Origin of the sequence: Halobacteriovorax sp. RT-2-6 (assembly GCF_047085025.1) — a bacterium.
GTDB lineage: Bacteria > Bdellovibrionota > Bacteriovoracia > Bacteriovoracales > Bacteriovoracaceae > Halobacteriovorax_A.
The window spans coordinates 516,090-573,760 of the sequence record NZ_JBKIYH010000002.1 but is presented as its reverse complement, the minus strand read 5'-3'; the positions used below and the strand labels follow the sequence as shown (position 1 = coordinate 573,760).

Annotated in this window: 56 protein-coding genes; 42 read left to right on the top strand and 14 right to left on the bottom strand. The window is 35.0% G+C overall.

The features are described from left to right. The first annotated feature begins 79 nt into the window (after positions 1 to 79). Positions 80 to 271 (top strand): YwbE family protein, encoded by a 192-nt coding sequence (locus ACMAYS_RS11220; protein ID WP_392992980.1) that lies wholly within the window; start codon positions 80 to 82, stop codon positions 269 to 271. 9 nt (positions 272 to 280) lie between these two features. Here ACMAYS_RS11220 and ACMAYS_RS11215 read toward each other — a convergent pair whose 3' ends face one another. After that, entirely contained in the window at positions 281 to 913 is a 633-nt protein-coding gene (locus tag ACMAYS_RS11215) for a metallophosphoesterase family protein (RefSeq protein WP_412463310.1), read from the bottom strand. Between the two features lie 129 nt (positions 914 to 1,042). Between ACMAYS_RS11215 and ACMAYS_RS11210 the strand changes: the two genes are divergently transcribed. The 4 genes from ACMAYS_RS11210 to ACMAYS_RS11195 all read left to right on the top strand — a co-directional run bounded on the left by ACMAYS_RS11210 (position 1,043) and on the right by ACMAYS_RS11195 (position 4,168). Next, positions 1,043 to 1,363, top strand: a complete 321-nt coding sequence (locus tag ACMAYS_RS11210; protein ID WP_393091539.1) for a hypothetical protein — start codon at positions 1,043 to 1,045, stop codon at positions 1,361 to 1,363. Positions 1,364 to 1,366: 3 nt separating this feature from the next. After that, positions 1,367 to 1,903, top strand: coding sequence for a metalloregulator ArsR/SmtB family transcription factor (locus tag ACMAYS_RS11205; RefSeq protein ID WP_103218350.1), 537 nt, complete (start codon positions 1,367 to 1,369; stop codon positions 1,901 to 1,903). A 164-nt stretch (positions 1,904 to 2,067) separates the two neighbouring features. Further along, on the top strand, positions 2,068 to 3,687 hold the full coding sequence (locus ACMAYS_RS11200; protein ID WP_412463309.1) for a C1 family peptidase: 1,620 nt from the start codon (positions 2,068 to 2,070) through the stop codon (positions 3,685 to 3,687). 154 nt (positions 3,688 to 3,841) lie between these two features. Beyond that, positions 3,842 to 4,168 (top strand): hypothetical protein, encoded by a 327-nt coding sequence (locus tag ACMAYS_RS11195; protein WP_412463308.1) that lies wholly within the window; start codon positions 3,842 to 3,844, stop codon positions 4,166 to 4,168. Here ACMAYS_RS11195 and ACMAYS_RS11190 read toward each other — a convergent pair whose 3' ends face one another. Beyond that, complete coding sequence (locus ACMAYS_RS11190) at positions 4,169 to 4,972, bottom strand: TIGR02147 family protein (RefSeq protein ID WP_412463307.1); 804 nt, start codon at positions 4,970 to 4,972, stop codon at positions 4,169 to 4,171. A 163-nt stretch (positions 4,973 to 5,135) separates the two neighbouring features. Here ACMAYS_RS11190 and ACMAYS_RS11185 point away from each other — a divergent pair, with 163 nt between their 5' ends. Next, entirely contained in the window at positions 5,136 to 6,443 is a 1,308-nt protein-coding gene (locus tag ACMAYS_RS11185) for a hypothetical protein (RefSeq protein ID WP_412463306.1), read from the top strand. Between the two features lie 93 nt (positions 6,444 to 6,536). Then, on the top strand, positions 6,537 to 6,932 hold the full coding sequence (locus ACMAYS_RS11180; protein WP_158246897.1) for a DUF3347 domain-containing protein: 396 nt from the start codon (positions 6,537 to 6,539) through the stop codon (positions 6,930 to 6,932). A gap of 20 nt (positions 6,933 to 6,952) precedes the next feature. On the opposite strand, the gene ACMAYS_RS11175 is transcribed toward ACMAYS_RS11180, so the two are convergent. Together ACMAYS_RS11175 and ACMAYS_RS11170 are read right to left on the bottom strand one after the other, a co-directional pair. Next, on the bottom strand, positions 6,953 to 7,387 hold the full coding sequence (locus ACMAYS_RS11175; RefSeq protein WP_412463305.1) for a hypothetical protein: 435 nt from the start codon (positions 7,385 to 7,387) through the stop codon (positions 6,953 to 6,955). Between the two features lie 132 nt (positions 7,388 to 7,519). Next, on the bottom strand, positions 7,520 to 9,355 hold the full coding sequence (locus ACMAYS_RS11170; protein WP_412463304.1) for a hypothetical protein: 1,836 nt from the start codon (positions 9,353 to 9,355) through the stop codon (positions 7,520 to 7,522). Positions 9,356 to 9,431: 76 nt separating this feature from the next. Between ACMAYS_RS11170 and ACMAYS_RS11165 the strand changes: the two genes are divergently transcribed. From ACMAYS_RS11165 to ACMAYS_RS11140, 6 genes are all read left to right on the top strand, one after another. Then, the gene (locus ACMAYS_RS11165; protein ID WP_412463303.1) at positions 9,432 to 9,923 is read left to right on the top strand and encodes a hypothetical protein; all 492 of its coding nucleotides are present in this window, start codon (positions 9,432 to 9,434) and stop codon (positions 9,921 to 9,923) included. Positions 9,924 to 9,954: 31 nt separating this feature from the next. Continuing rightward, a complete protein-coding gene (locus ACMAYS_RS11160) occupies positions 9,955 to 10,800 on the top strand; it encodes an NIF family HAD-type phosphatase (protein WP_412463302.1) in 846 nt (281 codons plus the stop codon). Positions 10,801 to 10,975: 175 nt separating this feature from the next. Continuing rightward, a complete protein-coding gene (locus ACMAYS_RS11155) occupies positions 10,976 to 11,857 on the top strand; it encodes a M14 family metallocarboxypeptidase (protein ID WP_392992963.1) in 882 nt (293 codons plus the stop codon). A gap of 138 nt (positions 11,858 to 11,995) precedes the next feature. After that, the gene (locus ACMAYS_RS11150) at positions 11,996 to 12,388 is read left to right on the top strand and encodes a MarR family winged helix-turn-helix transcriptional regulator (RefSeq protein ID WP_103218339.1); all 393 of its coding nucleotides are present in this window, start codon (positions 11,996 to 11,998) and stop codon (positions 12,386 to 12,388) included. After that, on the top strand, positions 12,385 to 13,614 hold the full coding sequence (locus ACMAYS_RS11145) for a TolC family protein (protein WP_103218338.1): 1,230 nt from the start codon (positions 12,385 to 12,387) through the stop codon (positions 13,612 to 13,614). Before ACMAYS_RS11150 ends, ACMAYS_RS11145 begins: the two co-directional genes overlap by 4 nt. An 11-nt stretch (positions 13,615 to 13,625) precedes the next feature. After that, entirely contained in the window at positions 13,626 to 16,688 is a 3,063-nt protein-coding gene (locus tag ACMAYS_RS11140; protein ID WP_392992959.1) for an efflux RND transporter permease subunit, read from the top strand. A gap of 47 nt (positions 16,689 to 16,735) precedes the next feature. Here ACMAYS_RS11140 and ACMAYS_RS11135 read toward each other — a convergent pair whose 3' ends face one another. Beyond that, complete coding sequence (locus ACMAYS_RS11135; RefSeq protein ID WP_412463301.1) at positions 16,736 to 18,112, bottom strand: HD domain-containing protein; 1,377 nt, start codon at positions 18,110 to 18,112, stop codon at positions 16,736 to 16,738. Positions 18,113 to 18,168: 56 nt separating this feature from the next. Between ACMAYS_RS11135 and ACMAYS_RS11130 the strand changes: the two genes are divergently transcribed. The 3 genes from ACMAYS_RS11130 to ACMAYS_RS11120 all read left to right on the top strand — a co-directional run bounded on the left by ACMAYS_RS11130 (position 18,169) and on the right by ACMAYS_RS11120 (position 24,002). After that, positions 18,169 to 19,527, top strand: coding sequence for a hypothetical protein (locus ACMAYS_RS11130; protein ID WP_392992954.1), 1,359 nt, complete (start codon positions 18,169 to 18,171; stop codon positions 19,525 to 19,527). Positions 19,528 to 19,802: 275 nt separating this feature from the next. Continuing rightward, a complete protein-coding gene (locus ACMAYS_RS11125) occupies positions 19,803 to 21,410 on the top strand; it encodes a hypothetical protein (RefSeq protein WP_412463300.1) in 1,608 nt (535 codons plus the stop codon). Positions 21,411 to 21,497: 87 nt separating this feature from the next. Next, positions 21,498 to 24,002, top strand: coding sequence for a cation-translocating P-type ATPase (locus tag ACMAYS_RS11120; protein WP_412463299.1), 2,505 nt, complete (start codon positions 21,498 to 21,500; stop codon positions 24,000 to 24,002). On the opposite strand, the gene ACMAYS_RS11115 is transcribed toward ACMAYS_RS11120, so the two are convergent. Beyond that, positions 23,973 to 24,476 (bottom strand): YgjP-like metallopeptidase domain-containing protein, encoded by a 504-nt coding sequence (locus tag ACMAYS_RS11115; RefSeq protein WP_392992947.1) that lies wholly within the window; start codon positions 24,474 to 24,476, stop codon positions 23,973 to 23,975. The genes ACMAYS_RS11120 and ACMAYS_RS11115 overlap by 30 nt on opposite strands. Positions 24,477 to 24,491: 15 nt before the next feature. After that, a complete protein-coding gene (gene thpR / locus ACMAYS_RS11110) occupies positions 24,492 to 25,016 on the bottom strand; it encodes an RNA 2',3'-cyclic phosphodiesterase (protein WP_412463298.1) in 525 nt (174 codons plus the stop codon). A 274-nt stretch (positions 25,017 to 25,290) separates the two neighbouring features. Here thpR and ACMAYS_RS11105 point away from each other — a divergent pair, with 274 nt between their 5' ends. The 10 genes from ACMAYS_RS11105 (at position 25,291) to mnhG (ending at position 34,394) form a co-directional block, all read left to right on the top strand. Continuing rightward, on the top strand, positions 25,291 to 28,098 hold the full coding sequence (locus ACMAYS_RS11105; RefSeq protein ID WP_412463297.1) for a G8 domain-containing protein: 2,808 nt from the start codon (positions 25,291 to 25,293) through the stop codon (positions 28,096 to 28,098). Beyond that, positions 28,098 to 28,679 (top strand): hypothetical protein, encoded by a 582-nt coding sequence (locus ACMAYS_RS11100; RefSeq protein ID WP_412463296.1) that lies wholly within the window; start codon positions 28,098 to 28,100, stop codon positions 28,677 to 28,679. The genes ACMAYS_RS11105 and ACMAYS_RS11100 overlap by 1 nt, the downstream gene beginning before the upstream one ends. 148 nt (positions 28,680 to 28,827) lie before the next feature. After that, entirely contained in the window at positions 28,828 to 29,046 is a 219-nt protein-coding gene (locus tag ACMAYS_RS11095; protein WP_392992936.1) for a hypothetical protein, read from the top strand. Between the two features lie 106 nt (positions 29,047 to 29,152). Then, positions 29,153 to 31,282: a hydrogen gas-evolving membrane-bound hydrogenase subunit E gene (gene mbhE / locus ACMAYS_RS11090; RefSeq protein WP_412463295.1), complete on the top strand. Its 2,130-nt coding sequence runs from the start codon at positions 29,153 to 29,155 to the stop codon at positions 31,280 to 31,282. Further along, positions 31,275 to 31,700: an MnhB domain-containing protein gene (locus tag ACMAYS_RS11085; protein WP_412463294.1), complete on the top strand. Its 426-nt coding sequence runs from the start codon at positions 31,275 to 31,277 to the stop codon at positions 31,698 to 31,700. Before mbhE ends, ACMAYS_RS11085 begins: the two co-directional genes overlap by 8 nt. Beyond that, a complete protein-coding gene (locus tag ACMAYS_RS11080) occupies positions 31,701 to 32,012 on the top strand; it encodes an NADH-quinone oxidoreductase subunit K (protein WP_392992927.1) in 312 nt (103 codons plus the stop codon). Positions 32,013 to 32,251: 239 nt separating this feature from the next. Beyond that, on the top strand, positions 32,252 to 33,487 hold the full coding sequence (locus tag ACMAYS_RS11075) for a complex I subunit 5 family protein (RefSeq protein ID WP_412463471.1): 1,236 nt from the start codon (positions 32,252 to 32,254) through the stop codon (positions 33,485 to 33,487). 12 nt (positions 33,488 to 33,499) lie between these two features. Beyond that, entirely contained in the window at positions 33,500 to 33,847 is a 348-nt protein-coding gene (locus tag ACMAYS_RS11070; RefSeq protein WP_412463293.1) for a Na+/H+ antiporter subunit E, read from the top strand. Further along, on the top strand, positions 33,844 to 34,110 hold the full coding sequence (locus ACMAYS_RS11065; protein WP_103218325.1) for a monovalent cation/H+ antiporter complex subunit F: 267 nt from the start codon (positions 33,844 to 33,846) through the stop codon (positions 34,108 to 34,110). Before ACMAYS_RS11070 ends, ACMAYS_RS11065 begins: the two co-directional genes overlap by 4 nt. Further along, positions 34,110 to 34,394: a monovalent cation/H(+) antiporter subunit G gene (gene mnhG, locus ACMAYS_RS11060; protein WP_103218324.1), complete on the top strand. Its 285-nt coding sequence runs from the start codon at positions 34,110 to 34,112 to the stop codon at positions 34,392 to 34,394. Before ACMAYS_RS11065 ends, mnhG begins: the two co-directional genes overlap by 1 nt. Before the next feature lie 4 nt (positions 34,395 to 34,398). Here the strand turns inward: mnhG and ACMAYS_RS11055 are convergent, their stop codons facing one another. Further along, positions 34,399 to 35,412: a S8 family serine peptidase gene (locus ACMAYS_RS11055; protein ID WP_412463292.1), complete on the bottom strand. Its 1,014-nt coding sequence runs from the start codon at positions 35,410 to 35,412 to the stop codon at positions 34,399 to 34,401. A gap of 194 nt (positions 35,413 to 35,606) precedes the next feature. Between ACMAYS_RS11055 and ACMAYS_RS11050 the strand changes: the two genes are divergently transcribed. Further along, on the top strand, positions 35,607 to 36,284 hold the full coding sequence (locus ACMAYS_RS11050; protein WP_412463291.1) for a hypothetical protein: 678 nt from the start codon (positions 35,607 to 35,609) through the stop codon (positions 36,282 to 36,284). A gap of 80 nt (positions 36,285 to 36,364) precedes the next feature. On the opposite strand, the gene ACMAYS_RS11045 is transcribed toward ACMAYS_RS11050, so the two are convergent. Next, the gene (locus ACMAYS_RS11045) at positions 36,365 to 36,820 is read right to left on the bottom strand and encodes a hypothetical protein (RefSeq protein WP_103218321.1); all 456 of its coding nucleotides are present in this window, start codon (positions 36,818 to 36,820) and stop codon (positions 36,365 to 36,367) included. 416 nt (positions 36,821 to 37,236) lie between these two features. Between ACMAYS_RS11045 and ACMAYS_RS11040 the strand changes: the two genes are divergently transcribed. The 5 genes from ACMAYS_RS11040 (at position 37,237) to ACMAYS_RS11020 (ending at position 39,560) form a co-directional block, all read left to right on the top strand. Continuing rightward, positions 37,237 to 37,509 carry an RNA recognition motif domain-containing protein gene (locus tag ACMAYS_RS11040; protein WP_103218320.1) on the top strand — a complete coding sequence of 91 codons (273 nt, stop codon included), beginning with the start codon at positions 37,237 to 37,239 and terminating at the stop codon, positions 37,507 to 37,509. A 59-nt stretch (positions 37,510 to 37,568) separates the two neighbouring features. After that, positions 37,569 to 37,781: a hypothetical protein gene (locus ACMAYS_RS11035; RefSeq protein WP_103218319.1), complete on the top strand. Its 213-nt coding sequence runs from the start codon at positions 37,569 to 37,571 to the stop codon at positions 37,779 to 37,781. 410 nt (positions 37,782 to 38,191) lie between these two features. After that, positions 38,192 to 38,461, top strand: coding sequence for a PepSY domain-containing protein (locus tag ACMAYS_RS11030; protein WP_412463290.1), 270 nt, complete (start codon positions 38,192 to 38,194; stop codon positions 38,459 to 38,461). Continuing rightward, entirely contained in the window at positions 38,461 to 38,883 is a 423-nt protein-coding gene (locus ACMAYS_RS11025) for a cytochrome b/b6 domain-containing protein (RefSeq protein ID WP_103218317.1), read from the top strand. The genes ACMAYS_RS11030 and ACMAYS_RS11025 overlap by 1 nt, the downstream gene beginning before the upstream one ends. 176 nt (positions 38,884 to 39,059) lie before the next feature. Next, positions 39,060 to 39,560 (top strand): hypothetical protein, encoded by a 501-nt coding sequence (locus tag ACMAYS_RS11020; RefSeq protein WP_412463289.1) that lies wholly within the window; start codon positions 39,060 to 39,062, stop codon positions 39,558 to 39,560. Positions 39,561 to 39,670: 110 nt separating this feature from the next. Here ACMAYS_RS11020 and ACMAYS_RS11015 read toward each other — a convergent pair whose 3' ends face one another. After that, complete coding sequence (locus tag ACMAYS_RS11015) at positions 39,671 to 40,138, bottom strand: DUF2938 domain-containing protein (RefSeq protein WP_392992903.1); 468 nt, start codon at positions 40,136 to 40,138, stop codon at positions 39,671 to 39,673. 74 nt (positions 40,139 to 40,212) lie between these two features. Here ACMAYS_RS11015 and ACMAYS_RS11010 point away from each other — a divergent pair, with 74 nt between their 5' ends. Further along, a complete protein-coding gene (locus tag ACMAYS_RS11010) occupies positions 40,213 to 40,590 on the top strand; it encodes a MerR family DNA-binding protein (RefSeq protein ID WP_392992900.1) in 378 nt (125 codons plus the stop codon). 26 nt (positions 40,591 to 40,616) lie between these two features. On the opposite strand, the gene ACMAYS_RS11005 is transcribed toward ACMAYS_RS11010, so the two are convergent. After that, positions 40,617 to 42,350, bottom strand: coding sequence for a cystathionine beta-synthase (locus ACMAYS_RS11005; protein ID WP_412463288.1), 1,734 nt, complete (start codon positions 42,348 to 42,350; stop codon positions 40,617 to 40,619). A gap of 132 nt (positions 42,351 to 42,482) precedes the next feature. Between ACMAYS_RS11005 and ACMAYS_RS11000 the strand changes: the two genes are divergently transcribed. Both ACMAYS_RS11000 and ACMAYS_RS10995 read left to right on the top strand, forming a co-directional pair. Next, positions 42,483 to 43,646, top strand: a complete 1,164-nt coding sequence (locus ACMAYS_RS11000) for a lanthionine synthetase C family protein (RefSeq protein WP_412463287.1) — start codon at positions 42,483 to 42,485, stop codon at positions 43,644 to 43,646. A gap of 14 nt (positions 43,647 to 43,660) precedes the next feature. Then, entirely contained in the window at positions 43,661 to 44,281 is a 621-nt protein-coding gene (locus tag ACMAYS_RS10995; protein ID WP_412463286.1) for an HD domain-containing protein, read from the top strand. Positions 44,282 to 44,294: 13 nt separating this feature from the next. Here ACMAYS_RS10995 and ACMAYS_RS10990 read toward each other — a convergent pair whose 3' ends face one another. Then, a complete protein-coding gene (locus ACMAYS_RS10990) occupies positions 44,295 to 44,846 on the bottom strand; it encodes a TetR/AcrR family transcriptional regulator (protein ID WP_412463285.1) in 552 nt (183 codons plus the stop codon). Between the two features lie 84 nt (positions 44,847 to 44,930). Between ACMAYS_RS10990 and ACMAYS_RS10985 the strand changes: the two genes are divergently transcribed. The 6 genes from ACMAYS_RS10985 (at position 44,931) to ACMAYS_RS10960 (ending at position 54,013) form a co-directional block, all read left to right on the top strand. Then, positions 44,931 to 45,497: an NAD(P)H-dependent oxidoreductase gene (locus ACMAYS_RS10985; protein WP_412463284.1), complete on the top strand. Its 567-nt coding sequence runs from the start codon at positions 44,931 to 44,933 to the stop codon at positions 45,495 to 45,497. A gap of 92 nt (positions 45,498 to 45,589) precedes the next feature. Then, complete coding sequence (locus ACMAYS_RS10980) at positions 45,590 to 46,588, top strand: hypothetical protein (RefSeq protein WP_412463283.1); 999 nt, start codon at positions 45,590 to 45,592, stop codon at positions 46,586 to 46,588. A gap of 18 nt (positions 46,589 to 46,606) precedes the next feature. Further along, entirely contained in the window at positions 46,607 to 47,263 is a 657-nt protein-coding gene (locus tag ACMAYS_RS10975; protein WP_103218307.1) for a hypothetical protein, read from the top strand. A 74-nt stretch (positions 47,264 to 47,337) separates the two neighbouring features. After that, the gene (locus ACMAYS_RS10970; RefSeq protein ID WP_392992880.1) at positions 47,338 to 48,180 is read left to right on the top strand and encodes a hypothetical protein; all 843 of its coding nucleotides are present in this window, start codon (positions 47,338 to 47,340) and stop codon (positions 48,178 to 48,180) included. Then, positions 48,177 to 49,889, top strand: a complete 1,713-nt coding sequence (locus tag ACMAYS_RS10965) for an ankyrin repeat domain-containing protein (protein WP_412463282.1) — start codon at positions 48,177 to 48,179, stop codon at positions 49,887 to 49,889. The genes ACMAYS_RS10970 and ACMAYS_RS10965 overlap by 4 nt, the downstream gene beginning before the upstream one ends. Then, entirely contained in the window at positions 49,886 to 54,013 is a 4,128-nt protein-coding gene (locus tag ACMAYS_RS10960) for a hypothetical protein (protein WP_412463281.1), read from the top strand. The genes ACMAYS_RS10965 and ACMAYS_RS10960 overlap by 4 nt, the downstream gene beginning before the upstream one ends. A gap of 320 nt (positions 54,014 to 54,333) precedes the next feature. Here ACMAYS_RS10960 and ACMAYS_RS10955 read toward each other — a convergent pair whose 3' ends face one another. Continuing rightward, complete coding sequence (locus tag ACMAYS_RS10955) at positions 54,334 to 55,233, bottom strand: helix-turn-helix domain-containing protein (protein ID WP_412463280.1); 900 nt, start codon at positions 55,231 to 55,233, stop codon at positions 54,334 to 54,336. Positions 55,234 to 55,300: 67 nt separating this feature from the next. Here ACMAYS_RS10955 and ACMAYS_RS10950 point away from each other — a divergent pair, with 67 nt between their 5' ends. Continuing rightward, positions 55,301 to 56,002, top strand: coding sequence for a hypothetical protein (locus ACMAYS_RS10950; RefSeq protein ID WP_412463279.1), 702 nt, complete (start codon positions 55,301 to 55,303; stop codon positions 56,000 to 56,002). A gap of 166 nt (positions 56,003 to 56,168) precedes the next feature. Here ACMAYS_RS10950 and ACMAYS_RS10945 read toward each other — a convergent pair whose 3' ends face one another. After that, entirely contained in the window at positions 56,169 to 57,401 is a 1,233-nt protein-coding gene (locus ACMAYS_RS10945; protein WP_412463278.1) for a hypothetical protein, read from the bottom strand. Positions 57,402 to 57,671: the final 270 nt, after the last annotated feature.

Genomic DNA, 57,671 nt, shown 5'->3' with positions numbered 1-57,671 from the left:
AATAAATTAAGGTTTTTATGTGTACAACCTGTTAAAATCACTTTTAAGGAAGCTAAGGTAAGACTATAAAAGGAATAAAGTGGAAGGCAACGTAAGAGACCATATTGAAATCGGAGAGAAAGTACGCATCGTACTTAAAAAAGATCAACGAACAGGAAACCTTACTGAAGGTATCGTAAAAGATATTCTAACGAAGTCAGATTATCATCCGCATGGAATAAAGGTTCGTCTTGAAAGCGGAGAGGTTGGACGCGTAAAAGAAATTCTTTAGCATCTCTTGTTAGCTTAACTCCAACGTAATCGGTGCATTCTTATACTTGTAATTCTCATCCAAGCTACAAGAGTTAACGAATATGATTCCACCAAAAATATCAGTGCCGTAGCCTTCGTGGATATGGCCAAAGGCATGCACGCGAGGCTGTACTCGTTGAATAGTTTTTAGCAGGTCGGTGCATCCGACACGTTCGCCATTTGCACATAAGTCCATCACGGCGCGAGGTGGCCTGTGGGTGAGGAGGATGTCAGTATCATTTGGGATTAAGTCCCAATGTTTTTGAATCTCAGGGCCTCGGTGTCTGTTAAATGCCCAGTCATGAAACCACGGTTGAATCGGTGAGCCCCAGATTTTAAACCCTTCAATTTCAATTCCTGAATCATTTAAGTAGATGATACCGTTGTCTTTTAAGATTGCTTCGGCCTCTTCCTTTCTTTCATCATCAAAGCAGAAGTCGTGGTTGCCAGCGATGACGATCTTGTGTTTGAAATCAAGGCCAGCTACAAATTCTGCAAATGCTCTCGTATCTTCCAACGAGCCACGGCGTGTGAAGTCTCCTGTGTGAAAGAGGATATCCCCTGATTCGAAGGGAACTTCGCCGTGGCGATTATGAGTGTCTGAGAAGAAAGTTAGTTTCATTTAGGTATAATAGCATATGTTTTAATATACTGGTTTTAAATCTAATTTGATAAATGTCAAAATAAATATTGACCTTTCTGTTTCTTGAGTCTATTTTGACAAGTATCAAAACAGATTTAGGAGGTAAAAATGAATTTTTTGGATGAATTGAAAGAACTTTCAAAGCAGGCATCGAACCTTTCAAGAGGAAAAATCGATATCAACGTTGAAAGAAAGATTAGAGAGAATGTTTTTGAAATTATGGAAGAGCTTTACGGAAATGCTACGACTGCTAATTTCATCAAGACGACAAAACTTATGTACCGTGATTGGTCACAGAGCTATAGCGAAGACATCAGATTTGGACGTGATGAAGATGCAGATAAGGCGATGGTTAAGCTTAGTACATTTGAGTGGATCGTATCTCTTCCATCTGTGCAAGAAATGCGCACATCCCTTGGCGAAGGTTAAGAGATGAGTCTTGCGAACGTATTTAAAGTTTTAGGTGATGAGGCGAGATTAAGTATTATCAGAAGCCTGGCAGAGAAAGATCTCTATGCAGAAGTTCTTGCAGAAAGACTTTCTCTGTCTCCTGGAACGATTACGCATCACTTGAAAAAGCTTGAAGCTGTAGGACTTATTAAGTCGCGTAAGGAGCAGTACTACAAAGTCTTTTCACTACAAAAGAAGATGCTTGATAAGAATATCCTAAGTTCAATTTTAGAGGTTTCAATTTCAAACGAAGATGAAAATGAAGTTCAATATGAACAGAAGATCATCAAGTCATTTTTTAAAAATGGTGTGCTTAAGTCGATCCCTGTACAACGTAAAAAACGACTCGTTATTTTAAAGCATCTCTTACAAGAATTTAAAAAGGGCCGTGATTACACAGAAGCTGAAGTTAACGAAAGGATTGAAAAGTATAACGAAGACTTTTGTACCATTAGACGTGAGTTTATTGCAGAGAAGCTAATGGAGAGAAAGGCCGGCATCTACCGCGTAAAAGCTTAATGCTGGCCAATTTTTGTACATTTACAATTTATTCAACACTTTACTTCGTTCTCAACCCATAACTAGCTGATTATCCACACCTCAAAAGCCCACTTCTTTGCAAAAACTGGCTTCTGTCTTGCTGTATCTAATTACTGATACAACTCTTTTAAAAGTTTGGAATTATGAAGTACTCATTATTTTTATTCACAATTTTGGCCTTGCAGTTATCTGTTTGCAATTTCGCAATAGCGAGTGAGTCTGTAATTCCGGCATCACTGGATTTAAGTAGCATTCAGTCTTCAGTTAAAAATCAAGGAAATCGAGGGGCGTGTACATTCTTTAGTGCTTCCTCTTTATTAGAAAGTGAAATAATTAAACAGCAAAATATTGAGATAAATATCTCTGAACAATTTTTGATTTATGCTACCAAGAACTATGCTCGTTATGGAGAATTAGAAGAGGGCTCGAGTGTCATTAGGAATCTTTATGCAGCAAAAAAGTATGGGATCACTTTTGAGCAGGATCTACCTTATCAACAAAGCTGGTTCTCCCCAGGCATGCCATGCTCAGAAGACGCCTCTGTTAGATCATCTGGTTATGAATGCTACCACCATAATAGCGTTGCCGATAAAAATAGAATTATCTCATTAGGTAATAATTTAGAAATCACTGATATAGACGATTATGAAAATCAAAGATCTGATCTAATTATTTCATACCTCGCTAAAAATAAACGGCCAGTATCTGTTAATATCGTAATTAATGATGACATCATGCTTAGTTCGAAAAATGGAGAGATCAAATATAATACAAGACTAAGAGATGAATGCAATATTTCTAATCAGTGTTTTGCTCACTCCATCGTCATTACAGGTTATAACCTAAAAGATAAAACTTTTAAGTTCAAAAATAGCTATGGAAAAAGCTGGGGAAGTAATGGGTATGGAACAATTACCTTTGAGTATATTAATAAACTCTATGGGGCCCCTGAAATTATGGCCGTCGAGCTAAAGAAAAAATTGAAGCTTATTAAGCCGAAAGTTCCAGCAACTATATCTCCTAAAGTATCAGTGAAGTCAGATATTGATTTTGATGGTAGTGACATAAATATAAAAATCAATGGAAGGGTAGAGTACTTACCAAAAACACAGTTTAAAATTCAGTTTGCAATTGTAAGAATTGATGAAGCCGGTGAGCCAAAAATCATCACACTTGATGAAAGGTTTGCTACGTTGTTTCACTATGCAACAACAGATGATTCTGGAAATCTAGATTTAGATGAAATTAAAGAAGTAAGTTTTAAAAACGTAAGACATAAACTCAAAAAGCTAAAAGAAGAGCTCTACCTATTCACTCTTGTTAATAAAGTAAGTGATAAAGAAGATGAAAATATTGACTATACCTTTAGTAAACTCACTTTTCCTGCTTATGTAGAAACATTCAAAGACTGTTCTGAAGCATCAAAAATGGGCCCTAATCCTGACAAGCAAAAATGTTTTGATAAATTTAAGGGTAGCTACACGCTTCAAGAGTGTCTATCTCATGCAACGCTTTTTGATATTATCTATATGGATAAGGTTGCTAGTTGTTTTAAAGAGCTTAAGGGTCAATCTAACTTCTCTCAATGTAGCAGTCTCATTAGATCGATTCCTAAGAGCATGGACAAGTACACTCAACTTGAAAATTGCAAAGACATTTATGAGGGCGAATACACCGTATACGAGTGTAAGAGTGCTGCAAGATTAATGTCTGATGGCTACTATAGGGATCAACAGCTAACGAAATGTGAGCTAGGGTTTTAAAAATGATCTATCATAAGTCACTGTAATTATATTGTTTTAAAAGGTTTTTCATAGCTGAGCTTAAGAAAGGCTGATTTTTTTAATTAATTTAATTTATCAGTGCGTCATCTGTTGGTCTATAACTCCTTCAACAAAACAAAAAAGGAGAAAACAAATGAAAAAGACAATGATGATTTTACTTAGTAGCTTAATTCTTTCACTAAACACTTTTGCTTCTACAGAGGTTGAAAACTCAAGACTTGTTAAAATCGTTACTCAACTTGAGACGTTTATTGGTGAAGATAGTGAGCTTATGGCCGATTCTCAGATTAAGCTAATCTTTGAAGAGAGTTTAAATAATTTAGATGATTCGAAAGTTATTCTTTCAAATATCCTCGAACTTGATGAGAGATTTGAAGTAACAATGGATGATGAATTCGCCAATAAGTTAGCGATCTTTTCAGCACTACTTCATGAAGTGATGCTAGCGGCTAGACCTTAACTAAACTTTAAAGAGATCCATCGTGTAACAGAAGACATCCTCTTGGGTTGTCTTCTTTACTACCTCACGTATCTCTTCAATGGCCTTTACCATGATGCCATTAACCTTCGGCAAATCTTCCTTAGAAAGAGTGATAACAGAGGAATAGTGAAGCTCATCTTCAGTTTCTCGGTCCATACTTTCCATCGCACGCAGACGCCAATTTGAGTGATGTCTTGCAATCATTGGAGAGTTCTTTCCAAGGTGAAAACTTTTTGATGTAAGCTTTATTTTATCACCGTCATTAGTAATAAGCCCCGCATCCAAAAGGAAGTCGATAACCTTTGCCACAGTCTCTGTGGAAATTGAAAAAGTTGCAGCGATCACTTCTCTGTCATATTGCTTTGTGATTGAGAGGTATGCGTGGATCGCAAGATAATGCCAGCTTGAGTAGTATTCGTATTGCTGCTCTTTTGTTAGCTCTTTCTTATCAGTTAGGCGTTTACTGAGATCTTTTGAGTCTTTGACAAGCTCATCTATCTTGAGCTTGTAATAGTCACTTAATCTCTTATTTCCAGCGCGCTGATAATTAACTAGCGTTAAATAGAACTCCGTCTGCTTATTCGATAGAGACAGAAAATCTGCTGTGAGCAGTGCCTGCTCAAGACTAAAGTGAGCATCTTTGTTTAGGACTTGTGAGATATATGCCGTTTGGCAGGCCAGCTTTTCAGCAAGTCTTGACCTTGTTCCGCGCACCCGTTTTCCAAGCTCTTCAAGAGCATCAATAGTGAAATCTTTGTAATTTTGATAACTGAAAATATCCATAAGTTCTCGTTATTATTGGCTTGTGTTCTCTTCTTCGTAGTATTAGTTAATACTTTAGCATATTTTTAGTTAGCTTCGGCATCGTTGTGTATTTATTAAATACAGGGCCTATAAATTAAACACTTTGCCCTTTGCTAAATTGCTTTTGGTCTATATTGAAAGCATGAAGACTCAAAAACTTATTTCACTAATTGGACTATGCTTATGCTTGAATCACCAGGCCTTTGGTGTGGAAAGTTTGGATATTAAGCATAAAGTTCAAGTGGATTTATCAAAGTATAAGACACTTCTTGATATTAAGAAGTTTAATCTTCATAAGGAAAAGCCTCAGCAACTAGATTTAAATTCTTTTTTAAAAAAGAGTGTGCAGGACAATTCAGATGAGGGTGGCTTTGAGAGTTCTGGTGGAGGAACGATTGTTAAAACAGGAGTCGGTGCACCTATCTTATTAGACATTGCTGTTTATGATCAAAACTTTGTTGATGAATTTAATTATTCTCAAGGTTCATCAGTTGTCTTAAAAAAACATGCCAGTGTTCTTGGTTATGAGAAATTCACTTTTGACCGTATTAAAGAAATGGAAATATATCCACTTTTAGAAGAGAGAATCGAGAAGTGGCAAGAGGGTAGTCCTTTGATTACTCATGGGATTAAGTCCGCCCTAAAGGGAGCTGATTGGAGATTTACTCCACATCGAGTTAGAAGCTTTTATGAGGGAGAGATTTTTCAAGGTGCAGTTTTTTATTCTGGAGATAAAGGCGCCTGGATTTCTACTCCTGTTTGGAATAGTGTCGGTGACTTTTCAAAAATAGGGCTTCTTATTCATGAAGCTTTAAGACATATGAGTATTAGCTATGGTGATAAGTTAAGTGAAGAAGTAATCCATGATATCACTTACCGAATTACCCTTACTGAACCTATCGAAGGTGAAACCCTAGACTCTAGGGCCTATTATCATGAAGACTCAATTACGGCGCTACATTATAAGAGTAAGGATAAGCTTGCTCAAAGCAAAGAAAGACTAAGAAATCTTATTTTAGATGAGAGATTAACTAACGATCCTGAGCTCCTTTCTCTTATTCAAAATAGCATCGATAATATTGATAACTCTAGTGTTCTAATCGAGAGCGTAACGGCTCTTGATAAACTTTATGAAGTAACATTTGAAGATAAGAAGGCAAATCTCTTACTTGATCTCTCTAGTGGCATTCACGAAGTCATTACTAGTCAACTTCGTGTAAAAGCTTCAAGGCCTGCCTTAGAGTTAACGGATGCTATTCGATCAATGAACTCAATTATCAGTCTAGAAACAATAAGTGAGAGCTTAATAATTGATTATATTGAAAGTGGTAAGATTCCTTATGAGTTCTATCAAGTGAAGGAGCGCCTTCAATTTTTAAATGAAATTCAGAAACTAAAACGGCGACATAAAAAGCTACTTGAGAGAGGTGCCTTAATTGAAGCTTACTAGTTCTAGAGATAATAAGTATTAATTTGATTTTATAGTTTTTACGATATACCCTAGGGGGGTATGTGTAATATCATGCTACCCATAGGAGAAATTATGAAATTATTTATAGCTTTTATATTATCTTTTAACGTTTTTTGCCATGAGCTAGAATATCAAAATTACCTAAGTCTTCAGAAGTCATTAGTTGAGGGAAATCTCGACCAGGGCCTAAAGTCTTGGAAAACGATGTGTAAGAAAGAACTTGGCCACTATGCTAAAGATTATAAATACGGTGACTGTGATAAGAATATAAAAAGTGTCAGTGCTTTAAGAGATTCATTTAAACTTCTTTCTGAAATTTATATCAAGAATGGTAAGTCACTTGAAAATAGCGACCTGAAGATCGTGAAATGCCCAATGGCAAAGGCCCGTTGGATTCAAAAAGGATCTTCTGTTAAGAATCCATATTACGGAAAGAAGATGCTTACTTGTGGTGAAGTAGAATCATAAGAAGTAAGCATCTAAATTTTTTATAAGTGTATACAACGGTAAGTATCAAAAGTTTGAGACTCGATATCATAAAGATAAAGTGCCTCAGAATATCTCTTTGTGTAGGCAACGTAGAGTCCACCTGATTGTGGATTTCCACAATAGTAGCGCTTGTCGTGTTCGAGTCGATAAACAGCAGTAGATGCTGAGCTAAATTGTTCAACATCTTTTTGTGCCTCAAGATAGGCGCTTTGAACTTCATCGTAGAATGGAAGATCTGGCGTGAACTCGACACATTTGTATTCTTTTAGATTTCTCAAATCAGTATTGTCGATATAGTAGTAAAGTTTAGAACTTTCTTTGTAATAGATCTTAATGTGAGACTCGTGTTTCCCGCAGTAAAGGGCACCGTCATTAGAGTGGTGAAAGGCCATCGCAGAAAGTTGTAGTAATACAGCTAGACTGATTAATTTCATAAAATCTCCTTAATATTTCTACTTTATACACCAAATTCAATATATTGAGTCAGAGATTGTACTTTTAACAAGGTTTGAAAAGGAAGAATCCAGGAACCTCGTTAGAAGTTCCCGGAATTATTAGATCTTATCTTAGTTCTTTTCGATTGAAGATGTCTTAGCGTAGTTAATCGCTGTTGTAAGCAGAAGCCCAACAAAGAATAAGACGCTTAGGCTTGTTTGGTAATTAAAGCCTTCAACTCCAGCGATCTCCATTCCACCAATGGCAAGAATTCCAAAAAGAAGTGCAAATAAAGCGTCTCCTGTGATAAGTCCTGCGGCAGTTAAGATTCCTCGGTGAGTGATCTTTGTCACAGACTTTGTTCCAGAAAGTCTTGCAAGCGATCCCAGAAGAATTCCTGTACCGATATATGAAGGAAGATAGATTCCAACTGCAAAAGCAAGTGAGCTTAGAATAATACCTTTACGCTTTCCGATGATTTCAATGATCACAGCTAATAGTCCAAGGCCTGCTCCGGCAAGTACTGGCATCATTGGAATATCACTTTGAATAAATAGTGATTTTAGAACTGTTGCAAAGAAAGCCGCCTGTGGTGCAGGAAGGGCCTCGCTTCCAAGTGTTCCTGTTTCATGAGCAACGTAAACCGCTAGAGGTACAGAGATTGCACCACCAAGAAGACCAACAAGTTGTCCGATGAAAGAGCTTGAAACCTTAAGGCCATTAAATTGCATTGTCTTATAATCTTGAGATGAGTCGTTAGATGCACAGATGGCAACACAAGCTGCAACAATAATTGGAACTAGAAAGTAAACACCTTGGATACCTTCAAGACCAATTGCAAGTCCAACCAAACTTAGAACTAGCATTCCCATAAAAACAGTTCCACTAACAGGTGAAGCAGATGATCCAACTTGAAGTGATAAAAGTGCACCTAGGCCACTTAGGAAAAAGATGAGTAGTAGGGCAACAATTCCAAGTGCAACAAGACCTACGAGTGTCGCTCCAGAATACAGCATCATCGCAATTAGTAAGAATGCACCAAACCCAATCGATGCTAGAAGTTGCTTTCTTACGCTTGCTGGAATTTCTAATTGTTCAGCATCAAAGTCTGCTTCTTTATTAGCTAGAGCATTGCGAGTTTTTCTACCTTCTATAATATAAGCAATTAATGAGTAAACAACTGCAACAACCATAGCTGCTCCACCAACCCAACGAAAAGTTGTTCCTGGCATATTTTGAGCGGCCGACATTCCTTTAACAACTGCATTTAAAAGTCCTCCAAAGAAGATTAGGATTGCAGTAGGAACAGTTAGAAGTGCTCCAATACCAAAGTATAGTGGGTTAATTGGAAGTGGAAGTTTTGTTTCAACGCCACTTAGTGTGAACTTTAGGTCATATATACTTGCCTTTAAAACTTTAATTTGACTTAGGAAGGCCATGACAAATCCAAATGCTAGCCCTGGAATAAGTGAAAATTTTAAAGGTGGTCGTGCCTGAGGATTTTCTGCTGCTGTCTGAATTAGACGGTCACAGGCAACGGCCTCTGGCGCTGGAAGTTTTGGATCAGTTAAGAATCTCTGTGTTGCAAGACCAACAAATCCCCAACCTAGGAAACATCCTGCAGCTGAAGCTAAAATGAGAGATAAAATATCGACTGGTGGAACAGCTACTCCAAGTTCTGCTGCTAAGATTTGAACGATTGGAGCAACAAATGCGACACCTGCTGTTACGGCAACTCCTGCTGAGCCTGTTACTTGGGCCATGGCAAGAAAGCCTTTCATATCGTCTTTAAAGAAGGTACCCATTGCGACCCAGCCAAACAAAACGACGAGGGGACTGATCCCCGGTGTAATTCCAGCCTTTAGTGCTGAAAAGACAAATGCTGATCCGAGAACAAAGGAGATGACGAAGCCGAAGACAATTCCAGCTCTTTTCGATTTTAACGATGGTTCGTTAGCATTACTCATAAACTTTCTCCAGTTATTATTTAGTTATAATTATAGAATTACTTTACTGCTTAGATTTAGCAAGTATTATGTATATATGACGAAAATTGATAAAGAAAAGCTAACAGAAGAAATGAATTCTAAGAATCGTGAATGGCTAATTGAGTCTGATGGTGTTTCAGCGCTCTTCATTCATAATCTCGAAAACTTCGCTTATCGCTACCTTGAAACATCGACTGATAAAGGAATTAAGTGTGTTGTTGATGGTGAGCTCTATCAAGTCAAATCAACTGAGCCATCAATCATTGAGGCCCTTAAGTGGGATAATCCAGAGCTTAAGAAATCCCTTATCGATTTATGTAAGAAGTATCCAGGAAAAGCCTCTAAAGAGCTTAGAGTTAATCTAAGTTTAGAGACGAAAATGCTAGGGGAGCATAAGAATGAATGCTCTGCTCATATCACCTGCTTGCTGCCAAATGGAGAGAGTTTAATTCTCTTTGAAAAGACAACGTCTATGAGTTTTGATGATCCGATTGAGCTTAGAAATAAGCATGCGGCCCTTCTAGAAGAGGTTTCAGTAATTTTTTAAGTATTTGACTAAAATGGTCGATAAGATATCAGTGAGATATCTTATTTTCATCCTAATATTCATTTCATGCTCTAAAGTTCTTAGGGGCCCAGCTCAGCTAAAGCAGAAGCATATTGTCTTTGATCTGGACCACACGCTCGTGGCAGAAATAGAAGAGGGTGAAACATTTAATCCGAAAAGAACTATTACCATCCAAGGCATTCACTATAGGATTATTCCATACGCCCGGGAACTCATCACTGAGTTATCAAAACGAGAAGATGTTTCAATTTCTTTTTTTAGTGGTGGGAGCGAGGATCGAAATCTTGAATTGTTAAAATCGCTCAAACTTTCAGACGGAAGTGATAAAAGTTTTCATGATATTTCTTATCGCATTCTTTCAAAGCGCCACCTTTACGATAATAGAAAAAATGTCCCCGAAGATTCTCGCTTTGTTCATAAGTGGAAGAAAGATATCTCCCTTGTTAGTGATGATCTTGATTCAATCATTCTCGTGGATGATCATAAAGACTTCTACTATCAAGGTCAAAAAAACAATACAGCATGGTTAGGAGAGTGGTTTAATAATTTTGAAAGCTATTCAGATGTGGAAGATTACAGGAAAAGAATTGGAGATGCTAAGGGCTTCAGACTTCCTCCATCATATAAAGACTGGTGGATGAATCGCAATAAACTGGCCCTTGTTGGAAGCGCCATTGAAGAGGCTTTGGATAACGATGAAGTCTTTGTGGAATCAATGAGAATTCATCTCAAGCATCTAGATGAGCAAAGAGCTGGAAGCCTTGAGAGTTTAAAAGATCGAGTTCATACCTTTGGAATACGTTTTGCGCCGGAGTCTTGTTCCTCGGCGCTTGGAAGTTTTCTTCAAATCCGATAGAAATGATATGTATGCAAGGAATTGGTTATATGAAAATAAGCGAAGTTGCCCAGACAACAAATCCTCGATACGTGTAATCAAAGACAATTGGTAAAATTCTAATTGAGATTCAAGATATTGAAGAAGTAAAAAAATAGTGCCAAAATCTTTTTGTGAAGTTTAGTATGAGGCACTTATGTGGAATGACGAACAAAAGAATATTTGGTTTGAAGAACAAGAGATAAAAAGATCGTATCGAGAAGAAGTCGTAACAAAGATTAAGAATCTAGAAAATCTTTTTGATATCTCTCAGTATGGAGCACTTCCGTACGATGAGAATAGGTATCCGCTGTTCTTAATAAAAAGCAAGAATTTCTTACCTGAGAATAAAACGATTCTAATTACTGGTGGTGTTCATGGTTATGAAACTAGTGGTGTTCATGGAGCTCTCGCTTTTTTAGAAACACAAGCTTTAAACTACACAAACGATTTTAATATTATTGTTGCTCCATGTATTAGTCCTTGGGGTTATGAAACAATTAATCGTTGGAATCCAATGACCGTCGATCCTAATCGTTCATTCTTCAATGATGGTCCTGCGCCCGAATGCAACCTTTTCATGAAGGCCATTTCTGAATTAAATCTTGAGATTTTTGCTCATTTCGATCTTCATGAGACAACGGATACTGATAATACTGTCTTTAGGCCGGCCCTCGAAAAAAGAGATGGAATACCTCAAGATATTTGGGATATTCCAGATGGTTTCTATCTGGTGGGAGATAGTGAGAATCCAACACCTGAATTTCAAAAAGCAATTATTGAATCTGTTCGTAAAGTTACACATATCGCACCAGCTGATATAAATGGGAATATTATTGGAGAGAAGCTAGAACAAGAGGGTGTGATTAATTATCCTTTAAAGAAGCTTCATCTTTGTGCATCTTTTTCTGATGCAAAATTTTGTACGACAACAGAGGTGTATCCAGATAGCCCAAGGGTTAGTGCTGAAAATTGTGTGGATGCACAAGTGGCCGCAATTATTGGTGGCATGGATTTTTTAGTTAACTCGATTAAATAAGCTGAAATTTTTCTAATGAATTATATTTGAAATCTTAAGATATCTTTGTAGAATACTTAACAAAGTTAAATATTAACAAGGTTACGTATTATTAAAGATTCATTATCTCGTAAATTTATCGAAGTCATCCCATCATCCATGGGCATTATTAGATCGTATATTAAAAGTGCTAGTGAGTCAGAGCTTAGCTTTCCAAAATATCGAATCCTTGCAAGAGTTGATAATGGCACATGTTCAGTAAGTGACCTAGCTGAAGTCATGTGTGTATCTTGTGCGGCCATTTCAAAATTAGTAGATACTTTGGTCAACGATAAATATATATCTCGTGAGACTTGTAAAACAGATCGAAGAATCACGAATCTAAAAATTACATCAAAAGGCAAAAAGAAATTTGAAAAAGTCAGAAGTGCTGCTAGCTGTCGCTTTTTAGAAAACCTAGATGATATTGATTCATCTGAGGTTAAAAAAGTAACAGATGCACTACTGGTAATTGAAAATTTTGTTAAAAATATACAGGAGACTAATTCTTGAAGTTTTATAAAATTGGATTATTGTTTTTTACACTTGTTCCTTGCTTAAGCAGCGCTTCAGTTGAGGATCTTTATTTAAAATCTTTAAAAAAGTCAAAACAAGTTGAAGTATTCGATCTTACAGAGAAGAAAACTATTTCAGACCTTGAAACTGTAGAGTCAACACTCTATCCGTCAGTTGATATTGTAAATACTAATACTTATAGTGAAGAGTATCGCAATGTTACAACTCGTAATAATGAAGTTGATTCAGAAGTTTTCCTTTCTTTAAATCAGAAACTATTTCAAGGTGGAGCTGAGTTTGCTCTATATGACTATAATAAAATTGTTCCAAAGCAAGCTAAAGCTCTAACAGATAGAAGTCTTGCAGAGTACTACTCTCAATTCACGTCGCTATTCTTTCAAATGTCTTCCGCTATTGAAGAAAAAGAAAGAGTCGATGCATTATTAGAGAACCTAAGAAAGAGGGTTAGTATTGTTAGAGGTAGAACAAAAATTGGACGAGATCGCAAGGCCGATCTATTTGCTCTAGAGTCCCAACTACATCGCCTCGAAGCAGGACTTGTACAAAGTAAGGCACAGGTAAAGACTTCGATGACTGATCTTATGAATTTTTCTGGACTCGATAATATTGCTGAAGTGAAAGATAGTGTTGATCCATTAAAGTTAACGCTTTCATTAAATGTCGATCTTGAGAACACACCTGAACTTAAAAGTTTGAAGTATGATTATGAAGCTTCTATTGCAGAAGCAAAGATCGAAAAGGCTGCATATTATCCCCAGGTTGATCTTAGGGCCAATTACAATATTGATAAGAACGAGATTGGAGAGCGTGATTGGGGTGTAAGTCTCAATGTCTCTTTAAACTTATTAGACTTTGGTGAAAGAAAGTCTCGAGTTGTAAGTAAGAGAATCGCTTCACAAATCAACAAGGCCCAAATTGATTTCAGTAGACGTAATACGAAAAATCGTTGGAATGCATTTGTTCAAAATTTTGAATATAAGAAAAATGAATTAAAAACACTTAGAAAAGCATTGTTTCGAAGTCGTGCTTCGTATCAAGAGCAGTTGAAAGATCTAAATAAAGGCCTTGTTACACAGATTGAAGTTATTAGGTCACTAGATGATGTTATTGATCTTGAGAAGTTAGCGATTAGATCGTCTCTTGAAGTTAAGTCTTTATATTATCAAGCGAATGCTTACTTAGGTAATATCCCTAAAAATTAAGAAGGTTATATATGAGTTTATCATCATTATCGATAAGAAATCCTGTATTTGCATGGATGTTAATGTTCTCTCTCATTCTCTTTGGAATCTTAGGATTTAGAGAATTAGGAATTAATGAAAACCCAGATGTTGATTACCCATCAATTTCAATCGCCTACCAATATGAAGGGGCAACTCCAGAAGTTGTGGAAAAAGACGTATTAGAGCCGGCCGAATCTATTCTTGTTTCAATGCAAGGGATTAAAGATATGACATCTACTGCTGGACGAGGGCAAGGACGAATTGATTTAGAGTTTACACTTGATAAGGATATTGATTTCGCACTTCAGGAAGTTCAAACTCTTCTAGGACGTGCTCAAAGACAGCTTCCTGACGATGTCGAAACTCCAACAGTGACAAAGTCCAACGCAGCTGATGATCCAATTCTCTATTTAGCTCTTGTTTCAGATACTTTGTCTGAAAGAGAACTTAATATTTTGTTTAAAGATGGTGTTATTGATCAGCTGACTACAATCGAGGGGGTCTCTGAAGTTCGTGCTTTTGGTGCGAGAGAGCCTATGATGAGAATTGATGTTATCGCTGATAAGCTAGAAGCGTATCAATTAACTCTCTCTGATATTGTTCTTACACTCCAACGAGAAAGTGTTGAGCTACCTGCTGGTAAGTTTGAGACGGTTTCAAATGAGAAGAGTTTAAGAGTCTTAGGTGAAGGACGAACAGTTGAAGACTTCAAGAATATGATTATTAATCGACGTGGTGGCCAAGCTAATTACGTACCGATAAGACTTTCTGAAGTTGCAAATATTTACGCTGGTGTTGAAAATCGTACGCGTATCTCACGTGTTAATCAAAAACCATCGCTATCGATGCCAATTTACAAGCAAAGAGGTGTTAACGCAGTTGATGTTGCGGATAGAGTTAAGGCGAGAGTTGAAGAGATTTCTAAGAACTTGCCTGAGGGGACAAATCTTTCTGTAAACTTCGATAGAACATCTTTTATTAGGTTATCAATTGATGAACTTCTTCAAAACCTTGTGCTATCAGTAATCTTAACTTCTTTAGTATGTTGGCTATTTTTGAACTCAATGTCGGCAACCATAAATATTCTTCTGGCCATTCCTACTGCCATTATTGGAACGTTTTCTTTTATGTACTTAATGGGATTCTCATTAAATACATTCTCTCTTCTTGGACTAACCTTAGCAATCGGTATTGTCGTTGATGATGCTATTGTTATGTTGGAAAATATTGTTCGCTACGCCAAGAAGGGACATGATAAGGTACAGGCAGCTTTTAAAGGAAGTCGTGAGATTGCATTTGCTGTTCTTGCCACGACCGCTGTTCTTGTTGCTATCTTTGCACCTATTACACTAATGCCTGGAATCGAAGGAAGGTTCTTTAAAGAGTTTGCTTTAACAATCTGTATTGCTGTATCTCTATCTTCTCTAGAGGCCCTGACTCTAGCACCAATGAGATGTTCACAATTCTTAAATGTTGCTTCAAAAGGAATCTTTGTTCACGTTTGGGTTGATAGGGCCGTAGAGTTTGGAAATAAAGTTTACATGGGAATTCTTAAGTTCGCACTAGGTCATAGAATTAAAGTTCTTCTTGTATCGACTGCACTGATTCTTGTTGCTTTCTTATCTCTTAATCATATCGATAAGGAATTTGCACCTGAGTCTGATCGTAGCTTCATGTTTGTAATTTTCATCGCTCCAGATGGAAAGAGCTTAGATTACACAAATGAGAAAGTTAAAGAGTACGAAGAAATCGTTTCTAAAAATGAAAATATTCAAAGAATGATTGTTGCAGTTGGTGGTGGACGAGGTGCTACTTCTGGAAACCGTGGTTTTGGTGTTTTAATTCTTAAAGACCGCGATCAGAGAAAGCTCACTCAATTTGAAGTTGCAGCTCAGTTGAGAAAAGAATTATCTGTTATAAAAGGTCTAAAGATTATCATTAGAGATCGTATGGGATCTGCCATTGGTGGCCGAAGAGGAAGTCCAATTGAGTTTACAATTACGGGGCCAGATGCCGCAATTCAAGCACAATTATATGAACAACTTGAAAAGGGGATGAAAGAATCTGATCTAATGGTTGGAATTCGCTCCGATGACATCGGACAGCTTCCTGAAGTTCACATTATTCCTGATCGAATTAAAGCACAACAACGTGGTGTTGAAGTTAATACTATTGCAACTGCTCTTAATGTCGGAGTTGCTGGTTCGGCCGCAACAAAGTATACGGAGCGTGGTAGACGTTACGATGTATTTGTTCAATTAGCAGAGGAAGATCGTACACGCGAAAATATCTCGTCACTACTACTTCAAAATAATCGCGGAGAATTTGTAACTCTAAATGATGTTGTAAAGATCGAAGATGCATTTGGACCACAGTCTATTTATCGTGAAAATAGGGCCAGAGGGATTCGAGTTGATGCCAATTTAAAAACTGGTGTTGCTCAAAGTAGGGCAATTGATTATATCAAAGAACTTGGTGAGAAAGTATTGCCAAAGGGTTATTACTTAAAGTTTTCGAAGGATCTAAATGAATCACTCTTTAGTGTTTTAATGATCATGGTTTTAGGACTTGTTATTGCCTATATGGTTCTGGCCAGTCAGTTTAATTCTTTTTCAGATCCACTAACTGTCTTTCTGGCGATACCTTTTGGATTAGCTGGCTCATTCATCGCACTATGGTTGTCTGGAAGTACTCTAAATATCTACTCGATGATTGGTATCTTACTCACAATGGGGATTGTTAAGAAAACTTCTATTCTTATTGTTGAATTTTCAAATCAACTAAGAGATGAAGGCAAAGAGTTAAAGAATGCCATCTTAGAGGCTTGTGAAACACGCTTTAGACCTATCATTATGACTACTTTCACAACTCTTGCATCTGCTGTTCCAGCGGCAGTCATTGTGGGAGCGGGCTCTGAAACAAGAAGGCCTATGGCCCTAGTTATTATTGGTGGGGTTTTTCTTTCAACTATTTTTACTCTAGTTGTTGTTCCTTGCTTTTATTCACTAATAGCAAGACCTCGAAGAAAAATTTTAGAAGAAGTTGAATCATAAATATAAATACTGGAGGATCTTTTCATGGATCCTCTGGTATATTTTATTTATTTTAGGTCTTTTAAGATAGCAATAAGCTTACGATAACTTTTATTAGTATATTGTTGGTTTAGAAAAGTAATTAATTGTTCATTTGAAAAGTTTTGTCCCTTATCCTTTGTTTCAAAGAAGAAGTTCACAAATGACTCTGAGATCATCATAACTTTTGAAAGAGGGGAGATATCATCACCTGGATCCATAGCAAAGCCTTCTCCATTTCTTGTACCGTGGTGTTGCAGGATAATTTGATCAACACCGTTAGGAAGTTTTTTAAGCTTTGAGACTTGCTCTGCTGCTAGCTTGGCATGCCTTAAAATATAATTTAAGTTCTGTTCACTAACATCAAGTTTATATGCAAGATCTTCAACTTCAAATGCATCAGGATGTTCTTTGTAGACTGGTGCTAGGTAAATATCATGAAAGAAGAAAGCGCAGGCCATCTTCTCTTCTTGAGCAGAGTTACCCCACGAAACTTGTTTTAAGATAAACTGACTTACATATGTTGCAAGAATAGAGTGGGTATAAAGATATGATGATTTATTTGCAAGAAGATATGCTAATAATTTTTCAAGTTCACTCGATTCTTCAATAACTTCCTTGATGATTTTTATACAAGTTTGGCTTACTTTTGATACCTCTTCGAGGTTTGCTTCATCGCTTAAGAGTACAGAAGCAAGAGATTCTAATGAGACTTCAACGGCCTTAAGCTTTTCTTCTGGCGTAGCTGTTGTTTTTAAGTGCATGATTAATTGCATCGTTAAAAAGTTGATACACTGAAGTCTTTTTTCTGACCTCACATAGACTTGATCATCTTCTGCACTTATGTCTTTTTCATTAATCTTATCATCCTTTGAATATACTAATTCAAATTCATCTTCATCTTTTTGTTCTTTTCGAAGATAAATATCACAGAAGGCCTGATCAGTTAATTTAAGTAGATCTAGTGGAAGTGGGTAAAAATCTCCAACATCTAATGCAACCATATCTTTTGCCGTAACATTCATTAGCTTTGCTGATGATCTAACGATTGATTTAATATCGTATCGATTAGGAATGTAAATAACAGATGGTGGGATTGCGACTGTTGAATTTTGTTCAGTTAAATTATTAAACATAATAATATTAGACTTCAATTTCACAGAAGAAATGAGGTTTAATATTTCATCAGAAATATTTGGGAAATCTTCAAGAAAGTTTGCACAAACAATTAGATTTACGTAATCTCTACGACCTAAGTAGTTTTGAATTTCACTTTTTGTTTTTGCAACGATTACTTTTAAACCGACGTATGCACTTAAGTTCGCAGCATAAACGGAACTTAAGATATTTTCATCAGAAATAATCAAAACTCTAGATCGCATATAATTCCCATCGTAATAATTCATATGTATTATATACTATTATTTAATTTAATTAAGCTAAAGTTGTTAGGAGATCAGAAATGATAAGAGCATTATATATTACTGATGAAGATATCAATAAAGACAATTATCTAAGAAGTAACCTTCCTAAAGAAATCGAGATAGTAAAGGTGAACTCTAAAGATGAGGCTATCGATCAAGTATTGAGTAAAGGTCCATTTCATATTGCTTTAATTGATGTTGAAAATAAGGATATAGAAGCGCTTGATCTAATGACTGCATATAGTGAACTTGTCGATAGTATTGATTTTGTATTCTTTGGAAACTCATCGCTATATGCTGGAAATGTAGAATCCCAACTCGATGAAGAGATGATGGCCGTGGCCCATCACCTTGAATATCCTTTTAATGAAGACGCACTAGAAAATGTGTTTATGGATATCATATTAAAATATAAAAGAATTGAAGAAAGTGCGGCCTTGATTGAAATCGATGAATCTGAATTTGCTCCATTAAAGCTTCGAAGTTTATATTTATTTAAATCAATACCAGCGGATGCATATATTAAATTTTCTTCAAATAAATTTATGAAAGTGATTAAGAAAAATACTCTTATCACTGAAGCTTTAATTCAAAGTTTTGTTAAAAGAAAAGTTAAGTTTGTATATCTCTATAAAAGTGATCAGCTACAAGTTCTAGAAGATGCTATTACAGAGATGTATATTACGCTTGATAAGTATAAGGATACAAAAGTATTGCTTGAGAACCTAATTCGATCAGTTGGTATTATCCATTCGTACTTAAGATGGATTGGTACTGGGGATGCTGTTTTATCTCTAGTTGATAAGGTGATTGAAAAATGTGAGTACGTAATTGAAAAGGAGCCGGATTTATTGGCCCTGCTTGGAAAGTTTCCATTTAGCGCGGGAGACGTTGCTGAAAAGAGCATTCTTACATCTCTATTTGGATGTAGTATCCTAGAATCCATCAATTATAAGGCAAGTGGGACAAGATCTAAAATTATACTCAGTGCACTCTTGTGTGATTCAACATTAGAAAATGATGACTTGTGTAAGATAAATTCAGTTAAAGATCCAAATCTAAGAATGTTTTCTGAAGATGAACAGGAAGAGTTTAAGATTCACCCTGTGAGAGAAGGTGAGTTAGCAAGTTTATTTACTAAATACCCAGAGGTTGATTTTATTCTTCATCAGCATCATGAACAGCCTGATGGAAGTGGTTTTCCTGTTGGTCTTCGTGGAAAGAAAATAACTTTAATTTCTGCAATTTTTATTCTTTGTAATGATCTTGCTTCTTATATAATTCAAAGAGGGCTAAAGAGATCTGTTCTTAGAAAGGCCGCAGAGGTATTAGAAGAGAAGTATTCGTACGTTCCCTTTAAAGAACCTTTCAAAATGTTAACGAAGAAATTCTCTTGATAATAAAAGCCTTGATTATGCACAAGTGAGTATCATTTAACTAATGATAGTGTAAGCTTTAGTGCTAACTTTCAAGGCTAATTCTCCCTAATTCTAGTAATCTATAATTGTAAGCTTTTCAGAAACTCAAGTTGATGATTTTGTTCAACTTTTATCGTTTAATACCGAATATATTTCTATGACCACTCGTTAAGGAGCATTGAATCTATAAGTATATTCTTATCATATTTCTACTTACTTTCTCTAGTAGATCATTTGCTGAGACCGGCAGTTGTTTGGCCAATTCTGAAGTGGTCAAAGATAAAATAAGTTACTTAAGAACAAGTGTTATTTGCGCAAACTCTTCATCGTTAAATGATTGTCTTGAACTTGTGCAGTTAAGAGATATTGAGCATTCTCATTTAATTGATGCCGCTATTAAAGAGGATTCAGCTCTTGTTTGCTCTCTACCTGTTACTGGCTATCCTGTTGTTACATCTACTTTTCTTGCTCTTCAAAAATCTTCGATGCAAGTCATCTCAGAAAAACTTGCTCCTAGAAAGTATGTAAATGATGCACTTGATTTTTATCAACATATGCAAGCTCATAAGAAGCGTGTTGTCGAGATGGGAATGAGACTACTTAAGGAATTTCCTGACGAATTTAAAGGCTTGGATGAAAATATTTTAAAGAGTGTTTTGTCCGTACATGATAATGCCAAAGTAAGAACCACTAGTCGCTATAACGGACGTCCTTTTTATGAAGTGCTCTATAATGAAGGATATGGAAAAAAACTAGATCGTAAAATTGTTGATGCTTTAAATAATCAGGATGAAAAATTTGTTAAAGAAGTCTTTGATCAGTTTAATCTTAATGATTCGACACGTGAAAAAATACTACGTATTGAAAAAATCGCAGACTTTGTTGATAGAGGTATGAGTCCTGTTGCAACTGAGGAATTTGGAAGGAAGACAACTCTGGCAAGTCAAAGTGACTTTTTTCTTAAAGATAAGATGGATAGAAATTTAGCGAAGTATCTGGAAGATAATTATCAAGATATCAATAAGGACCTTCATTATAAGAAATTGAGTGTTCTCGAAAAGGCAAAACTTAAGTCTAGGTTAGATGTTAAGCTAAAGTATGGTGAGCTTGTCAATGAAAAGAAAGCTGGGGTGTTTGCAATTAGTAGGGCCGCACTAGCTTCACAAATTAAGAGTCATGCGAAATCTTTAGGAAGTCGAATTGCTGGACTTTTATCTAACACGAAATTTATTAAAGGAGTTACAGGTGTTGATTTAATGTTAACTTCGATAAAGACTGGATGTCAGGAAATCGGTTATCACGACTGGGTACAGGATCCTAATTGTGGGCCATTAATTGGCTTAGGCCCTAATGTAATCAAATTTTTAGATGAGCCTTGGCAGAGACAAGAAATGGCCTTGCAGCATGGCCAGCATATGTGCAGTGTTGTTGATGGCATATATAATGATCTTCAATCGAATCGTGTTAATAGGAAATCATGCCTTAGGGATGGAAAGGTAAAACTTAATGGCCTCGATAAAAGAAATATTCTCGTAACTAGTGAAGATAATAAGATTGATAAAGTCCAGTTTTATGAAAGAAAATACGGACGTATGGGAGTTACGATACCCGTTCTTAGTAATTTAGAATTTGATCCAAATGGGGAAATTGAGAAGGCCTGTTTTAGTGTTCAAAATGGTACAAAGAATCTATGTAAGAATAAATATGAGATAAAGTCTAATAGTTTAAATAATGTTTACAGAAATGCTATTAGCAAAGCTCAGGAATATTTGAAAAAGAACTCTTTTGATATTGCGCGTTCTATTTCTTGTTGTCTTAGAGAAACTCAGGACCCTTCGTTAAAAGCCTTCTGTGCAAATTGAACAGATAAACTTTAGTCCTCTTAAGTATTTTTACGCATGCTACTCTTGCTAGAATATGATCAACTTTAATGATTGGTGAACGTCAGTATGCAAAAGAAAGTCTCATTTAGTAGTTTAGTCGGTCTTACTGGAACACCTAATGGATTAGATGAAAAAGAAGTTAGCAAGCAACGTTTAAAGTTTGGATCAAATGAAATTGTCGAACGCATAGGAAATCCATGGATTGATATCATTATTGATACGCTCAAGGACCCTATGGTATGGTTTCTCGTTGGGATATCTGCTGTATTTTATCTTGTTGGTGATTATACTGAGTCTCTCATTCTAATGCTTGCAACACTACCGTTAATCTTTATGGATGCCTTTTTACATTTGCGTACACAAGTCTCAACGGCAGCTCTACGGAGTCAATTATCCTCTAAGGTTATATTAATTCGTAATGGTAAAAAAGTAGAAGTTGATTCGTATGAAATTGTACCTGGCGATCTTGTGGTTCTCTCCTCTGAAGGAGCCTACTTGCCTGCAGATGGTTTTTGGGAGGAGACAGATTCACTTCAAGTAGATGAATCTGTACTAACAGGGGAAGCCTTCCCGATAAAGAAAAATCCCATACATTTTGATCCATTTAAAAATACAGCTGATACTTTAGTTGAAACAAATATATTAGGCTTTGCTGGAACACGAGTTTTAGCTGGAAAGGGAAATCTTAGAATACTATCGACTGGTAGGAATACTTCATATGGAGAGATCGTTCAGTCTGTCGCTCAGATCGCTCACGAAAGAACTCCTTTACAGTCTGCGATCTTAGAGCTCACACGATTTCTAATATATGCTGCTGTCATGCTCTGTTTTGTCATTGCAGCGGTTAGGCTCTACCAAGGTCATGGTTGGCTTGATGCTCTCTTAAGTGCAGCAGTATTGGCGGTTGCTGCTATTCCTGAAGAGTTTCCAGTAGTCTTCTCCTTTTTCTTAGGAGTCGGTGTCTATCGTTTAGCGAAACACAATGCACTTGTTCGAAGAGCGGTATCGGTCGAAAATATTGGTCGAGTTACTCAGATTTGTACGGATAAAACAGGCACGATAACGGTTGGTAATTTAGAGTTGACCCACTTTGTGAATGCATCTGATACTTCAGAGTCTCATCTTCTTACAATGGCACTTGCGGCATCTAATAGGCAGGGGGCCGATCCTGTTGATATTGCAATTATTAATGAAGCGAAGAATAGAAATACGACAATACTTAATCGTTTGTCGGTAATACCTTTTACAGAGGATAGAAAGAGAGAGACGGCATTTATTGAATATGAAAATACCTTAAGGTGTGTCATCAAGGGGGCACCTGAAATTATTTTATCTAAATCATCTCTTAATGACGAAGAAAAGAAGATGTGGGGAAAAGAAATTGAGACATTGGCCAAAGGTGGTCACAAGGTCTTGGCCGTTGCAGCTCTTGTGGTTAATGACGAGCTTGTGGAGTCTTGTTTAGAGCCTGAAGAAGGATTTCACTTTTATGGGCTTTTGGCATTTGAAGATCCAGCCCGTCCCGAAGTAAAAGAAGCCTTAAAGTATTGCATGAAAAATGAAATTAAAGTTTTAATGATTACGGGAGATCATCCCGATACCGCCCGCGCAATAGCGAAAGATATTGGCCTAATACAAGAATCAGCTGTCATTATTTCTGCCGAGAGTGAGCCTCATAAACTTGAAGAAGAGTGGTTACAAGATAATCCAGGGTTCTTTAAAGGTGTTGATGTTGTTGCAAGATGTAATCCTGTACAGAAATTTAAGATTGTTGAGAGTCTAAAGAAGGCCGGGGAGCTCGTTGTCGTCACTGGTGATGGAGTAAATGATGTTCCAGCACTTAAGGCCGCTGATATTGGTGTTGCAATGGGGCTTCGTGGGACGAGAAGTGCCAGAGAGGTATCTTCAATCATTTTGAGTGACGATAATTTTAGCACAATTGTAAATGCAATTCGTGAGGGCAAGCAATTATTTGAAAATCTCAGAATGAGTTTTAAATACTTACTACTTATTCATATACCATTTGTTCTATCAGCTGCCTTAATACCGCTACTTGGCTATAAACTTCTTTATTTGCCAATTCATGTAGTATGGCTTGAATTAGTTATTCATCCTACTGCTCTTTTTGCTTTTCAACAAAATATTAATTTAGATACGCAAAAGGATCTTTCACATCGAAGATCATTTTTTAATAAAAAAGAGTTAATGACTATTTTAACATTGGGATTGAGTTTGACTGCAATACTCATTATCTCTTATATTAGTGCGGTCTCTGAGAGTCAAGATGTCGCTCACGGGCGTGCTAAAGCGATGGCACTGCTTTCTCTTTGGAGTGCTGGCATAGTTATAGCATTAACAAAGTGTCGAACAACTGCCGCTAATTTGATCATACTGTGCACAATCTTATTATCTCTTGTTCTCACACAATATAACTTAATGGCAAATGCGTTGCACTTATCTCCACTTCATCTCATGGATTGGATTAGGGTGATTTTCATCGCTTTTGTATTTGTCTTGATTTTATTTCTTTTGGATAGTCCTTTAAAAAAGAACTTCTCCCTGATCAAGTAGCACAAGATAGAGTCTTAAATCGAACTCAACTTGGTGATAGTTTGGTTGCATATATTCACAAAGTTTATAGAATGCTTTGTTATGATCTTTTTCTTTAAAATGGGCAAGTTCGTGTACCACAAGCATTTCGAGCATCTCTTTTGGTGCGTCTTTAAGAACTCGTGAGATTCTCATTTCATGCTTCTTTTTTAACTTTCCTCCGTGGTTTCGACTAATGTAGGTATGTGTACCAAGTGCATCATTTACAAGATCTTTCTGTTTTTCGTAAATAACCTTACTAAGCTGAGGAACATTACGCATATACTTATCTTTAAGCTCATTTGCATATTTATAAAGTAATTTATCAGAATTTATTTCATGCTTGTTTGGATATTTTTTTTGCAGGTAAGATTTGAGATTTCCACTAGCAATGAGGTCTTCAATTTGTTGTTTGATATGTTCTGGATAGTATTTAAAGTACTTTTCAATAGGCATATATACTCCAATTCCTCAAAAAGTTGCTAGAGGAATGTATTCAACACCATTTTTGGTTGAATGACTATGAAATAAAGTAAACTCATTAACTAGAATGTTGAAGTCATGTATTTGTACCGTCTTAAGGAAGCTTCTTATCTCTTCTTCACCAATACCTTTATCCATTCTGCCTATGGTGAGATGAGGAGTGTACTTCATATTATCTAATTTTAAATCTAATGTTTGTAGCTTTTGTTCAATCTGAGTTTGTAGCTTTTCGAGCTGTGGATTATGTTCGACTCCAATCCATAACGGTGTTCCTCTACGGTGCGGATGAAAATACCCTAAAGATTGAAACGTAAGGGGAAAAGGTGAAAACTTAATCGTTACCATTAATTTGTTAATTTGAGCTAATAATGCATCAGAGACTTCACCAATATATTTTAAAGTTAGATGTAAGTTGGCAGCAGGGTAGCGATTGAAATATTGATGTGCAAAGCTTATTTGATCTATATGCTCTTTGATATCTTTAGGTAAATCAATTGCCACAAAAACTCTCATCTCACAACATTCCTAATTTAGTATTAGTTTAAAAAAAGCCTCACAATTTGAATGGTTAAATATACTGAAATATTACCTATTAAAACATGAACCTACTTTTGTTTGCACATTTTTGTGCATATTACTTTCTTGATTATTTGCTCTATTGCAATATCTAAACTGCTGAAATTACTGTCTTTAATTAAATGTTCTTTAGAAAAGTTAAAATCACTTTTGTTCCACGATTAAAATACCAAAGGATCTATTCTAACTGGTTTTATTATAAGGGAATTAAATGAGAGATTTATTTAGAACGTTTGTGGTTATTAGTTTTGGAATACTAAGTTTAAATAATGTATATGCTGAGATTAAAGGTCATATTGATGCTGTAAAGCTTGTAAATAATAAATTGGTGGTAAGTGGTTGGGCCTGTGATCAGACAGTAAATCAATCCATTAATGTTCATATTTACGCCGGTGATTCATTAAGCAGCAAGAAAATACTTTCAAACTTTAAAGCAAGTAATCCAAGTGAAGCCGCTGTTTCAAATGTTTGCCAAAATACATTTAATAAACATCGTTTTGCTCACGTATTTTCTGACGATCAATGGAAAGCAAATGCTGGAAAGCTTGTTTTTGGATTCGGTATCTCTCTAACTGGTGGAGCGAATCTTCAGATTGGAAAAAGTGGTTACTTTCGAATTCCAGCCTATGTTACTGATAGAAAGATTAGTGACTTCTATACAACGAGTGGACAAAATTTAACGATACCAAATGGGATTACTGCTACTCTTGATCGTGATATTAACGTCGGTTTATTGCAAGTTGATGGAGAGTTCAGGTGCCCAGATAATACATCAAGCTATCAAATTATAGCCAAAGGTATTTTAGTGAATGGTAAGTTTATATGTGGAACAAGTTCTAAAAGATTTCAAGGAAATTTAAGAATAGAGCTTGCTGATGGACTAGAGTTAAATAGTGGAAACCACTCAATGGGAAAGAGGGCCTTTGCTGTTCATGGTCAAGGACAATTACACCTGCATGGAGCTTATAAGAATAGTGGAGTCATCAAGTTAGCAAGTCACGCTAATCCTGGTGATACATCAATTACACTTTCAACAAATGTTAACTGGAAGAAAAATGATGAGATTATTATTTCTTCGACTTCATTTGATATGAATGAAGCTGAAAGAGTAAAAATTGTTTCAGTAAATAATAATGTCGTCGTACTTAATCGAGCTCTCTATCACAAACACTGGGGAGTTAATCGTACTCTTAGTCATAGTGGGAAAAGTTGGACGCTTGATAATAGAGCAACTGTTGCAAACCTAACTCGTAATATTTTGATTACTTCATATGGTGGCGGACATGAGTCATCATATCTTGGTGGTCATGTTATGGTGATGGGAAATGCTAAGGCATATGTTGATTCTGTCCAATTTTCAAAATTAGGAAGAATGGGGGAGATGGCAAGATATCCATTCCATTGGCATATGGTTGGAAATGCAAGTGGACAATACATTAAAAACTCGTCTGTAACAGATAGTTATCAAAGATGTATCACAGTTCATGCAACTAACTACGTAAGCGTTATTGGCAATGTTTGTTATAATCACTTCGGACATGGTTACTTTTTAGAAGATGGTAATGAAGTAAAGAATACGCTTAGTCATAATATCGGTCTGGTTTCAAAGAAAGTTCCAGAATCTCGTGCTTTATTAATTTCAGATGTAAGAGGTGTTTCAGCAAGATTTCCTAGTCCATCAACATTTTGGATTTCTAACCCAGATAATACTGTAGCATACAACGTAGCGGCCGGATCTGAAGGTACTGGATTCTGGATGGCTTTTGAAAAAAATAGAATTTGTTCTCCTGACGGACTATGTTCGACTCCGATAACGAATAATACTCTAAGATATGACAATAATACGGCCCACTCAAGTAAGGTTGGTCACACATGGGATGGGGCACCTGATGGGGCCTTAAGAAATAATCCAAATAATCCCGAAGATAGAGAGCTTGTAAGTGCTCATTATGGGCCTTCTACTTATCCTGTGTTTAAAAACCTGGTTGCTTTCAAGAATACAGAGAGTGGAATCTATTTTAGAGGAAGGGCCGCTCAATTTGATAATGCTGTACTAGCAGATAATCGTTGGGCAATCTTTACTGCTTACTCTCAGCGTTTTACTAATTCGGCAATTGTTGGGCAATCAGCAAATAACTCTAATAAAGATAAAGGGATTCTCGCAAGTGCTCTACCTGGTAATTCTTTTGTTTCCGGAATCGTTGTCTATGATGGGCCTTTTGAATTAGATAATGTAACTTTCTTTGATTACCCAAATACACAACAAAGTTACAATGGTAAAAATATTACTCCAATTCCAATCACTAATATTGGAGGAGCGAATCGATTTGAAAATAAGGTACGCGGTTTGAAATTTGCCACAACACCTTGGAAAAGATTTTACTATGAAACGAATAATCAAAATTGGATTGATTCGCCTTATTCAATGTCGGTTAGAGACCTTGATGGTTCCCTGACTGGCGTTAGTGGTTCAGTCGTTGTTCCTTATAATAGTTTCAATAATAATGGCTGTAGTGCAAGAACGAATTGGAATGCTTACGTTTGTAACTATAATCTTGGTCTTTTTACTTTCCGTTCTGTTAAGGGGAGAAACGGCGTAGAAGATAATAATAAGATCTACTTTACTTTAAAAAGAGGAGCACAAGCTAAGGTTCTAACTTCAATTGCTTCTAGTAATTGGAGTAATAAATTTAATACTATTGTAGGGACAAATGATATTTATCAAGTTGATTTTGAATCGGTTCCCTCTCTAGATAAACAATTTAAAATTAACTACCAAGCTGAAAGTAATCAGGCCACAAGTGCTGTTGTACAAATCGTTGGTGGAAATAATTGTGATCTCATTGGAGCAACAAAGTTACAAAGCTTATCTGCTCTAAGAGGCCATAATGGAAATGGGTATTATGTCTCTGCTAATTCTATGTATCTTAGAATGAAAGCTACAATTGTACACCCATGGCATGCTAAAGCTCCACTTAGTAACTCGTTTTATAGAACTATGGATATAACTTGTAGGTAATGATGAAAAAAGTTGTCATCTTTTTTATAATCACATTTTCAGGAGTTATGCTTATCGACACGGATGTTGAAACGGCAAATGTATCAGTTGTTGAAAGAGCTAATGAAGAGGCATTTTTAAATGAAATAATTTTGAGTGATGATCATAATTCTTTCGAAGAAGTAGAAATTGTAAATATTGAAGATAGGATCGAAAAGATCGAGATAAAAATTTATGAGTCAGATGATCTTTCAAGTGCAATTGCTAATGATCTTAGTAAAACTATTTTAAGTCTAAAAGAAAGTTCTGGAGTCGAGGTTGATACTTTGGATAAGCTTTCAAATGCAGAGAGGGCATATATTATTTTGAAGAATATAGAGCCTGAAGATTTCTACCAATTGTCGTATCAAGACAAGGATATTTTAATGGAAGAGTTTGGTGGACGAGCAGTTCTTAGTGAATATTATTATAAGAATGAAGTTCTCGGTGAAAATTATGATTTACCAAATCCAAATCAAATAAGGCAATTACGTAGTCTCGCACAATCACAGATCATTGATGAAGGGGATTCAACAATGATGGTGTATGAAGGTAATAATTGATCATTTTTTAGCTCCTCAAAATCACACATTAGTAAAAAAAGTTAAGATTTAGCTTTGAATAAATTAATACAATCTATTGTCAATATATATATTATTGATGTCTAAAAATCCGGTATAGTTATAGGAAGTGTTAACGAAGGAGCATTGCATGAATGTCAATGAAATCATTTTCCTAATTTCATGCCTCGCATTGATTGGAGTGTATATTACGATTGAGAAGTTTATCAAAATAAAATCTTCAAAAAGAGAATATTATACTAATGCAAGTAAATTGAGTGATTCAAAGAATCGTAGCGCAAAGGTTACAACTGATCACTTGGTTGCCATGAAAAAGAAAAGTCAATTATCGGCTAAGAAAAGTGCTTAGAAAAAGAAAGATTCATTTTTTGAGGTCATACTAGATTTTGTATGACCTCATATTTCAAACACACACTCACTGAAAATTAAACTCGTAATTTATACGAAGGATTGTTTTGAAGATACTAGTGGAAGGTATATTTTCGTTTTCAAGTGTGAATAATCTATTTGGTGCTCTTGTCGCCATCATAGGTATAGGTGTCTTTATTTATAGTCTCATCTATATGAAGAGCTTTAGTTCTAAAGATAAGCTAATCTACTATCTTTCTCTAATTCTTTTTTCAATATCGATGTTTGGGATAATATACTCTTCAAATCTCTTATTTCTCTATCTGTTTTGGGAGATGACTAGTGTTACATCCTTTTTTCTTATCGGCCTAAAAAATGAAGATTCGCAAGTTAGAGAAAAAGCAAAATGGGCACTCTATACAACCGTTGGAGGAGGGCTTTTTCTTCTTTTTGGAATATTGCTTATTTCTCAAATAGGTGCTGATTTTGGCCTGTCATTTTATGACTCATTTAATTTAACTAAGTTGATGGAATTGAAGAACTTTGAAAATCATATTTATTTCAGAGTCTCTTTAATCGCACTCTTTATAGGTATTTGTTCTAAATCAGCTCTTTTTCCATTCTCTTTTTGGCTTCCTTTGGCCATGGCGGGGCCCACTCCAGTGAGCAGCTTTCTTCATTCTGCAACAATGGTAAAGGCGGGCCTGATCTTAGGATTAAAGGTATTTCCATTATACGCACAAGACTCACTTTGGCAGATGCTCTTTATTAGTGTTGGTGCCATTACAGTTCTTCTTGGTGGTTTTCAGTGCTTACTTCAAAGTAATTTTAAGACAATGCTAGCATATTCTACTATTTGTATTCTTGGTATGTTGGCCATCCTTTTAGGAATTGCTAACGAATATTCAATTATAAGTTTCGTCTTATTAGTTATTGCTCACGCGTTTTATAAAGCAAGTCTCTTTCAATATGTTGGCTATTTTGCAAAGGCCTTAAAAACGATGGAACGAAAAGAGCTCTTAAATGGTGATCGAGTTGGAATATTAGCTTTCATTATTGCACTTCTTAGTACCATGAGTATGATTGGATTTCCCTTAAGTATTGGCTTTTATGCAAAGGAGTATATCTATTTAACAAGTATCAAGACATACTTACTTTGGATTCTCATTCCTACTTTTTTTATCGGTAATCTATTTATGGGAATTCAAGCGGTGAATCTTCTTCGGGTATCGTGGCCTACAAGAAAGAGTTATGTGATAAATTATAAGGGACTCCTTATATCTCCCTTCATTTATTCAGTCTTGGCCCTAGTTATTGCACTAGTACCTAATTTAACTGGTGTCGGCCTTATTGCTGAAAAAACATTAGGAGAAATTGGTTTAAGAGAGCAAAGTGTTCATATTAAGTTATGGCACGGTATTCAATATCCATATAATCTTGTTCTTCTTCTGAGTGTTTTGACTATTCTAGGTAGTGTTGGAGGAAGTTTCTTTCTCGATAAATACTTTATTAAGCTTGATGAATTTTCAAAGAAGTATTCAGAGTTTAGTCTGTGGCCTCACTTAGAAAAAATACTTTATTTGATTTTGGACTATTTTAAAAAAATGAATTTGTTGATGCAAAATGGAAGTTTTGCACACTATATACGCATAACATTAAGCTTTTTAACCTTACTTACTATTCTTTCTCAATTTGGTATAACAAATTTTGTCCTTCCAAAAATAGAATTTACTCTTTCAAAATTCTTAAGTTTGTCAGGAATTCTAACTGGATTAGTATTTGCATATATAAGTAAGTCAAATCTTAAGGCTATTCTATACTTTGTACTTTCTGGTTTCTTCCTAGTGCTCTTCTTTGGTTATCATAGTGCTGCAGATGTTAGCATGACTCAACTTATGGTTGAGACACTTTCTTTATTCTTTGTTTTCTTCCTTATAAAGGCCGTTCCAATAGATGGACGTGATCTAAGAATCAATATTAAGCCTATAAACTTTATCATTGCTTTTCTTTATGGCCTCTCAATTATGATTTTTTCTCTAACAAAGAAATTGGATTTTGATATGAGTGCTAGTCGCTATTTTTTTGAAAACTCAAAACTTTTGGCAAAAGGAGAAAATGTTGTCAATGTGATTCTCGTGGACTATCGGGCAATGGATACTTTTGGTGAAGTTCTTGTTGTTGCTATCGCTATTGTTGGTGTATTAGCTATTTTTTCTAAAAGAGGTGAGCGTGAATGAAGCACTAATTCGAGGTAGCTTTAAGCTTGTTTGTCCACTTCTGGTCATTTTATCTGTCTTGTTACTTTTAAGAGGACATGATTTGTCAGGTGGAGGATTCATAGGAGGCTTACTTTTATCTTTGGCCATGATTCTGCACTTTATATCCCACCATGACTCAAGACTAAGAAAATGGATTTACGATAATTACACTTATATTATAGGATTGAGCATTTTAGCTCTTGTTTTTATCTTCTCATTTCCTGTTTTTTTAGGAAAGGCACCACTTAGTTCAATGTGGTCAAGTATTCCTTTCCCCATAGCTGGAAAAATTAGTTCTGTTCTTGTTTTTGATACTCTCGTTTATATTATTGTTTCTTTGAGTACAACGATGGCCTATGTGAAGTTTATTAGCTTTTCAAAGGAAAATGGTAACTAGATGACGTTCTTAGTTGGTTGTATATTTTTAATTATCGGTTTTCTTTTTTTATTAAAGAATACTTGGGTCAATAGTATCTTTGCGATTATTACTTTAGGTAATGGTGCTAATCTAATTATCTTCTCAATTGGAAAAGTCGTCTCCCATGGTTATCCATTTGCTAAAGTCGGAGCGAAGTTTGAGGCCAGTATTGCTGACCCATTAACTCAAGCACTCATCTTAACTGCGATTGTTATTTCTTTTGCAACACTTTGCTTTGTCATCTCAGTTATAAAGAAAATCAATGATTCAAGAGAAAAGGGGAAGGCGTAGTGATACATCAGAACTTTTTTATCGTCTTTCTTATACTACCTCTTGTTTCAGCTGCCTTTTCTCTCTTGTTTAAGGAGTCAGACAAGTTGATCTTATTCTTTTCAAATTTATTTGCACTTCTATATTTTATAATTTCTGGATTATTCCTTTTTTCATTTAAACAAACATCAACATTTATAGTAGGAAGCTGGGAAAGTGGAGTTGGAATATCTTTAAGTTATGATATTTTTTCAGGAGTTATGATTTTCGTTGTCGGCGCAATATACTTCACTGGTGTGCTTTACGCTTATCCTGGTGTTACTGTTGAGAAAAAAAGCATTTATCATTTCTTGTACAATACACTCTTTCTGGGATTGACTGGAGCCTTTCTTACTCGCGATCTTTTTAATTTATTTGTGTGGTTTGAAATTACGCTAATGAGTAGTTATGTACTTGTTGTCCTTGATTCATCTCGTAAAAGACTTAAAAGCGGTCTTAAGTATATACTCCTAAATTTCATTAGTGGACTTATCTTCTTGATTTCAATTGCACTCATTTATAAGTTTACAAATACATTAGACTTTAAGGTTTTAAGCGAAAGATTGGCACAATTATACGCTAGTGACCCAGGCCTTGTTCGCTCTCTTGCGATCTGTCTCTTTGGTGCTTTCGCAATTAAGTCAGCATTTTTTCCATTATTTTTCTGGCTACCAGAAAGTTATCCAAAACTTTCAGCTGGACTTAGCGGAGTCTTGGCGGGACTTCTGACAAAACTTGGCCTCTATGCAATGATTAGAGTCTTCGGTCAGGTTTTTCCTTCTGATCTTCAACTGTTTTGGACAATTCTAATTTTAGCGATTCTTACTCTTCTTGTCGGTGTATGGTTTGCAGTTGTTCAAAACAAATTAAGAGAGATCTTAAGTTATCATATTATTAGTCAGGTTGGTTTTATTGGAGTAGGTGTAAGTTTTTGTCTTCACCCTGATTTGGCAATAAAGAAGCTTGGTTTCTCTTGTTCTCTTTTTTATATCTTTCATCACATTTTAGTTAAAACAAATCTATTCTTCGTTTCTGGCCTGATCAGAAACTTTGCATATACAGAGAAGATCTCTAGGTTAGGTGGACTACTAAAAACATCTCCTGTTATTGCTATTCTCTTTATGATTCCTGCTGCTAGCCTGATTGGAATACCACCATTTTCTGGATTTTGGGCGAAACTTGGTCTCTTTAAAATAGCAACTGAGAGCCGTCTTATTTGGATCATTATTCCCATGATTATAGGAAGCTTCTTTACTTTATATAGTATGGTGAAAATTTGGAGTGGAGTGTTTTGGGGTGAGTATCATGAGTTTATTGTGTCTTTTCCAAAGGTCTCTATTATTCGATCATATATCTCCTGTATCTTGCTTTGTATTTTTACTTTAATTATTAGTTTTAACCCACTACTAATTTATGAGCTTGCCCTGGAAGTCGGTAAGATCGGACTAATTTATTAACGAGGTTCTCCTATGAGATTATGGTATTTCTTAGAATTTATTATTCTCTATTTATGGGATCTTACTCTAGGTGCTTTTAGAGTAGCTCAAGATGTAGTGACACCTCAGAACTTATCAACTCCAGGAATTATAAAATTTCCACTAGAAGTACAGAGTGATTTTGAAATTGCTTTGTTATCAAATCTCATTACTTTCTCTCCTGGGACCATGGTTATTGATTTAGATGCAGATAAAAAACATCTCTTTATTCACATGATGTTTTTAGAAAATGAAGAGGAGGCCATTAAGGAATTCAAAGAAGTTATTGAGAGTCGTGTTTTAAGAATTCTAAGGGGAGCTTCAAATGGAGGAGTTAAATGAGTGTTCTGCTAATGATCTCTATTGGCCTTGTTGTCTTGACCTTCTTTCTTCTCATTCTAGAAGCAAAAAGAGAAAAGGAAGTCCTTGTTAAGGTCCTTGCTTTTGACTTAATTGGAATCTCTGGTGTTAGCCTTTTTCTAATTCTTTATACATTATACGGAGATCTCTTTTTTTATAATATTGCCTTGTTATTTGCTGTCGTTGGCTTTGTAACAGCATTTGTATTTGCAGTTTATTTATCTGATATGAGTAAGGAGAATTAATGATAAATCTTATCGGTGAAGTGTTAATCTTTTTAGGATCTATCTTTGTTTTCCTTGCTGTCGTGGGATTTATGAAAATGCCGGACTTTTATATGAAGCTTCAGGCCGCAAGTAAGGCCAGTGCATTTGGAGCAGGTTTAATCTTGTTAGGAACAGCAATGATATTTGCTAATCTTAATATCGTAATAACTAACTTCTTTCTTTTTATATTCTTATTGATTACGACACCGATTGCAACACATGCAATGGCCTATGCTTATACTAAGAAAAATGAAACTTCATAATTTGTTATTTAAGTGCCTCATAGGCATCTACAATTCCACCAGATACACTCAGGCCTTCAAGGCTCTTTAGTGGACGACTTGTCTTAATTAGTCTCTCTCGCATTGTCCATCTCGACTGCGGCCCATGTGTTGCCAAAACCATGGCCGCAACTGCTGCAACTAGTGGTGTTGAAAAGCTTGTACCACTCGATGGACCATAGGTATTTGATAGGTGTGTTGTTAGAATTTTATCACCAGGTGCAAAGAGGTGAACTGATTGATCTCCATAATTAGAAGACTTTACTCTATTACCATTCTTATCATTTGAGCCCACGACAATAATATTTGAAAATTCCTCTGCATAAGCACCTGGGTATCGATTCGTCGAGTTTTCAACTCCAACATTTCCAGAAGAGGCAATGACGAGAATCCCTTTGTCATTTAGTTCTCTGAGTACTTTCTTAAATGCCGGTGACGTTACTTTAAGCCTCGCAGAAAAGCTTATAATATCTGCTCCTCTCTCCATTGCGTATCTCATTGCCTCTATAAGGTGTGGAAGCTTATCCTTTCTCTTTGCCATAGGCTCTGGTTTAACGATAGGAATGATCTTTATACCTTTTGCAACGCCCTTGATACCGAGGTCATTGTCATGCTTTGCTGCAATGACGCCTGCTACAGCAGTGCCGTGTTTTGTTTGAAAGTCATAATCTCCTGAAAGATCACCATTTTTCTTATTCGCATTATAACCATAATAATCGTCTGTATAGCCGTTATTATCGTCATCAATCCCATTGTTTGGAATTTCCTCTTTATTAATAAGAATACTGTCTTTTAAATCTTCATGATCAATATCAAATCCAGCATCGATAATTGCAATAACGGGTTGATAATTTGACTCGAGAATTTTCCAGGCCTTTTCAATATTTGCACCCTTATTTTTAGCGTTATATTTCAGATGCCACTGATCTTTTTCTAGTGGGTCATTTGCAAGAGCGGTATTTAATGTGAAAAGAGTAAGAAGAATTGAAATTTTCTTCATTGATATTCCTTGTCGCTTCTAAATTGAATTCAAGCCGATTTATAGTATTTTTAATTACTTGGAACAAGCTAGGTGGTAATAATGACACGCTTTGAAAAGTGCATTATCCTAAAGATTTTACAATTTGGATGTCTTTAATATTAGATCTGCTATAAAGACAAAACTTTCAAGACATTATTTATTTAGGAATTATTATGAGAAAATTATCACTTTCTATTTTATTGCTAGCTCTTGGTCTTAATACTTATGCAATGGACTACAAGAGATATAAAGGTGGATGTGAATTCACTGCTTCTTACCAAGATATCTTTACTTACGAGACTCTTTTTAAGGATAAGAAACTCTCTTTTCGTAATAATTTCGTATACACTAAAACTAGACTAGGGCCTGTTGAAGTTCTTCACTTAGACAGAGGCTTTACTCCTGAGAATGTGGAGCTTCCTCTTGCTGATTATAAATATTTATATCAACGTTTTGTCTATCAAACTGCTCCAAGTCTATATACATTCTTTGCAGGACTTCCTTTAAGTAACTTTAAAAAACCTTACTCAGAGAGTGAAGGCAAGCAGCTATTAGTTTCTCTTATCAAATCACTTGTTGACGACGAATATAGTGCTCCTTTGGATGATGTCGATTACTTCGGGTCATATGTTGATTTTGATAAGCTATACGCAAGAGATACAGGGATTGATAATTATAGTTATCTTGTTAATGACAGAAATTTTGTTGGCCTAACAACAGATCATACAAAGCGTAGTGTAACGATTCGCTACCAACTTCACTTCTCGCCAAAAGTTCACAACGGTGCATCTTATCACTTATATATGAGATGTTTTGGAGGAGAAGAGATGAAAAGAGTTGTACGACAATAGAAAATAAAGTTATCAAAGAAATTTAGGGAAGCCTTGGTATCAGTACTTAGACTTCCCCAATATGATTAGAATTTATTATTTTATTTGCAAAGGTTTTCTAGCTCTCTCAGCGTTCTCTTCGCTGTCTTTGCACTTGATGAGCTTCTGTACCATAGGATGTAGTGAGAACGTTTCTTTGTATCGACATCACCATCTTCGTATTTTGTGTACGTAACTTCATTTGAATCGAAATAAATTGCTAGTCCGTAGTAACCATAGCCACTGTCTTGTACTTCAGTTCTATATCCGCCATTTCCTAGGTAGATCGTTACTTCTTGTTTTGAAGTCCAGTAATATAACTCTTGTGAGCTTTTAAGTTGAATTACACATACATCAATATCATTCACTGTATTGCTGTAGTTATCGTCATTATTTCTAAAGCCTGTTGGTGTATAATAGTCTAACTGATCGTATAGTTCGTAGAATTGATTATAACTAACAGATGAAAATGAGTTTAAAGAGAATAGTAACGAGAAAATGATAGCTAGTTGTTTCATTAAAAATACCTATGAATTATTGTTAAAATTATTTTTGGTTAACTATCATTCTATTAAAAGTATGTAAATTAATTTTTATTACTTGAGTTATTTTATTATTTTCTAATAATTATCATTTAAGCCTGTGTATTTACACAAAGATTACTCTATTTGCTAATAACGCATTGATAGGCTATACTTATAAAGTCGAGATGTTCTTTATGGCCATGTAGCTGGCAATCACTGAATAATAAATATCTTTTTGACTATAGGATTAATACAAAAATGATCCTAGGTTATTTTCTCTATTAGCAACAGTTTAAATAATTTTATTAAGAAAATGTACTTACACAATCTTGTGTAGCAGGGACAGTAGTCTCTTTATACTCTTAGCATGGATCCTATCTTGTTAAGAGCGATTTACCTTGGAGGTAAAAATGAAATCTAATATTTATGTAGGAAATTTATCATACGATATCGAAAATTCTGATCTTGAAAAGCTTTTTGCTGATGTTGGAAACGTTGTAGCAGTAAATGTTATTAGAGACCAAGAGTCAGGCAGAGCAAGAGGGTTTGGATTTGTTGAAATGGAAACAGCAAGTGATGCTGAAAAGGCGATCAGTAACCTTAACGATAAAAACTTTATGGGAAGATCGTTAATTGTGAACATGGCCAAAACTACAAAGAAAAAATCGCACGATCGCTACTAGTTTCTGAATAAATCGGGCGTCATTTTTTGGCGCCTTTACAATTTTACTAGGAGAAACTTATGATTATAGATTTTGAAAAACATATTGAAAATAAAACTGAAGTATATTCTCACGAATTTGGAGTAGGTAAAGTTATAAGTATATTTAAGCTATATGATGGAGTGTTTGATTATTTTGAGGTTCAATTCGAGAGAAATAATTTCAAAAAATTCTTTATTATGAGAGCAAGTGAAGAGATACGTATTTACTCTAATTCAATTATTTTGTTATAAGCATCTTTATTATACAAGAAGCTAATGTGATTTATCATTAGATTAAAATATCTTAATTTTTTTTCCAGAATTCATTTATGAACCTTGACTGTATAAAATTATCACTTTAAAATTTTTATAGTTAGGGAGTAGTCAGTTGCCACCCAAAAAGGCAAAAGTTACGTCGACATAATGGGGAAACCCCGGTGTAACTGCAAGAAATTATCTTGTTGACGAGACTAGCACTAGTAATTAATTGTAATTGCTGTGTTGTCTCGTACCCATCTATAGGACTCACTGCAATTCATGTAGTGAGGATAAAATTCAAAAATTTAAATTCAATTTAATCCGAAAACGTCTTCTATATGCCGATATATTATTGGTTTATATAGTTATGTTTTCATTAATATCAATCTAGAAAGGAGTATTAGATGAAAAAATTATTACTATTAGCAACAGTTGGTTTAACTCTTGTTTCATGCTCGTCAAAGAAAACTCAGTGTACAACTGAAGATAAGAGTAAATGGCAAAATGAAGAAGATTTTCAAGCAAAGTTAGTTGCCGAAGGTTACAAAATTAATAAATTTAAAGTAACTGAAGGAAATTGCTACGAGATTTACGGATGGGATAAAGAGCAAAATAAAGTTGAAATTTATTTTAGTCCAGTTGATGGATCGATCGTTAAGAAAGAGATGCATTAATGGGTGAGATAAGACTCCCACTTATTTTTAGAGTCTTACATTGGGGGGTGGCCATTGCGGTCATCCTCAATGCTTTTATTCTTGAAGAAGGTAAGCAAGCTCACCGTTATCTCGGCTACATTGCGGTCTCATTCGTCTTGCTAAGATTATTAATTCATAAGAAGAATCCAATCACTCATTATAATCCAAAGGCCAAGTATGTTTATTGGCTGATGTGGACAGCAATCATAGGATTGGCCACGACGGGATTTCTAATGGGACTTGATCGATTCTTTGGAAATGACTTATTAGAGGATATTCACGAAGTATTTTCTAATATTCTTATTTTCCTGTCTCTACTTCATTTAGGGGGAGTATTTTTTGATGCTTACAAGATGAAGAGAAGAACATGGATGGTTATGATAAGTGGGGAAAAAGAGTAGTAGGTAGCATTAAGTTTTAAAAACTTAGTGCTACTTTTTTTAATTATCTCTTATACTTCATTGAAATCATAATCTCTAGGTATAAAATAATCTTATTGCAGTGATTAATAATAATCATTTTATTTATTTTAATATGAATTATAGATTCTCTCTAGAACCTAACCAAGGAGAGAGAGATGAAGAAGTTATTATTAGGTCTATTAATTGCAGCAACTACTCAAGCAGGCGTTATTCATAGTGACCTTGATTGTCGCGACTCGAGTTTCGCTTATAATAAGATGTCAGTTCTTGAAACTGAAAATAGTCTAAATATTAGTCTAACAGGTGCAACAGTCTTTAAGCTTTTTAATCACTGGGAAGCTCGAGCTCTTACAAGCTTTAGTCTAGATAAGTCTAAATGTCGTTTCAGTGAAGATAGGCTTCTAATCAGTTGTCGAAATATTGAGAATATTACTGTGACACGTACTAATCCACTATTTGGCCAACCTCATGAAACAGATAAGGTTGAAGTCGTTAATCTAAAAAATTTAATGTTTGAAGTTCGCTTTGAAGAACGTGCAAATTACTCTCGATTTGTACTGGAAACACAATACGTAATTGAAGGCTCTGAAGAGGTTACTAGTAACAAAGTTAGTTTCTCTGGTGCTCGAGAAGTTGGTTGTGAAAGAGAATTTTAATACATTCGCACCTATTCTAAGTAATAATTAAACTAGGATAGGTGCGAAATTCGTTCTGTTGAAAATATCCTGAAAGTGTGTCTGCTCTTGCTTTTAAGCTTCCTAAATTTTTAAAGAGATAAAGTAAGTCCTGCTAAGTATAAACCTACTCCATATGAGGTATGTGCCATAATGCTCTTTACTCGTGTCTGAAAAGGAGCCGGGGTTAGAGATGCTGCGACACCAAATCCAAATGCTGGTTGCATGATATAAAAAGGTGCCAGTAATGTAATTAAACCAACGATAAGAGCAGGAATTAATTGAGGGGCAAGAAGCCAATCACTTCCGAAAATTATAATTAAGACAATTGCAAAAAATATTCCGATTAAATAGTGAATACTCCAGCCAATGAGTGATTCATTTGGAGCAGGCTTTGTTTGAATAATTGTTTGGTGGAAAAAAGTACCTTGGGTTATATAATATGCCCAACGGCCAACGAGCTTGTAATCAAGTCCTTTAATATTAAAGGTAATTTTCATCATATATGCCCATAAATCCATAAATAAAGTAGCGAGAATTCCTAGTATTATAATTTTCATAAAATATTCCTTTGTTATATTCACTCTACAAGTTAAAGTTAACTTCAAGTCAATTAGTGTTATCAAGGATTAATATGGATATAAGTGAATTATCAAAAGTTACATCTCTTGCTTCATCTAAGATTCGTTATTACGAGAAGATTGGTCTAATAAAGTCGATAGGTAGGCATGGCCTAAAGCGAGTGTTTCCAAAGGGTGTTATTCATAATCTCTCATTTATTTCATTGGCACAATCTTGTGGCCTAAGTCTAGAGGAGATTTCCTCAATGCTTACAGCTAACGGAAAGTTTAAAGTTAGACGATCACTTTTTACAAAGAAGATTAATGAAATTGATGAGCAGATTGAAAAACTAAAGAAAATGAAGAATAGCCTAGAACACTTGAATAATTGTAAGGAAAAAGATCATTTTGAGTGTGCAAATTTTCAAAAGTTATTGAAGGATGCCTTATAGGAGAAGTACGCGCTAGGCGCGTACTATTAGTAAGCTTCTTTTACAAATCTCTTAAAGACTTCCTGGTGTTTTTTTAGATCAAAGTCAGCAGCAACAGAGACGCGAACGATATAGTCTTTGTCGCTCTCTTTTGTCGTCCCTTGAGTTGAGGTTGCAGGAACTGTCCAGTAACAGCCTTTTAATTGGCCGTAGCTTACACAATGCTTACTTTCTTCAGGGATTGCTTCAATCATCATTCGGATAAGTTTGTGGTTAAGTTCACGTTTATGCTCTTCACTAGTCGCTGGAAGGTCTAGTGAGAAAACAGAAGGAGTAAAAGTTGCATCTGCAAGTTCATGCGAAACAAAATTGATCTTTGCCTTTGGAAGATGTTTCTGAATATAGTCAACAAGCCCACGTGTATTTGCATAGGCCTTAGCGATCCTTTCATTCATACCTGGCATTTCACGAGTTAAAATTTGAAGTTGTAGATTAGTTGCTACGTTATCACAAAGTTTCAGATGATTTTCAATATAGCTCATATACTCAGCAGCACTATCACTTGCAACTGCATAGCCTGCAGTACAAAGGCCACCACTTGGAAATTTTGATCCACTTACATATGAAATAACTTTCACGTCATTTAGGTAGCCGTGATCCCCAAAGAATTTTACATTTGGGCAAAAAGTTTGATCGAGATTGAAAACTGCACCAACTGCAGTTGCTCCATCATCAGTAAATCTTGGCTTCTTAAGAGTTTCACGCAGTTTAATTAAGTCTGGGATTTCAACACGTGGGTTAGTTGGAATCTCACCAATAATATATGGAACACCATCCGCATGAGCAACGTCTGTTAGAATACGCTCAAGTTCTGTTACCATATCTTTTCCACTATCAACTGGAAGGTCAATAATTTCGACGTTATCAATACAAGCAGCTACACGTCTTGCTTGGTCATTTGTTCCACCGTAACAATTCGGCGGTACAATGAACTTAATATCTTTTCCAGGATGGTTTACATTAGCAAAGTGCACTTGTCCCATCATGATTGCATATTGTGCGGATAGACCGCAGTTACTAAATGCAACTTGTGTCTTAGAGTTTGTGATATCCTGAATTGTTTTTGTTAGCTCTGTTGTATCAACAGTATTCATCTCACTTGGACTTTCTCCAAGCATTGCCTTAATAACTGTAAGACAGTTTTGCGGAGTCATGGCAATCGATTCACGACGTCTTACGTGTTGAATCTCTTTAATATATGCTTCATCATTACTATTTACAGTTATGATACTTCCTAGCTTTGGATAACGAGCAACATTGATATCAGCTTTTTCACTTCCATCGATTACAATTGTAGTTCCATCAAAATCCTTATCCATTTGTTGTGATTGAATAAAGTCGTACTGATAAACTGATTGAAATAATTCTGATAATGGCCTTTCACTAACGATTAGAGTGCGCTTTGCTAGAAACTTATTTGCGCGAAGAACGGCGAGGATTGGCATTGTTTCAGATGAAAATGAAATAACACTTTCAGCATTAAGTCCCGCTTCTTTTGCAATGGCCCACTCAAGAACACATGAAAGTGGATGACCAAGACGAATATAATCATATGCAGTTGGAAGTTCTTCTAGCTCAACTCCAGCTTCTAATTTTTGAAGAAATTCAACTTTGGCAAGTGACTCATTATAGATATCAAGTCTGTGTGTCGTTAAGCGCAGCCAGTCTGTCGGCATATTATTTACGATTTGCGTTAGTCTTTCTTTTATATTTGTGTCCATATGGAACTCCGTAATTGATTCAATATTTAGTGAGATTCTACGATATAAAATATCAGATGTCGGCCTTTGGCAGAGGATTTTTTTTGAACACAATGTTAAAATTATCCTAATAATACAGTGATAGGGATAATTATGTTGTTTGAACCAACAAAGCACGAAACTTTGATCGATGCTGGATGGAATTTAGAGAAAGTAAACGAAGTTATTGAGTTAATCTTTAATGACACTCTGAGAAATTTTGATGCTAAAAAGTATTGGATTGCAGACAAGAATGAAGATGCGCAAATCGAAAGTAATAAGACGATTTATTATGGCGCTGCAGGTACTGTTTGGGCGTTGAATAAAGTTTCAAAATTTCTTAATCGTGAGCTCCCTTTCAATAAAGTAGAATTATTAAATCAAATTCATGAGGACTATCTTCGTCGCCCAGATACTAAAAATGTAGTTCCTTCTCTTTTTCTTGGAGAAGTCGGGATTCTTCTCGTTCAAAACCAGTTTTCTCCTGCAAAAGTAACTCAAGATAAAATATTTGAGTTAGTTGAGTCTAATATCGAAAATGCAACCATTGAGGCCCTATGGGGTGCTCCTGGAACTATGCTTGCAGCTTCTTTTCTTTATCGAGAAACAAAAGAAGAGCGTTGGGCGAAACTCTTCCTAAAAAATGTCGATTTTTTAATTAAAAAACTGAAAGAAGAAGAGGCCAAAGGTGAGCTTGTTTGGGAACAAGATATGTATGGCAAGAAGGTTCGCTATATTGGAGCAGGTCACGGCTACTTTGGAAATATTTTTGGAATCTTAAAAGAGATTAATCTTCTCTCTCAAGGTGATAGGGATTATCTCCTTGCTCACGTTAAAAAAGTTATGAAAGCTGTTAGCAAGGAAGAAGGTGAGATGATGAATTATGAAGTTGTCTATCCACCAATGCCGAAAATAAAGCAGTTAACACAATGGTGTCATGGAGCTCCTGGGGTAGTGACTTCACTTGTAAATTATCCTCGCGATGAATTTGTTGATGACAGACTTTTAAAATCAGCTGAGGTTATCTGGCAAGCTGGGCCACTTAATAAAGGGGTTTCTCTTTGTCATGGAACAGATGGAAATGGTTATGCTTTCTTACAACTCTATAAAAGAACTGGTGATAAGAAATGGCTTGATCGCGCTCGTTCATTTGCCATGCATGCACTAACTCAAAGAAATGGCCGTGCTACTCTTTTTACAGGAGAGATGGGACTTGCTCTTTATCTTATCGATTGTATCAAAGAGGGAAGTGATTTTCCGTTTCTCGATAGTATTTGATGGGAGAGTCTTAGATGTTTAAAAAAGAATTGCTAGATAAGATTAGGTCATACTATGACCACGATGATCCGAGTCACGACTGGTCTCATGTTATTAGAGTTGCAAATTTATGTGAAAAACTTTCTCATGGCCAGGAAGTCAATTTAAGAGTCTTAAATACTTCGGCCTATTTACACGATATTATTAATATTCCTAAAAATAGTGAACATCGTAGTAAGGCCAGCGCTCTTGCTGCACAAAAGGCTAAGTCCTTACTTAGTGAATATAATTATACTGATAATGAAGTAGAGCATATTGCACAAGTTATCTTAGAGCATTCTTATAGTGCCAACTTAAAGGCCAGCTCTATAGAATCTGAAATCTTGCAAGATGCGGACAAGCTCGATGCAATGGGTGCAATCGGAGTGATGAGATGGGCCAGTTGTGGAACTAAGATGAAGTCTAAGTATTATCATCTCGAGGATCCTTGGGCACAAGATCGCTCATTAGATGATAAGAGCTATTCTCTAGATCATTTTGAAAAAAAGTTATTAAAACTAAATGATCGTCTTAACACGCAAGCAGGAAAAGAAGAAGGAATGAGAAGGCTTACTTTCTTTCATGCCTTCTTAGATCAACTTAAATCTGAAATATAATATAGCTATCGGCTTAGATGACATCTTTTAGGATTTTATCAATTTCCTTTTCAGAAAATTCTGCACAATTATCTATGATAAGAAACGAAACACCGTGGATACAGGCGAGTATTTTCTTTATTTTATAATCATCTTTCTTAAGCGATGTCTTTGTATCGATTGATTCTAAAAGGTATGCATAGAGTTGATCTGTAATGCTTTCAACTTCTTGAAACTCATCCATTGAACAAATTTTCTTAAAATAAATGGCCCTAAAGTGTCCCTCGTTTTCTTTTGCAAAATTAATATAAGCTTTACAGTATTTCAAAAGGCCAGGGGACTTTGAGTTTGAAATAAGATCAAACTCTTCTTTAAGAAGACTTACTCCTTGAAGAGCAAGTTTCACTGCAATCTCATTTCTTGATTTAAAGTGCTTATAAATTGCAGCAGGAGATACTTTACAAGCATTGCTAATATCTCTGATTGAGAAATCGACACTTCCATTCTCTGCAATGATTTGACTTGCATTCAATAGGATTGATTCTTTAAGTGCGCCATGATGATAAGTATCCGATTTTTTTCTCATTTCTTCATTTTGCCTTCTTTTGTCTTGAAAGTAAACAAGTGTTAACTTATATTATGTAAACAAGTGTTAACATCTGAGGAGCATATGAAAAATATATTAGTTATCCAAGGTCATTCTGATTCAACATCTCTCACATATTCTCTTGCTAAGTCTTATCTTGAGGCACAGGAGGCCAAGGGAAATCGTGTGAGCTTAATTGATCTATCTGAAATTGAATTCAATCCTATTTTAGACAAAGGATATAAAGAAATAGTTCCTCTTGAAGATGTGCTTATTTCTGCACAGGCATCAATACAAGAGGCCAGTCATATCGCTATCTTCTACCCAACATGGTGGGGGAGTCTACCTTCCAAATTAAAGGGTTTCTTTGATCGTGTTTTCTTGCCAGGATTTGCCTTTAAGTTTGAGCCAGGGCAGAGCTTTCAAACAAAACTTCTGAGTGGTAAGACTGCGACAATTGTTACGACAATGGATACGCCACCTTTTTATTACAAGTACGTTCAAGGGAATTTAGGGCCAAAGCTGCTTAAAAGTTTAATTCTTAGCTTTTCAGGGATAAAAACTAAGAGAACGGTTTTGGTAGGGCCTGTACGCAATTTCGATGATAACAAGACGAGGTCTTGGATTGAGAAAATGAAGTATATTGATTAATCATTATTCACCCTGTGTAAATAATCATGTAACACACAAACTAAAATTTATTCATGCTAACTTTAAGCAATAGTAAACTATTAGGAGTTAGAATGAAGCATTTTTTCGTTTTATCATTAGTCTTACCTTCACTTTTAATTGCATGTAAAGATAAGACAAATAGTCGTATAAATCATGAAAGTAACTCTACAGAAGTCTCTTCTGTTGCGAATACAAGCAAATTCAATTTGGAAAATATTGATATTTTGAAGCGAGTAAAATACGAAGATGTATCGATATCTTACAGTCCTGTAAATCTAGTTAGTGAATTTAGCGAGGGCAATATAATTTTAAAGAATCGTGATACATCCAAGGTTGTTGCACAGTTAAGTGTTTCTGATTTATCTAATATTGAAGAACTAGATATCTCTGGGACTAATCCAGTCTTTAGAAAAAAAGGCTCTAACAAAGAACTTATTCTTGAAGTATTCGATGTAATTGAAGCTGAAAGTATTCTTCGTCATAGCTTTTATGACAGTACACCGAATTCAAAATCATTAGAAAATGGGACAATCATCTTGAAGAGAAGGGATGATAGTGAAAACCTTAAAAACTATGTTGCTCATATTTCAGATGCACCTATTCAGTATCTCGCTGCACGCCGAGTCGGAAATCTCGATCAAAATGGAACCTATGAGTTTTGGTTTGATAATGAATTGAAGATGGTTAGAGAAGTTTCAAGTGACAATATTTCTAGAAAAGAATTTGAAATCATTGAGTCTATTAATATTGATAATGCTCTTAGTGAAAACTTTAAAATCGATTTTAATATTGAAGAATTAGACAAGGATTATAATAAAATTTCGTTTAAAGTAATTAACGAAACTGATAAAGGGGCCTTTGTTACATCAAACCCTATTACAGGATTAAGCCACAAGTGCGTTGAGATGAATTATAAAACCGGCATGATTTCAAAGAGAATCGAAAATGGCGTTTTATATACAATGGCCTTTAAAAAAGGCCTGCACCCAGAGTGTCTAACAAGTAAACATGAAGATAAATCAATATACATTTTTGATAAAGACCTTAACTATATCAAAGTTAAATACTAGTAATTCCAGGAGTTTAGAATGAGAACAACAATAGTAATTGGCATACTACTTGCTTTGTTTAGTAATAACAGCTTTGCCCAAAATTATTGTGATATAAGCCTAAAACAGATGGATGAATTTCTATCAAATAATTCTGGTTTTGCTCCATTTATAGAATATAGCTGTTTAGAAGGTAACCCAAAATATGTAAAGAGTGCTTTATCGATCTTTGCTCAAAACCTTCAAAAGCAATTTGATAAGTTAGAAAATCTTGAAAAGAGTGCGAAAGATTTTAAAAAGTCAAAAATGAAGGAAGCTAAAGAAATTGAAGATATGATGATCATTGATATTGGAAATAACGTCTTTCAAAATAAGAAAAACTTCTATTTCCAAAAGCTAATCAATATTAGCCAAGATATTGCAGTAAAGGAAAGAAACTTCATTAATGAAATTGATAATATGCGAGCAACGGGAGCATTACTTGAAAAATTTGTTCCACACCTAGAAGGTGATGTTGAATTGGTTAAAGCTAAATTCGGATATGACAGCATTGATGAAGTAAAGGAATTGAAAGAGTATCTATTTGACTACGGACAAGACTTAAGAGACACGCCACTTGAAATACAAATGGCACTAGACCAACTAAAGGAAACGCAAAAGCATTTGACGCCAGTATGGGAAAATTTAAAACTATAACTATATTTTTTTGTTTATTAAGCTCTTTTGTTTTTGCAGAAGAGCTTTTTGTAAAACCTAATCAAACAGTCTATTTGAATCTAAAAAAATTTAAGAAAGAAAGTGACTCTGTTTACTCTCTCTACATCAAAAAACTTACTCTAAACAACGAGTCTGTTTTATTCCTTCCAAGAGATCTCTCTAACAAAATAGCAAAAATAACTATTGATGAACTCCATATTCATGGCAAAGGCTATATTGCTCAGTCAGTAAGAAGCAATGTGAATATTGTACGTCATAAGGGAGAAGTTGGATTAAAAGAGTATTTCGAAGATTTAATTCCAAGGGCAGAGAAAGGGAAAGATGGGGAGCGTGTAAATCATGAGCGTGCTAAAAGTGGTGATGGAGATAAAGGCCGTGATGGAAAAGATGGAAAAAATGGTCGAAGCGGAATCAGTGGAATTAAAGAGTTAAATTTAGATATTAATATTGCCTCATTCGGACAGCTTGATGTCGTCTTAGTTGGAGAAAGTGGAGGTCATGGTGGAAATGGATCAGACGGTCAAGGTGGTAGCCATGCAGAGTGTGATAGAAATCGCGGTGCCAACGGTGGACATGGCGGAAATGGTGGACAAGGTGGATTCCCTGGAAGTGTCGGTGCAATAAATATCACATGGCAAAGTGACTTACCTCTTATTACAACAGGACAAATACCATTTGGATTAAATGTAAGACAATACGCGGGACTTGCTGGCAATCCTGGAAATGGTGGTGCAGGTGGCTCTGGTGGTGACTCTGTAAGATGCGGACTGTGGAAACGAAGTGGTGGTAATCCAGGTGAGCCAGGACGAATAGGAACATCTTTAAGAGGTGGTGGTGATTATATCTTTTTTGGCCGAGTTGGAGATGTCTCTATCATCAATAAGGATATGCAATGAGAATGATACCTTTATTAATTTTTCTCTATTCGAACCTTTCTTTTGGAAAATCAATTGCTGTAACTGGAAAGCCAGCAAATAGCGACTTATTCAGATCTGTTTATACTTTAGAGAATCAGGGGACATCAAGCTATTATTGTCGAAATATTTATCTTTATGGTATCGATTATTCATCAGATGGAGAGTTCGTTTATTCCTTAGACGATAAGATTCAAAATAAGTTAATCAATGCTAAGAGCTCAGTTGAAGTTGATCAAGGTTTATCACAAGATCTTATCGATATGGTTGATCTATTTCCAGACTTAACGGTCAGTCATACAAATATGACTTACAGTCATGACTGTGAAGTTAAGAGTGTTCGTATGAATAATATCTTTGTACTTGATGATGGTTCTCAATGTGGGACAGGTCTTTCATTAAAGAAGTATGTTTTAGATAATGGAAATAGGAATTTAATTAGTATTGAAGAAAAGGAAATAAACTTCACTAAAGATAGCATTTATACAAAATTAAATGTAGTTGATGCAATTCTTGTTTTAGATAAGGGAAGCTTTCAAGTACTAGATACTAAAGATAATTCTGTTACTCCTGTTTCATTTGATCTAGCGGATCAGTACTTTATTTCTGCTTTTGGGATATCTAAAGATAAGTTTGTCATTGTATCTTATGATAGAGAAGGAATGAAACTAAATCTTGTTATAAAATATAATGATAAATTTGAATCTGTTAAAGAAATTGTAACGAGTGTTGGAACATTAAGATTTAATGAAGCTAACGAAAAATTAATAAATGTAGAAGATGCCAAATATAAACTCTTTAAACAAGCCGAAAGAATCAGTAAAACAATTAGTGTCTATATTAAAGAAGAGATGTCATTTGAGTCTCTTGAAATTTTGATTTCATACCGTTTTCCAAAAACAAGAATGTTACAAACTAGTTATTCTCTAACTGAAAATCAGTTCACTAAGTATAAATATGATGTAAGTGATGTTTTTAGTGATAGTAATATTGGCTTTAAAAAGTATGTATTAGACCTCGGACAGGAGTTTAGAATTTTAAAAGATTTAAATATTAGCTTTGATAAGGTTCAAAATGAGATTTCAGAAGGTATGTATAAAAAAGCTGCACCTTCTAGTCGTGTATTAAGATATGGGGACTACAATATCAGCGCACGTAATGATTCGCTTAAATTATCATTCGATCAAAAGAGTATTGAAGTCGCAGGGACATGTCGTCCACAGCTGATTTTTTCAGATAAGAAGTATCTCTTCAAAAACGCTGACATTAATACTCTTTATCAAGGTAAAACACTATTGACGATGAGAGTGAGAAGTTCAAATTATAGTGAAGCATTAAAGTTAATCGCAAATGGTGCACGAGTCGATGAAAAGGATATTAGAGGAAAGCTTCCAATAGACTACGCGGTCTATAAAAGAGACTTGAAGATGATCAGATTATTACTTGAAAATGGTGCAACACTAAGTAGTTCAAAGTCATTCAATCTCAATGACCAGTTTGAGAGAACATTTGATGACTATGAATATCAGAGTCAAGTTACTCAAAAGGAAAATATTGAATATTTTAGCTATCTTGTAAAGACAGCTTTAGAAAAAGAATATTTTCACTTGAGTAAGAGTGAAAGAAGAATGTTAAAAGATAATATAGCTTCTATCACGGATCTCAATAAAGTCTTAAGTGGTGTTCTATGAGTAAATTATTAATTTTATTTTTATTTTCTCTGAATATTCTTGCTATATCTGATAGTGTTAAAAGTGCTATTGATATTGATAGTGTTGAAAAACTTGCAAAACATAAGTATGAAGAACTATCAAGTAGTTCAAGAGATAGGGCCGGACAAACACCATTAATTTATGCTCTCCATAAAAGAAAACTAAATGTAGCGAAGTATTTAATCACGAGAAAATTAGGTGTTAATGCAAAAGATTATATTAGTAGGTCACCTATAACGATTGCTCTTAGTAAGTTTGATGATCTCGAATTAATTGAACTGTTTATGGCAAATGGTGTTGATCTAAAAGTTAAAGATAAGCATCAGCGTGATATTTTCTATTATCTAGAAAAGAATAGTAATGAATCAATAAAAAAGTTTATTAAGGCCGAGTATAAAAAAATTCAAGATGTTTCAATTAGTCAAATAGATGAGTTGAAGAGTTCTCTTGTTAATGGAGAGTCAAAAAAACTTGAGCAGTACCTAAGTAAGTACCGTACGATTAATATTAAAATAAATAATACTTCTGTTTTAGATTTTCTGATTAAATCAAATTCTCTTAATAAGTGGTCAATGTCTTATCTTGCATCACTTGGTTTGGATGTATTTGAAACAGGATTTATCTATCAGCTTATTATTACAAAAAATTTCGAGGCTTATAAAGAATTGTCGAATTATCGTACAAATATCATAAGTGGTCCAAAAGGGGAGAGTCTTCTTGAGATTGCGCTTAAAAATGATGCTCCAGATGATATTTTATTAAATATTATTAAGAAACAAAAAGATCTTAAGATTAAAGATATTGAAGGTAACTCATACCTACATCTAGCAATTATCAAAAATCGTCCATTAATCGTAGATTCTTTGATTAAAAGAGGACTTAAACTTAGCCTTCGTAATAGAAATGGTGATACAGCATTAATGCTTATAATTGATAATTTTGATAATGCTAATGCCGAAAATTATATAAAGAACAATCTTGATTTAATCAATATCCAAAATAATGATGGTACTGATGCTGTTATTAAACTTGCAAAGTATAAGCCTGAGCTATTAAATTCTATTCTAAAAGAATTGAAAGGAAAGTATGATTTCACACATGTGGACAAATTCGGAAACCGTGCCGTTATCTTAGCAGACGTAACAACTCCACGTGCAAATCCTGCAGAGGTTGGAGCGACTTTAAATGAATTACCTAGTGTTGATTCAGCACAATTAAATACACCTAATCTAAATGCTGATATTAAAACTGTTGACCAAGTTGCTAAGGACTTAAACAGTATCGACTCTTATATCGGCGATCGTTTATTTGACAGATTTGTTAATGATAACGTTGATGCATATATTGCAAAATCAGTATCTAATTTTAAATCACATATCCTAAAATTAAAATCAGTTGAAGATGAAGACTTTTCTTTTGCATTAAAAGAAATTGAAGATCTTAAATCGAATTTGAGAAATACACAGAATTCTTTAAATGCTATAAAACTAAAGAAGATTGAAACAGTCGCATCTTATCAAAAGCTTAAGGCCAGTTTAGATGGTTTTGATAGTGAGGGTTTTAATCGAACGATTAATTCTAGTGTTTCTCAGTTAAAAGAGGAACTCAGTAATATCATCAACTTTGTAAATGATGTTAATTTTGAATTGAAAGAGTTTAGCTCTCATCGTAATGAGCTAGAAGGTGTTCTTAAGCAATTTAAAGAGGGCAAAGATAAAATCTCTCTCGAAATTGATATCGTTAGACAAGAATTTACTCAAACTAAGAAGCAACTTTTAGCTTCTATTGAAGAAACTAAGTTTTACTATAGTGGTGAATTATTATCTCTTGAATCTAATGTACGACATGAAAAAGGTAAGCTAGATCATGCTAAATCAAATCTGGATGAAGATGACAAGCTAATACGACAGGCGAATGCGAACATAGCTTCTGCTGTTTGGAGTAAAGAAGATTATAAGAGAAGAGAAAATCATCCGGGGCATGACCCAAATACTTGCCAGTGGACGACAAAACGTAGGGCAATGGTTAAGCGAATTGAAGAATTAGATAAACAAATTGAAAATTTAAATGAGAAGCGTAGAAGATCAAACCGAATATTTAACGATATGTTAAAGAATTATAATTTTACAAAGAATGAATATGCAAAATTTAAAGCATTTTCTAGTCAGAAAATACAAGAGTTTAGAACAAAAATTAATAATGAAATCAAATTAAAAGAAAATAATGTTAGAAATGAACTTGCTGCTCTTGAATATGGGAGAGACCTAGAGTTTGATGATGTAAGGATAGAAGTCGAAGGCTTAAAGAATGAAATAGAGAAGCGTTTTGGGGATATTTCTAGTGTTGAAAATACTTGGAATAATCTTTATTCTTCTGTGCAGAAACTAAACTCAATAGCATCTTTAAAGGATGCTATGAGGTGTGGGATGTTGGGGTGTGCTCCAAGCATTTTACTTCCTGATAATGGTACTAAGCTCGCAAAAGATTTCAATGATAAAGTTATGTCCCTTTCATTGAAATATGCAAGTTATTCTTCGGTTTATGATTCACAACATACATATCGTTATCAAGTTAATAATCTTGATAAAATGGCGCTTGAAATTGAAAACCTTAAGACACAAGAAGCTTCTTTATTAGATAGTGCCAGAATAATAAGTAATGATATAGTTTTAAAATCAAAAGAATTAAAAGAGATTAAGTCTCCTGATAATCAAGTATTAAATGAGCTAATTTCAATTGAGGAACTAGTTTTTAAGAATCAATTTCTAAAAACGACGGTAGAAGTTAATGCTAGTGAGCGAAGTGAATTAAAAGATGAGTTAGGAATCGATAGAGAGCTCACTGTTGAGTCTTTGATCGTTAAAGAAGAGCATAAATATGCCCCTTTAGTAATAAATTCAATATCTCTTAACTTCGAGAATTTAGAAACGCTTGAATCTTATTCTAAAGAAAATATTCCTTCATTATTAGGTCAGTGGTTCGATATTCTAGCTACAAATATGAAGGACTCTCAGGGTCTTTATACTATTGAAGGTCGTGATTTATTTATTCGTTCTTTAAAGGATAAAGTGACAATTGAAAAGGTAACAGATGGTGAACTTACTTCAGTTAAGATCCTTACTAGCTATGGTGATTTTGTTGTAGATGAATCAGGAATGCCAATTTCTGTAGATGAAGAGGATAAGTCTCCACTAGATTTTGAACTTACTTCAACAGGTATCGTAAGAGAGCGTATTTTAGAAGTAATTTCTAAATTTCGTAAGGTCTACCCTGATGCTAAAATGGAAGATTTAAAGCAAAATCAAAATCTTTCAATTATTGTTTCTCTGTTAAAAATGGCCGATCAGATTAACGATGCAAAAAGAGCTGAAGAGATAATTGATGTAATATTTGTTATTGCTAATCCTATTCTTCATGCTGTTCCAGGTGGGCCAGTTGTTGCAAAAAGTCTTGGTATGCTTAAATGTAGTTATGAGTATTTCAACCGCATTCGCTTAGGGATACACACTTCATCTCTTGAAGATGGTACGCGAATCGTTTCATGTTTGAGTGACGTGATATTATCGATTCCTTTTAGTAAACAGTTTAAGGGGCAACTATCAAGTTTTTTTGATGATGTAATCCCATCTAAGCTATTAGTTAATTTAACAAAAACCATTTTTGGAAGTGGTGCTGATAAGTTATTTTCAGTTAAATCAATAGAGATTCTTTTTGAAGGCATCTTTGGTTTAGCTGTTTCTGATTTAAATGAAAAACTGTTTGTTGAAAATGGTAATGTGTTTAAGAACATTGTATCTTCTTATCATTTTTACGATAGTGGAGTATCATTCAAGGGTGAAGCTGAAATAGTGAAGGCCGGACTCAAATTCAAAGCATTAGAAATGTTGTTAACATCCAATTTCAATGGTTCAGTTTATATTATAAATAAAAGTTTGAAGATTCTGAATGTTTGTAATTATAGTAAATCTCAAATAACTGAAAAAGTTGCCGAAAGTCTAGATATGAAGATTAGTACAGTAGAGTTAAATCCTTCTGTAGTTCTAAATAAAGGTGACAGTTCTTATTTGATAAAAGGAAGTTTATGTCTATTAGTAATCGACTAATTAAAGTTTTGAAAATTATCTTGTATTTGATTGGTTTTTATAACTTCTTCTATTTATCTATGTTCGCAGACTTTGTGTGGCCTTATGTTATTATTTACTTGGGCTTTCATTATGTATTGGGAAAATACTTACAAAAATATAAAGCGGCTCAGTTTGAAACAATAAGGGTTATAAGTACGATTACATTTTATATCTTACCAATCATTATCTATTTCTCAATGGATAATACAGATAAGACAATCTATGATTTTCTATTCAGTGCAAATTTCTACAAAAATATTTATACAATTATAAAAAGTATGTTTTAGGTAGAACAGAATCTATATGTTCAATAAGAGAAGGTCTCTGTATTGAGAAATTGGCATTTTCATTTCCTTCTTAAAGAAACGTCTAAAGCTCATATCATCTATAAAACCAAGTCTGAAAGAGATTTCTTTTATAGGAATATTTTTTAGAATATATTCTTGAACTTTCTTTAGACGATATTTTTTTAGGCTGTCGCGAAAAGTTATTCCGTACTTCTCATTAAGATGGCGTTGAAAACCTCGAGGTGACATACCCATGTCTTGTGCAATATTTGTTAAGGAAATATCTTCGCCTTTTAGCTTGTCGTATATTGCAAACAAATTATTTAACTCAGGATTACCATCTCTTTTCTGCTTTGGTATTTGATACTCACGAATCCCTGGCCCTTGGATAATTTCGTTATACTTTCTGGCCGTCTTTTTCCCCAGCTCTTTCTTTATTATTAGGCAAATGACATCAAGGTAACTAAGAACTCCGCCTGCCGTAATAATCTTTCCTGATTCAATGATTGTTCTGTGGGCCTCGACATTAACTTTTGGATACTCTGTTTTTAACTTCTTTTCAAATAGCCAATGTGTTGTTGCTTTTCTTCTATCAAGTGCTCCTGTGGATGCTAGTTTTAGTGCTCCACCACAGCATGCTACTATTTTTGATTTTTCTGATGATATATGGGCACTTATTATTCTAGCTTCCTCTTTTGTGGCCTTTTGAGGCTTGTAGCAAGGGGGAAGGATAAGGTAGTCCGCTACTTTTCCTGCTGTTATTTTTGTGTTCATTTGGTTAGTGATATTAAATATAACCTTATCATTTATATATCTTAGTATTTCAAAGTAATCGATAAAGTTTTGTGTTGTGCTTTTTAAAGAATCTTTACAATCTAGAATATGAATATTTAATGTTGTCGTATTTTGCATAGTTTATGTCATAAATGACAATGTGGTTTAAGTCAAGACTTAGGTATAGTTTAGTTAAGGAGTTAATATGAACACAATTAAACCTCCTCACAAGTGTGGGGTAATCAAGAGCTTAATCAAATATGACTTAAAAGAAACTATTTATCGTAGCAAGATGGCGTTAACGAGAAGAAGTGCGAGCTATATCAATTCCGTTGAGTGGAGTATTCCAAAGAGCGAAAAGGTACAAAATATTATTGCTCTTGCTAATAAGCTCTATGATGGACCGCTCTTCAATCATGGAATAAGAAGTTACGCCTTTGGAAAGATTTTAATGAGTTTAAATGATGAAAAGGTTGATAACGAAGTTTTCTTTATTGGATCGCTTCTGCATGATCTGGGGCTAATCAAGGATTGTACTGGTACGACTTTTGAGCTTGTTGGTGCAGATGATGCATGTGCTCATTGTAAGGATATCTTAACACCAAGGCAGCTTGATATTATTCATGAAATGATTCTTCTTCACGGAGCGATAGGGCATGCAGAGAATAAAAGTAACGAACTTAAATATCTGCACTATGGGGCTGGTGTGGACGTTGCAGATTTGTGGAGTCATCGCTTGAATGAAAAAAATTATTCTGAAGTATATGCTAAGTATCCTTCTCAGGGTCATATTCCGTATATGATTGATCTTCTCAAAAAGAGAATGAACGAAAACCCAAATATGTACCTGTCTACAGTCATCAATTTAGGTTTCTTAGGTAAAATGAAAAGCAAGGAGCGCTCCTAAAAGGGGCGCGGGTACTTTTCGAGATTACGAAGAGTTATATATGCCTTTAAAAGACACTTTAGGGCCCAAATTAGCTAGATTACTAAAGTTTCAATGGATAATTGTCGTGAAATGGGTCGGGATTACGTGTAAGTACCTAAAATGTCCAAATGTACCCGCGCCCTTTTCACAGGGAATTGCTTACCAGTTGGCGAAGTACATCAACACAATTATTGCTTGTCTCAATGTCCAATCGTTCGCGCTTTATCCACGCCTTTGCATAGCTTGTAACAAAGTTATGATCAAGAAGCTTCCTATAAAGATTGATAGGTGTGTTGGAGTCACTATTTGTGATTATTTTTTGAATTTTCATTTCAAGATTCCAATCAATCTTCATGCCGAGGCTGTCTTTTAAATTTAGAAGTGTCACAAGATCATCAATTGAGTCTGTGCGCTCAAGAAATCTCTCCAAGAGGTATTTAAAGTCTCCATGGTTGGCAATAAGATATTCGGGTAATTCATTTGGTACGTTCATTAATGAGAGACGGTCGATTATCCCTAGTGTCAGGTTATTTGAGTAACCTTTGGGAGGATTTTGAATTGCACTCATAAATTCTTCTGTACTAAGTGAACTTAGACTTTCTAGGAAGAGCTTATCATTATCCAAAATAGTATTTCGTTTATTTTGCATACGTGATTCAATTCTTTTAAAAAGATCTTTAAAGTCCTCAGTTAATTTAAATGTCTTCTCATATTTTTCAGCTTGAACTTTTACCGAATCAACTGTGAATGGAAGCTTGTCTTGGCCATCTTTAAATAGTTCATGTGAGTGGGTCCAGTCCATGAGAATCCACCTTCCATCATGAGGAGAGTAGACGAGTTGACCGAGGTGGAAATCTTTCACTAATGTGTAGGCCGCAATCGATTCGAAAAAGTCTGGAAGTTTATCTAAGGCCTTTGCAAAATCTTCTGGATTTATCGCTTCTTTGTTTAAGAAGAATGCATCAAGATCAAAAGAATCTTTGAGATTCAATTTTTCAACGAGTAGGTAATTCTCTTTCTCATATGCATAGATCTCAGGAATTGAAACTCCTTGGCTTTCAAGACTCGCATGTCCTAGATAGAAGGCATCGATATAATTCGAATATTTTGAAAACGTGTTAAATGCTCCGTGATATTTTGGAACTCTTAGGGCGTAGATATTATTCCCTGATTTTACTTCATGGATGGTTGTTGTATTTCCAGCACCAAGGATTTTGATAAACTCGACCTTTTCACCATTCATAAGTTCAATGATTTGTCCTGAAGCTAGGTCTTTACCACGGGATTCAATTAGGTCATTAAGACTTATATCAGAGGCAATGCTGGACGTTGCGAAGAAAGTCGCTAGTAGTAAATATCTAAATAGTCTTATAAACATGAGATTTATAGAGCAACTTAAATGCCAACGGTTATGATTTAAGTTGTTATAATCACGAAGGCCGGGGTGTCATTTTCTGTATATTTGAAGAAAGTTTAAACGATCTTTGATTTCAATAATCCCATAGGAAGATTTTTAAAAATAATAAAGACTAGGTTGAGCCGGTAAGGAATATCAGTGAGAACAAGAATAAATATTGGATTGAGTAGTATAAATATATACATAAATGAAATTAGATATGTGATAAGATTGGTCTTTAAATGTATATCA

Bases quoted from the DNA above. Each gene is read 5' to 3' on its own strand.
- ACMAYS_RS10945 (WP_412463278.1), bottom strand. From the start codon at position 57,401: ATGTTTATAAGACTATTTAGATATTTACTACTAGCGACTTTCTTCGCA.
- ACMAYS_RS10960 (WP_412463281.1), top strand. From the start codon at position 49,886: ATGAGTAAATTATTAATTTTATTTTTATTTTCTCTGAATATTCTTGCT.
- mnhG (WP_103218324.1), top strand. From the start codon at position 34,110: ATGATAAATCTTATCGGTGAAGTGTTAATCTTTTTAGGATCTATCTTT.
- ACMAYS_RS11040 (WP_103218320.1), top strand. From the start codon at position 37,237: ATGAAATCTAATATTTATGTAGGAAATTTATCATACGATATCGAAAAT.
- ACMAYS_RS11155 (WP_392992963.1), top strand. From the start codon at position 10,976: ATGTGGAATGACGAACAAAAGAATATTTGGTTTGAAGAACAAGAGATA.
- ACMAYS_RS10965 (WP_412463282.1), top strand. From the start codon at position 48,177: ATGAGAATGATACCTTTATTAATTTTTCTCTATTCGAACCTTTCTTTT.
- ACMAYS_RS11115 (WP_392992947.1), bottom strand. From the start codon at position 24,476: ATGCCTATTGAAAAGTACTTTAAATACTATCCAGAACATATCAAACAA.
- ACMAYS_RS11015 (WP_392992903.1), bottom strand. From the start codon at position 40,138: ATGAAAATTATAATACTAGGAATTCTCGCTACTTTATTTATGGATTTA.
- ACMAYS_RS11140 (WP_392992959.1), top strand. From the start codon at position 13,626: ATGAGTTTATCATCATTATCGATAAGAAATCCTGTATTTGCATGGATG.
- ACMAYS_RS11175 (WP_412463305.1), bottom strand. From the start codon at position 7,387: ATGAAATTAATCAGTCTAGCTGTATTACTACAACTTTCTGCGATGGCC.
- ACMAYS_RS11185 (WP_412463306.1), top strand. From the start codon at position 5,136: ATGAAGACTCAAAAACTTATTTCACTAATTGGACTATGCTTATGCTTG.
- ACMAYS_RS10975 (WP_103218307.1), top strand. From the start codon at position 46,607: ATGAGAACAACAATAGTAATTGGCATACTACTTGCTTTGTTTAGTAAT.
- ACMAYS_RS11100 (WP_412463296.1), top strand. From the start codon at position 28,098: ATGATGAAAAAAGTTGTCATCTTTTTTATAATCACATTTTCAGGAGTT.
- ACMAYS_RS11005 (WP_412463288.1), bottom strand. From the start codon at position 42,350: ATGGACACAAATATAAAAGAAAGACTAACGCAAATCGTAAATAATATG.
- ACMAYS_RS11070 (WP_412463293.1), top strand. From the start codon at position 33,500: ATGAGATTATGGTATTTCTTAGAATTTATTATTCTCTATTTATGGGAT.
- ACMAYS_RS11065 (WP_103218325.1), top strand. From the start codon at position 33,844: ATGAGTGTTCTGCTAATGATCTCTATTGGCCTTGTTGTCTTGACCTTC.
- ACMAYS_RS11080 (WP_392992927.1), top strand. From the start codon at position 31,701: ATGACGTTCTTAGTTGGTTGTATATTTTTAATTATCGGTTTTCTTTTT.
- ACMAYS_RS11215 (WP_412463310.1), bottom strand. From the start codon at position 913: ATGAAACTAACTTTCTTCTCAGACACTCATAATCGCCACGGCGAAGTT.
- ACMAYS_RS11000 (WP_412463287.1), top strand. From the start codon at position 42,483: ATGTTGTTTGAACCAACAAAGCACGAAACTTTGATCGATGCTGGATGG.
- ACMAYS_RS11030 (WP_412463290.1), top strand. From the start codon at position 38,192: ATGAAAAAATTATTACTATTAGCAACAGTTGGTTTAACTCTTGTTTCA.
- ACMAYS_RS11050 (WP_412463291.1), top strand. From the start codon at position 35,607: ATGAGAAAATTATCACTTTCTATTTTATTGCTAGCTCTTGGTCTTAAT.
- ACMAYS_RS11020 (WP_412463289.1), top strand. From the start codon at position 39,060: ATGAAGAAGTTATTATTAGGTCTATTAATTGCAGCAACTACTCAAGCA.
- ACMAYS_RS11130 (WP_392992954.1), top strand. From the start codon at position 18,169: ATGATAAGAGCATTATATATTACTGATGAAGATATCAATAAAGACAAT.
- ACMAYS_RS11075 (WP_412463471.1), top strand. From the start codon at position 32,252: ATGATTTTCGTTGTCGGCGCAATATACTTCACTGGTGTGCTTTACGCT.
- ACMAYS_RS11025 (WP_103218317.1), top strand. From the start codon at position 38,461: ATGGGTGAGATAAGACTCCCACTTATTTTTAGAGTCTTACATTGGGGG.
- ACMAYS_RS11095 (WP_392992936.1), top strand. From the start codon at position 28,828: ATGAATGTCAATGAAATCATTTTCCTAATTTCATGCCTCGCATTGATT.
- thpR (WP_412463298.1), bottom strand. From the start codon at position 25,016: ATGAGAGTTTTTGTGGCAATTGATTTACCTAAAGATATCAAAGAGCAT.
- ACMAYS_RS11120 (WP_412463299.1), top strand. From the start codon at position 21,498: ATGCAAAAGAAAGTCTCATTTAGTAGTTTAGTCGGTCTTACTGGAACA.
- ACMAYS_RS10950 (WP_412463279.1), top strand. From the start codon at position 55,301: ATGAACACAATTAAACCTCCTCACAAGTGTGGGGTAATCAAGAGCTTA.
- ACMAYS_RS11180 (WP_158246897.1), top strand. From the start codon at position 6,537: ATGAAATTATTTATAGCTTTTATATTATCTTTTAACGTTTTTTGCCAT.
- ACMAYS_RS10980 (WP_412463283.1), top strand. From the start codon at position 45,590: ATGAAGCATTTTTTCGTTTTATCATTAGTCTTACCTTCACTTTTAATT.
- ACMAYS_RS11210 (WP_393091539.1), top strand. From the start codon at position 1,043: ATGAATTTTTTGGATGAATTGAAAGAACTTTCAAAGCAGGCATCGAAC.
- ACMAYS_RS11170 (WP_412463304.1), bottom strand. From the start codon at position 9,355: ATGAGTAATGCTAACGAACCATCGTTAAAATCGAAAAGAGCTGGAATT.
- ACMAYS_RS11055 (WP_412463292.1), bottom strand. From the start codon at position 35,412: ATGAAGAAAATTTCAATTCTTCTTACTCTTTTCACATTAAATACCGCT.
- ACMAYS_RS11105 (WP_412463297.1), top strand. From the start codon at position 25,291: ATGAGAGATTTATTTAGAACGTTTGTGGTTATTAGTTTTGGAATACTA.
- ACMAYS_RS11135 (WP_412463301.1), bottom strand. From the start codon at position 18,112: ATGAATTATTACGATGGGAATTATATGCGATCTAGAGTTTTGATTATT.
- ACMAYS_RS11195 (WP_412463308.1), top strand. From the start codon at position 3,842: ATGAAAAAGACAATGATGATTTTACTTAGTAGCTTAATTCTTTCACTA.
- ACMAYS_RS11200 (WP_412463309.1), top strand. From the start codon at position 2,068: ATGAAGTACTCATTATTTTTATTCACAATTTTGGCCTTGCAGTTATCT.
- ACMAYS_RS11190 (WP_412463307.1), bottom strand. From the start codon at position 4,972: ATGGATATTTTCAGTTATCAAAATTACAAAGATTTCACTATTGATGCT.
- ACMAYS_RS11010 (WP_392992900.1), top strand. From the start codon at position 40,213: ATGGATATAAGTGAATTATCAAAAGTTACATCTCTTGCTTCATCTAAG.
- ACMAYS_RS11165 (WP_412463303.1), top strand. From the start codon at position 9,432: ATGACGAAAATTGATAAAGAAAAGCTAACAGAAGAAATGAATTCTAAG.
- ACMAYS_RS11205 (WP_103218350.1), top strand. From the start codon at position 1,367: ATGAGTCTTGCGAACGTATTTAAAGTTTTAGGTGATGAGGCGAGATTA.
- ACMAYS_RS10990 (WP_412463285.1), bottom strand. From the start codon at position 44,846: ATGAGAAAAAAATCGGATACTTATCATCATGGCGCACTTAAAGAATCA.
- ACMAYS_RS10985 (WP_412463284.1), top strand. From the start codon at position 44,931: ATGAAAAATATATTAGTTATCCAAGGTCATTCTGATTCAACATCTCTC.
- ACMAYS_RS11045 (WP_103218321.1), bottom strand. From the start codon at position 36,820: ATGAAACAACTAGCTATCATTTTCTCGTTACTATTCTCTTTAAACTCA.
- ACMAYS_RS10955 (WP_412463280.1), bottom strand. From the start codon at position 55,233: ATGCAAAATACGACAACATTAAATATTCATATTCTAGATTGTAAAGAT.
- ACMAYS_RS11035 (WP_103218319.1), top strand. From the start codon at position 37,569: ATGATTATAGATTTTGAAAAACATATTGAAAATAAAACTGAAGTATAT.
- ACMAYS_RS11150 (WP_103218339.1), top strand. From the start codon at position 11,996: ATGGGCATTATTAGATCGTATATTAAAAGTGCTAGTGAGTCAGAGCTT.
- ACMAYS_RS10995 (WP_412463286.1), top strand. From the start codon at position 43,661: ATGTTTAAAAAAGAATTGCTAGATAAGATTAGGTCATACTATGACCAC.